General features: G+C 70.7%; 34 protein-coding genes and 3 pseudogenes. 20 read left to right on the forward strand and 17 right to left on the reverse strand.

The window, feature by feature from the left end:
• Nucleotides 1–105, forward strand: a pseudogene (locus tag CW362_RS28855) (IS5/IS1182 family transposase); the annotation flags it as partial.
• A gap of 140 nt (nucleotides 106–245) precedes the next feature.
• Here CW362_RS28855 and CW362_RS28860 read toward each other — a convergent pair.
• Nucleotides 246–521, reverse strand: a complete 276-nt coding sequence (locus CW362_RS28860; protein WP_103552544.1) for a hypothetical protein — start codon at nucleotides 519–521, stop codon at nucleotides 246–248.
• A 424-nt stretch (nucleotides 522–945) separates the two neighbouring features.
• Between CW362_RS28860 and CW362_RS45715 the strand changes: the two are divergent.
• The 4 genes and pseudogenes from CW362_RS45715 to CW362_RS28880 all read left to right on the forward strand — a co-directional run.
• Nucleotides 946–1,050: pseudogene (locus CW362_RS45715) on the forward strand (winged helix-turn-helix domain-containing protein); the annotation flags it as partial.
• 126 nt (nucleotides 1,051–1,176) lie between these two features.
• The gene (locus CW362_RS44835; protein ID WP_112477705.1) at nucleotides 1,177–1,401 is read left to right on the forward strand and encodes a hypothetical protein; all 225 of its coding nucleotides are present in this window, start codon (nucleotides 1,177–1,179) and stop codon (nucleotides 1,399–1,401) included.
• A gap of 439 nt (nucleotides 1,402–1,840) precedes the next feature.
• Nucleotides 1,841–2,656, forward strand: a complete 816-nt coding sequence (locus CW362_RS28875; protein WP_103552545.1) for a helix-turn-helix domain-containing protein — start codon at nucleotides 1,841–1,843, stop codon at nucleotides 2,654–2,656.
• On the forward strand, nucleotides 2,653–2,859 hold the full coding sequence (locus CW362_RS28880) for a DUF397 domain-containing protein (protein ID WP_376454955.1): 207 nt from the start codon (nucleotides 2,653–2,655) through the stop codon (nucleotides 2,857–2,859). Before CW362_RS28875 ends, CW362_RS28880 begins: the two co-directional genes overlap by 4 nt.
• A gap of 93 nt (nucleotides 2,860–2,952) precedes the next feature.
• Here CW362_RS28880 and CW362_RS28885 read toward each other — a convergent pair whose 3' ends face one another.
• The 4 genes from CW362_RS28885 to CW362_RS28900 form a co-directional block, all read right to left on the reverse strand.
• The gene (locus tag CW362_RS28885) at nucleotides 2,953–8,037 is read right to left on the reverse strand and encodes a restriction endonuclease (protein ID WP_103552547.1); all 5,085 of its coding nucleotides are present in this window, start codon (nucleotides 8,035–8,037) and stop codon (nucleotides 2,953–2,955) included.
• Between the two features lie 22 nt (nucleotides 8,038–8,059).
• Nucleotides 8,060–10,951 carry a DEAD/DEAH box helicase gene (locus CW362_RS28890; protein ID WP_103552548.1) on the reverse strand — a complete coding sequence of 964 codons (2,892 nt, stop codon included), beginning with the start codon at nucleotides 10,949–10,951 and terminating at the stop codon, nucleotides 8,060–8,062.
• Nucleotides 10,952–11,087: 136 nt separating this feature from the next.
• Nucleotides 11,088–12,347 carry a serine/threonine-protein kinase gene (locus tag CW362_RS28895; RefSeq protein ID WP_240658088.1) on the reverse strand — a complete coding sequence of 420 codons (1,260 nt, stop codon included), beginning with the start codon at nucleotides 12,345–12,347 and terminating at the stop codon, nucleotides 11,088–11,090.
• Nucleotides 12,348–12,563: 216 nt separating this feature from the next.
• Complete coding sequence (locus CW362_RS28900; protein ID WP_206301081.1) at nucleotides 12,564–14,762, reverse strand: N-6 DNA methylase; 2,199 nt, start codon at nucleotides 14,760–14,762, stop codon at nucleotides 12,564–12,566.
• Between the two features lie 240 nt (nucleotides 14,763–15,002).
• Between CW362_RS28900 and CW362_RS28905 the strand changes: the two genes are divergently transcribed.
• The 3 genes from CW362_RS28905 (at nucleotide 15,003) to CW362_RS28915 (ending at nucleotide 17,372) form a co-directional block, all read left to right on the forward strand.
• On the forward strand, nucleotides 15,003–16,229 hold the full coding sequence (locus CW362_RS28905; RefSeq protein WP_103552550.1) for a ParB N-terminal domain-containing protein: 1,227 nt from the start codon (nucleotides 15,003–15,005) through the stop codon (nucleotides 16,227–16,229).
• Between the two features lie 122 nt (nucleotides 16,230–16,351).
• Nucleotides 16,352–16,918 carry a hypothetical protein gene (locus CW362_RS28910; RefSeq protein WP_240658085.1) on the forward strand — a complete coding sequence of 189 codons (567 nt, stop codon included), beginning with the start codon at nucleotides 16,352–16,354 and terminating at the stop codon, nucleotides 16,916–16,918.
• Between the two features lie 103 nt (nucleotides 16,919–17,021).
• Entirely contained in the window at nucleotides 17,022–17,372 is a 351-nt protein-coding gene (locus tag CW362_RS28915) for a hypothetical protein (protein ID WP_103552573.1), read from the forward strand.
• Nucleotides 17,373–17,449: 77 nt separating this feature from the next.
• On the opposite strand, the gene CW362_RS28920 is transcribed toward CW362_RS28915, so the two are convergent.
• Nucleotides 17,450–19,069, reverse strand: coding sequence for an aromatic amino acid lyase (locus CW362_RS28920; RefSeq protein ID WP_103552551.1), 1,620 nt, complete (start codon nucleotides 19,067–19,069; stop codon nucleotides 17,450–17,452).
• Between the two features lie 67 nt (nucleotides 19,070–19,136).
• Nucleotides 19,137–20,096 (reverse strand): ABC transporter substrate-binding protein, encoded by a 960-nt coding sequence (locus CW362_RS28925; protein ID WP_103552552.1) that lies wholly within the window; start codon nucleotides 20,094–20,096, stop codon nucleotides 19,137–19,139.
• Between the two features lie 343 nt (nucleotides 20,097–20,439).
• Here CW362_RS28925 and CW362_RS28930 point away from each other — a divergent pair, with 343 nt between their 5' ends.
• The 4 genes from CW362_RS28930 to CW362_RS28945 are packed head-to-tail and all read left to right on the forward strand — an operon-like array spanning nucleotide 20,440 to nucleotide 24,523.
• Complete coding sequence (locus CW362_RS28930) at nucleotides 20,440–22,995, forward strand: sensor histidine kinase (RefSeq protein ID WP_240658086.1); 2,556 nt, start codon at nucleotides 20,440–20,442, stop codon at nucleotides 22,993–22,995.
• Between the two features lie 2 nt (nucleotides 22,996–22,997).
• A complete protein-coding gene (locus CW362_RS28935; RefSeq protein ID WP_103552553.1) occupies nucleotides 22,998–23,471 on the forward strand; it encodes a roadblock/LC7 domain-containing protein in 474 nt (157 codons plus the stop codon).
• A 58-nt stretch (nucleotides 23,472–23,529) separates the two neighbouring features.
• Nucleotides 23,530–23,961 (forward strand): DUF742 domain-containing protein, encoded by a 432-nt coding sequence (locus tag CW362_RS28940; RefSeq protein ID WP_103552554.1) that lies wholly within the window; start codon nucleotides 23,530–23,532, stop codon nucleotides 23,959–23,961.
• Nucleotides 23,912–24,523: a GTP-binding protein gene (locus tag CW362_RS28945; RefSeq protein WP_103552555.1), complete on the forward strand. Its 612-nt coding sequence runs from the start codon at nucleotides 23,912–23,914 to the stop codon at nucleotides 24,521–24,523. Before CW362_RS28940 ends, CW362_RS28945 begins: the two co-directional genes overlap by 50 nt.
• Nucleotides 24,524–24,619: 96 nt before the next feature.
• On the opposite strand, the gene CW362_RS28950 is transcribed toward CW362_RS28945, so the two are convergent.
• The 4 genes from CW362_RS28950 to CW362_RS28965 form a co-directional block, all read right to left on the reverse strand.
• Nucleotides 24,620–25,294, reverse strand: a complete 675-nt coding sequence (locus tag CW362_RS28950) for an ABC transporter permease (protein ID WP_103552556.1) — start codon at nucleotides 25,292–25,294, stop codon at nucleotides 24,620–24,622.
• Nucleotides 25,291–25,989 (reverse strand): ABC transporter permease, encoded by a 699-nt coding sequence (locus CW362_RS28955; RefSeq protein WP_103552557.1) that lies wholly within the window; start codon nucleotides 25,987–25,989, stop codon nucleotides 25,291–25,293. Before CW362_RS28955 ends, CW362_RS28950 begins: the two co-directional genes overlap by 4 nt.
• Entirely contained in the window at nucleotides 25,986–27,125 is a 1,140-nt protein-coding gene (locus CW362_RS28960) for an ABC transporter ATP-binding protein (protein WP_103552558.1), read from the reverse strand. The genes CW362_RS28955 and CW362_RS28960 overlap by 4 nt, the downstream gene beginning before the upstream one ends.
• Nucleotides 27,126–27,396: 271 nt before the next feature.
• On the reverse strand, nucleotides 27,397–28,212 hold the full coding sequence (locus tag CW362_RS28965; RefSeq protein ID WP_103552559.1) for a CDP-alcohol phosphatidyltransferase family protein: 816 nt from the start codon (nucleotides 28,210–28,212) through the stop codon (nucleotides 27,397–27,399).
• Nucleotides 28,213–28,320: 108 nt separating this feature from the next.
• Between CW362_RS28965 and CW362_RS28970 the strand changes: the two genes are divergently transcribed.
• From CW362_RS28970 to CW362_RS44840, 5 genes and pseudogenes are all read left to right on the forward strand, one after another.
• Nucleotides 28,321–29,301 (forward strand): zinc-dependent alcohol dehydrogenase, encoded by a 981-nt coding sequence (locus CW362_RS28970; RefSeq protein ID WP_103552560.1) that lies wholly within the window; start codon nucleotides 28,321–28,323, stop codon nucleotides 29,299–29,301.
• Nucleotides 29,302–29,438: 137 nt separating this feature from the next.
• Nucleotides 29,439–29,837, forward strand: coding sequence for a 6-pyruvoyl trahydropterin synthase family protein (locus CW362_RS28975; protein WP_037621270.1), 399 nt, complete (start codon nucleotides 29,439–29,441; stop codon nucleotides 29,835–29,837).
• Complete coding sequence (locus CW362_RS28980; RefSeq protein ID WP_103552561.1) at nucleotides 29,834–31,057, forward strand: glycosyltransferase family 4 protein; 1,224 nt, start codon at nucleotides 29,834–29,836, stop codon at nucleotides 31,055–31,057. Before CW362_RS28975 ends, CW362_RS28980 begins: the two co-directional genes overlap by 4 nt.
• Complete coding sequence (locus CW362_RS28985) at nucleotides 30,985–31,986, forward strand: class I SAM-dependent methyltransferase (protein WP_420856883.1); 1,002 nt, start codon at nucleotides 30,985–30,987, stop codon at nucleotides 31,984–31,986. Before CW362_RS28980 ends, CW362_RS28985 begins: the two co-directional genes overlap by 73 nt.
• Nucleotides 31,983–32,996 (forward strand): annotated as a pseudogene (locus CW362_RS44840) (lysylphosphatidylglycerol synthase transmembrane domain-containing protein); the annotation flags it as partial. The gene CW362_RS28985 and the pseudogene CW362_RS44840, both read left to right, overlap by 4 nt.
• Before the next feature lie 143 nt (nucleotides 32,997–33,139).
• Here the strand turns inward: CW362_RS44840 and CW362_RS28995 are convergent.
• Nucleotides 33,140–33,904 (reverse strand): creatininase family protein, encoded by a 765-nt coding sequence (locus CW362_RS28995; protein WP_162684257.1) that lies wholly within the window; start codon nucleotides 33,902–33,904, stop codon nucleotides 33,140–33,142.
• A gap of 38 nt (nucleotides 33,905–33,942) precedes the next feature.
• On the opposite strand from CW362_RS28995, the gene ribA reads away from it, so the two are divergent.
• A complete protein-coding gene (gene ribA / locus CW362_RS29000) occupies nucleotides 33,943–34,650 on the forward strand; it encodes a GTP cyclohydrolase II (RefSeq protein ID WP_103552564.1) in 708 nt (235 codons plus the stop codon).
• A gap of 193 nt (nucleotides 34,651–34,843) precedes the next feature.
• On the opposite strand, the gene CW362_RS29005 is transcribed toward ribA, so the two are convergent.
• From CW362_RS29005 to CW362_RS29015, 3 genes are read right to left on the reverse strand one after another with little or no spacing between them, the layout of a single operon-like run.
• On the reverse strand, nucleotides 34,844–36,070 hold the full coding sequence (locus CW362_RS29005; protein ID WP_103552565.1) for a serine hydrolase domain-containing protein: 1,227 nt from the start codon (nucleotides 36,068–36,070) through the stop codon (nucleotides 34,844–34,846).
• A 30-nt stretch (nucleotides 36,071–36,100) separates the two neighbouring features.
• A complete protein-coding gene (locus tag CW362_RS29010) occupies nucleotides 36,101–37,531 on the reverse strand; it encodes an MFS transporter (RefSeq protein WP_103552566.1) in 1,431 nt (476 codons plus the stop codon).
• On the reverse strand, nucleotides 37,528–38,109 hold the full coding sequence (locus CW362_RS29015; RefSeq protein WP_103552567.1) for a TetR/AcrR family transcriptional regulator: 582 nt from the start codon (nucleotides 38,107–38,109) through the stop codon (nucleotides 37,528–37,530). The genes CW362_RS29010 and CW362_RS29015 overlap by 4 nt, the downstream gene beginning before the upstream one ends.
• Before the next feature lie 73 nt (nucleotides 38,110–38,182).
• On the opposite strand from CW362_RS29015, the gene CW362_RS29020 reads away from it, so the two are divergent.
• Complete coding sequence (locus tag CW362_RS29020) at nucleotides 38,183–38,620, forward strand: PPOX class F420-dependent oxidoreductase (protein ID WP_103552568.1); 438 nt, start codon at nucleotides 38,183–38,185, stop codon at nucleotides 38,618–38,620.
• 123 nt (nucleotides 38,621–38,743) lie between these two features.
• Here CW362_RS29020 and CW362_RS29025 read toward each other — a convergent pair whose 3' ends face one another.
• Nucleotides 38,744–41,014 (reverse strand): Dyp-type peroxidase, encoded by a 2,271-nt coding sequence (locus CW362_RS29025; protein ID WP_240658087.1) that lies wholly within the window; start codon nucleotides 41,012–41,014, stop codon nucleotides 38,744–38,746.
• A gap of 329 nt (nucleotides 41,015–41,343) precedes the next feature.
• Here CW362_RS29025 and CW362_RS29030 point away from each other — a divergent pair, with 329 nt between their 5' ends.
• The gene (locus CW362_RS29030; RefSeq protein WP_103552569.1) at nucleotides 41,344–43,245 is read left to right on the forward strand and encodes a galactose oxidase early set domain-containing protein; all 1,902 of its coding nucleotides are present in this window, start codon (nucleotides 41,344–41,346) and stop codon (nucleotides 43,243–43,245) included.
• A 144-nt stretch (nucleotides 43,246–43,389) separates the two neighbouring features.
• Here the strand turns inward: CW362_RS29030 and CW362_RS29035 are convergent, their stop codons facing one another.
• Nucleotides 43,390–43,845 carry a tellurite resistance TerB family protein gene (locus CW362_RS29035; protein ID WP_103552570.1) on the reverse strand — a complete coding sequence of 152 codons (456 nt, stop codon included), beginning with the start codon at nucleotides 43,843–43,845 and terminating at the stop codon, nucleotides 43,390–43,392.
• Between the last annotated feature and the right edge of the window lie 167 nt (nucleotides 43,846–44,012).

Below are 44,012 nucleotides of genomic sequence, written 5' to 3' on the forward strand. Positions count from 1 at the left end.
ATGGCACGGCTGAAGTCCTGGCAGATCTTCCGCAGATCCCGCATCAGCCCCAACCGCATGAGCGTCATCACCAAAGCCGTCCTCACCCTGGAGAAGCAACGCTGAAAACGCTCACTGGTTCCGGTTCCTGTCGTGCGTAGAACCACCAGATCATCACCGACGGCCCAAGCGCGACAACCTGGTCCAGTCGGCCGGGGACCCGCTCGCAGAGTCCCCGGCAACACCTGACGCGCCGACGAGGAGGATCAACTCCCGTTGGCCTCGGTCCACTTCGCGAGACCGACGATGCCTCCTTGTTCAGCGGCATCGAGCGCTTCCTCGGCGCGCTTCACTGCACTGGCGAATTTTCTCAAATTGTCACGATTGAACATCAGAACGACAGTGGATTCCTCGAAGGCATCTTCGTCCTCGCTATGCGTGAACAGAACAGCGTGATTGCCGAACTGGGCATCATTCATGACACTCAGCTTCGCGTAATCTGAGCCGATGACGGGGATGTTGTCGATCTCTACGTTGAACATTTTCGGGGCACTGGCTTTCGTAATTTTACGCCGCGCGGAGCGGCTTTCTATGCTGGGCGTTCTGCACGCTTGCATATCTGAACACAAACTTGATCTCCGGACAAGGCGTCGGGTAGTAAGGGGCCTCGACTGCTTGCTCCGTCATCCATTGGATTTTCCTCGATTCGCTTCTGATGGTGTGTCAATTTAACGACTATGTCCTGCATTTGGTGATGACGGAGAGTCGCTGGCGGTCGTGTGGAGGATGTCAACGAGTTTGTACGGGCGATATTCTTTGGGTTTGTCCCTGTTGGTCCTAGGGGGTGTAGCTGACGAAGGTGAGCGGATCGCGGGGCGGCATGGACTCCGCTGATCAGACAAGTGCGTTCTGCAATAAAGGAGTTGCTGACCTTTTCGGGTTGTCTTCGAGTGGCGAAAGCGCGTCAGCGCGCTGATCGGCCGCCGGTTCCAGGTCAGTTGCTCGATTGCGAGAATCTGGTGGCTGCTGCACCGTCATGGCTGGTCCTGGCAGAGTCCGCCCCGGCGCGCTCGAACGCGACGAACACGCCGTCAAGCTGGGGAAGAAGGACGTGTGGCCGCAAGCGGAAGGATCGCGGCGGCGCACGGGACCTCGATCGCCGCACTGTGCTGCTGCCGGTCCTGTGGAAAGTTCCGGATGATCTTCTGGCCCCGCTTCCACTCGCCGCTGAAGGGTGTACGCAAGAGCTTCGCCCGTCAGGACTGCTCTGACCTCCTGGTCCGCGCGCACTTGCGGCTCGGCGCCCCGATCATCGTCGTCTGGGGCAATCTCAGTACCCACAGCACCGCAGAGCTGCGGGAATACGTCGAGGGCCACGACTGGCTCACGGCCGTTCGGCTTCCTCCAGCAGCCTGGACTTGAATCCCGTGGAAGGGGTCTGGTCCCTGCTATGGCGAGGACCGATGGCCAACACCACATTTACCGACCCCGACCACCTCGGCGGCACTCTCCGCCGAGGCTTCGCCCACATCCGGCACCACCCGGAACCCGTCGACGGCTGCCTCTCTGAAACCGGCGCGACTCTCGGCCCCGGCACCTGAAGCTAATCCGACGAGGTCAGTAGACGCTCCCCCGACGCGTGACGACATCCACGAGCTGCCCGATCTGGGCTGGGGCTGTGTACAGGCCGGTGCTCTGCGCCGGAGAGGGCGCTGGTACGCGGTGCGGGGGAAGCAGTGCCGAGTCGGGGGACAGGCGCGATGCGTGTCTCTATGGTGAGCGGAGAGTGAAGGTAGCGCGCTGTACAGCAGGCTTTTGTACTGGTGTTTCTGGGCAGGGTGGGGCGAGGGAGACGGCACCGTTGACGGGGAACGGCGAGAGCGAGACGGGCGTCATCCGGTGTTTCGGACAGCAGGTACGGCTGCTGCGGACGAGCCGGGGACTGACCCGGGCGGAGCTGGGAGCGAAGCTCGGGTACAGCGAGGACATGGTCACGTCGGTGGAGCTGGGGCGGCGGATCCCGAAACCGGATTTCATCGACCGGGCGGATGCTGTGCTGGAGGCCGGCGGCCTGCTGGCGGTGATGAAGGAGGAGGTGGGGCGGGCCCGCTACCCGGCGTTCTTCCGGGACGCGGCGAAGCTGGAGGCGGAGGCGGTTGAGCTGTATGTGTACGCCAACCAGGCCGTGCCGGGGTTGTTGCAGACGGAGGAGTACGCGCGGGCGGTGTTCGGGGTGTTGCGGCCTCCACTGGATGACGTGGTCGTCGATGAGCGGGTTGCCGCGAGGCTGGCACGGCAGGAGATCTTTCACCGCAAGCCGTCACCGCTGATGAGCTTCGTCATCGACGAGTCCGTGCTGCGCCGTCCCATTGGTGGGTGGAACGTACTGCGCGGACAGTTGGAACAGGTGTTACTCGTCAGCCGCATCCGGCACGTCGAGGTGCAGGTCATGCCGCTGGATCGTGAGGAGAACGCTGGGATGGCCGGTCCGTTCACCTTGATCGAGACGGATGATGGACGCAGGATCGCGTACGTGGAGGTACAGAACGTCAGCCGGGTGCACAGTGATCGGGAACCGGTGCGGGCCTTGGAGGCCAAGTACGGGACGCTGCGCGCCCAGGCGCTGACGCCTCGCGAATCGCTTGCGTACGTCGAGAAGTTGTTGGGAGAGATTTGAACACCAACAAGACAATGCCGGGAGCGGATGCGTCCCTGTGCTGGCTCAAGAGCAGCTACAGCAGTGAGGAAGGCGGGGAGTGCGTCGAAGTCGCCTTTGATGCGGTTGCCGTCCATGTGCGTGATTCGAAGCAGGCGCTGGAGCGTGGGCCTGTACTGAGGGTAGGGCCGGCTGCGTGGTCGGCGTTGCTTGAGGCGATGTGAGCCGCCCGCCTGATAGCCAGGCGGGCGGAGTTGCACGGGGGCCGTGGAGGTCGGCGCCTCTCGCAGGAAGACGCCGACAGTTGCGAACGGAACTTAGGCTTTACGGCTCCCAGGCGAAGTCCAGCGGCCAGAGGCGATCTCCTCGTCCAGGCGAGCTTGGAAGTGGGCGTGCGCAGCGCGCATTTCGGCCTCACGGTCCGCCTTGTAGAAGGGGGCGGTGTAGCCAGTCGGAGGCGGAGTCGACTCCGGGTTCTCCAAGTGGGTCAAGAGATCGATGTAGTCCTGCTTGGTCTGGCCGTAGCCGTAGGTGTTGTGGTTCGCGGCGATCTTGCGGCCTTTTGCATCGAAGTACATCTTCGACTCGTAGTCGGAGAGGACCGGGTAGCGGGAGTTGTAGATCGCGACGAGTTGGTCGGCGGTGATGCCTAGCCATACTGAAACGAGCGCGTCGAGCTCGACGAGGGCCGCCCGGCGCTCGTGCTCCGTGCGGAGCGGGGTGTCGTACTGCCAAGTGGACTTTAGGTGACTGGCGAGTGGCTTGAGGTTTGGCCAGCCGGGGTTGGCCCAGTTCTCATAGCCGGACCAGGTGGGGTGCAGCAGCTCTTCCCAGAGAGGTGCGTAGGCGTTGGTCAGAGCGTTGAGGCGAAGCGTGCGAAGGAGAAGTGGGTGCGCAAGTGGGTGATCGGGGGCAGGCGCGGGCATCTTGGGCGCGTCACCGATCTGTAGGTGGGCGCGACCTGTAACCCGGAGAAGATAGTCGAGTGGAAGCGATGCCCAAAACCCTGCATTCAACACTGTCAGGCGGTTGTCCTTGAGTGCCATGGAATGGACGCCGTTAACGTGGGTTGGGCCTGGTGGGATAACTGCGGCAAAGAGGCTGCGCTCGGTATCGAAGGGGATCATTTCACGCCACGCCAAGCGAAAGAACTCGGTGTAGCGGCGGTCACCCCAGACATCCTGGGCCGAGATGTATTGGTCGTTGGAACAGGCGCGCACATAGTTGGTGCGAGGCACGAGATCGTTTGGCAGCTTGGGCAGATCGAAGGATGACCAGTCTCGGTTGGTCCGGCATGGATTGTTGGGCTGCTTCCCAAAGGGAGTTGCGCCGGCGATGTGAGGACCTTGGAGGATCAGGTCATCGAGTGCAGTGATTTCGGTAGTGGACCACCGGATGAAGCCGTCCTTCTTGCCGTTGGCCTCATCGTAGCCGCGGGTGATTCGTGGCCCAAATTCTGCAGTCCGGTGTTCCGCTGCTGAGAGCGCGCTGATGGCATCCTGCTCGTTAGTCGTTACTGGATACAGCAGCGCCGCCTCCGTGTCCGGGGTTCCGGTTTCTCCGGAAAGTTGATTCCACTCGGCGAGGCGCTCAGGGGTGACTGTTACGAGTCGCGCCATGTGGGGGCGAAGTTCCCATCGGCCCTCGTGTTTGATGCCAGGCAGCGGACCACGTCCATCGTGTTGCAGGGAGGCAGTCAATGTGGCTGGATCGAAAAGCCAGCTGAGATGTCTGAACGAGACCTCAGAGGAGGCTCCGTAGACGTTGATGCTATATAGCCGTGTTCCCTCTACCTCGTCAAACAATTGGAGGCGGTTGGAGAAGTGCGCGTGAGTACGCAGGTGTTGGTACGTTGCGTTACGGAGTTTCCCTTCCTTAACTCCGCCGAAATGAGTATCAGGGTGGATGAGTCCGGCCATGCCCTGTGAACTGTTGTGGCTCCATACTTGACACATGAAGCCTCTGTACATGTCGGGTTGAGTGCCTGCCAGTAGCGCGTACGTCGTAGGGCTTCCAAGCGTCGCCACAGTTCCGGTGTTTGCTGAGAGTTCACTCAAAAGGTAATTGAGTGACTTGCTCGACTGATTGAGGGCCTGGCTCTTTCGTAGTTTCCATTCCGCCGCACCTGGCTTCTCAGTCAGCATGAACCATGGCTCCATTTCAGCCAAAATCACATCCTCATGCCAACGCGGCCGGACCCAAGGCGGATTCCCCACTTGCAAGTCATACCCGCCTCGGGCAAATACCTGCCCGAACTCCAACTCCCAGTGAAAGAACCCCTGCCGCTCAGCCACATCCCGCACAACCCCCGCCCACGGATACCGCGACTCCAGCGAGTAGAACCGCTCCATGCCCATCCACTCGGGCAACTCGTCCTCGTACCGCTCCAGAGCGTCCAGCGTGTCGAACTGGGCCACCAGCGAGTCCACGGCCACGTCCTGCGTACCCAACAGCGACTCCGCGAAGTCCAGCCAGTCGTCTAGCGACGCCAGCGCGATCACCGGGCGGCGCTCACCCCGGATCTGCTCCTTGCGGCTGCCGCCCCGCGCGCCCTTCGACTTGACCTCGACGACCTGCACGTCACCGAACAGGTCCTCCGACTCGTACGTCTCCCGCGCCGACGCACCCGACTGGACCGGGGCTGCCGACACGGTCCACCCCGCCGACTGCGAAGCAACCTCCGCCGCCCGCGCGTACGACTCATGCGAACCGTCCAGCAGCGCAGCGCTCTGCACCGGCCAGAACCACAACGCGCACCACGCGTCCATGAGCGTCTTCAGGCGCCAGTACGGAGTGTCGACCGCCTCCAGGTCGGCCTTGACCTTCTCCCTCGGCACCGCGACCTCGGGTGAGCGCAGCCAGCCCTCCTCCGCGCCCCAGACGTCGATGCGCCGTGAGATCTCCCGCTCGGAGATCTCCAGCCGGCGGACGACCAGCCCCCACAGGTACTCGGCCCGCCGCGCCAGACCCTGCAACCGCTTGGTCTGCGCGGGGCTCGGGGACTTGGTGATGGCCTTGCGCCAGGCGGCCAGCGCCTTCGCCTCCTCCGGGGCCAGCGCCTTGGCCTCCTTCTCGGCGGCGACCGCGCCCCACTCCTTAGCCGGGAGGAGGAAGTGGTGGACAGAGCCTTCAGGCAGCTCGGTGCCGGCCAGCGCCTCCGACAGCGGGAAGCGTTCCGGGGTCGTACCCAGCCAGCCGCCCTTCTTCAGCCGCTCGGCCCCGTACACCTCCCGCCGCCCGCCGATCAGCGAGTTGCCGCGCCGCAGGTGCAGGCCGAACCAGGGGGCCTCCATGCCGGGGTGCATGGTGTTCAGCCACAGTGACACCTCCGCCAGCTCCACCGCCGTGTTGTTGAGGTCCACGCCGTAGGAGTTGTGCAGGGCGATGTACGCCTTGGCCTTCTGGAGCTCGACCGCGTACTTCTCGGTGTCGACGGCGACGCCCAGTTCGTCCTGGCGTCGCCGCAGGTACTCCGCCGCGACCTGGTTGATCGCCTCGTTGAGGAACGCGCCCGAGCCGAGCGCCGGCTCGCAGATCTTCCAGTCCAGCAGCTCGCGCGCCTCGGTGACCGTGTTGTCCTGGTCCAGGCGGTGCTGCAAGGCCAGTTGGACCGTCACCCGGGTCAGCGACTCGGGGGTGTAGTAGGAGGCCGAGGTCTGGCGGTCGCGGCCGGACAGGCGGTACACGAACGCGCCCGGCGCGTACCGCACGCGCTCCTCCACGCCCGTGTCCTCGTCCTTGTGGCGGACGAACACCTCGTCGGGGTACTCGTCGGCCTTCGTCGCCGGGACCAGCCAGGAGCCGTCCTTCGGGTCGCCGTTCTTGGCGACCTCGTACAGCTCCTCGCCCGCGACGAAGCCCGTGTAGGACATCAGGCCCTCGTACACGGCGCCGAGCTGGTTGATGCCGAGCTGGGCGTAGGAGATGAAGCCGCCGCGCTCGCGCTTCTTGCCGCGGGTCAGCATCAGCAGGCGCAGCACCCGGTACAGCGTCTCGTTGCGCAGGCGGGTGTCGAGGAAGCGTTCCCCGCCCGGCTCACCCTCGCCGCCGGCCTCCGCCTCGGTGTCGACGCGCGGGTCCGGGACGGTGTCCCGGCCGATCAGCCGGATCGCCTCCGGCTCGAACAGCTTCGAGTGCAGGGGCTCGAAGCGTAGGCCGACGTCCTCCGACGTCTTCGCGGTCACGGCGTCGGCGGACTCCGCGTCCACGCCGTGGGTGCGGCGCGGGCGGTGGCCCTCCTGGACCTTGCGGAAGAGCAGGTCCAGCGACTCGTACAGGTAGAAGCCCTTGCGGGACTTCTCGTCGACGAGGTCGCGCTCGGCGATCAGCTCGCCGAGGCGGCCGAGGCCGTAGCCCATCTGGTACTCGGGGTAGTCCGAGGGCAGGATGCCCAGCTCGGGGCGGGCCTCCGCGTACAGCAGGAACAGGACGCGGTACAGGTAGCGCAGCGACTCGCGGGTCAACTGGCGGCCCAGCTCGGGGAGTTCCTTGACCTCGTCCGGGCGGACGCCGGCCTCGCGCAGCCGGTCCAGGACCTCGTTGGCGATCAGTTCGACGCTCAGCCGCAGACCGTCGCGCAGTTCGCTGGAGACGCCCACCGCGTGCTTGGTCGACTTGTCGAGGAGGGAGGCGAGGGGGTTCTCGCCGCCCTCCTCCGGGGTGCGCAGCGAGTCGGCGCCGAACAGGGCGGCCACCGTGTCGAGTTCGCCGCCCGCCTTGACGTCGTTGCGTTCCAGCGCCGCGTCCAGCGAGACCGCCAGGTAGCGGCCCTCGCCCCACGCGGCCCGGTCGGCGAGCACGACCACGCCGCCGACCAGCAGCAGGACGTAACGGGGGGCGTCCTCGCAGGCGAACAGGAAGGAGGCGAGCTTGGAACCGGTGGCGACGGTGTGCTGGCCGTCCAGGCGCAGTTCGTCCAGGAGGCGTCCGGCGCCGTCGGGGTCCAGGGCGTCGTCGGGCTCGGCGGACCAGCCGCAGTCCAGGGCGACGAGGTCCTTCTCCGCGTGCGCGACCTTCACCTCGTGGGACTGATCGGCGCGCACGACGGTGAGCGTGCCGGGCTTGGCGTCGAAGCCGAGGGCGTGCAGCACCTCCGCGTTGAGCGCGTGGACGCGGTCGCGCCAGTCGGGGGCGTCGTACGTCACGGCGTCGTCGCCGGTCGCCGCCCGCTCCTCGTCCATCGTGAAGTAGGAGCGGGCCGCGAAGTAGGGGCGGCGCAGCGCCCGCAGGCCCGCGCGCGGGGTGACGGGCAGGGCGCCCTCGGGCCGCTCGGTGCCGGCGGCGTCCTCCTCGCGCTGCTTCCACTCGGCGAGCAGACCGGACTTGAGATCCTTGGGAAGGACCTCGGCGAGGTAGTGCGCGGAGAAGTAGTCACCGCGGTTGACCAGGCTGTCGTACGTCATCTTCGTGAACCTCTGCGGTCGGTCAGGCGGCGTGGGCGGTGGCGGGGGCCAGGACGGCGAGCACCCGCAGCATCGGGCGGCCGGTGGTGAGGAGGGAGTCCGCGAGGGAGGCGAGGCGTTCGCGGGTGCCGGTGGGTGAGGCGGCGCCGTTCGTCAGCGTCGGCTGCTCCCAGGAGCCCAGGCGGGTCTTGTATTCCTCGATGGGGGCCCGGAGCGGTTCGTTCCATGCGGCGCGGTGCCGCTCCAGGAACGCCTCCGCGGTGTCCAGGACGCCGGGGATCGCCTCGGCGAGGTGGGCGGGGTCGTGGGCGAGACCCGGGTTCGCCATCGTCGGGCCGACCTTCGCACGGCGCAGCACCGCCACCATGTCGTCGTCGACCTCGCCGTCCGTGGTGACCGCCATCCACTTGACGACGGTCGGGCGGCCGAGCGCGTTGGAATAGATGCCCTGGACGAGGTACGTGGGTACCGGCACATCGGCCGTCAGCACCGGGGCCTCCTGGCGGTCCAGGCGGACCAGGACCTTGTCGGTGAGCCACTCCATGACCGGGTGCAGGTCGGTCAGCAGGGAGATGTCGGGCCAGCTGGAGGTCGCCGAGGCGCGGGCGCGCGTCAGGCTGTGGTCGGCGAGCCGTCGGTTGAAGGTGACCTTCAGACGGTCGCGCAGGCCCTGCTCGCGGACGTAGTCCGGGGGCAGGGCCTTGAGGCGGTGGACCAGGTCGGAGGGCGGGACGAAGGAGAGCAGGCCGGTCTCGGGGTCGGCGGCCAGGTCCAGCCGGTCGTGGGCGTCCGGGTAGACCTCGCGCAGCGCCTCGTCGAGGAACTCGCGGGCGGAGGCGAACAGCCGGGGCACGTGCGCCCTGGGCACCGCCCCGGTGCCGTCGCCGCCGCCCGTGCCGGTGGTGGCCGCGTCCTCCTCCGGTTCGTCGTTCACGGCGCCGAAGAAGTCGGCGAGGAAATCGTCCATGCCGTCGTCGGCACCGTCGCCGGAGGTGCGGTCGGTGTCCAAAGACTCGTCCACGGTGCGACCCCGCAGCAGGTCCTGGATGAGGGACTTCTCCTCGGCCTCGGCCCGGTAGAGGCCGGAGACCGCCTCGGCCGTGCCGAGCGACTGGTGGGCCTGGGCCTCGCGCTCCAGCAGGCGCTCCGCGACGAGCGTGTCGTCCTTGGCGCCGTCGAGGGAGCTGGTCAGGATCAGCGCCCTGAACTGCGGCTGGTGGGCCTGCCCGTAGCGGTCGATGCGACCGTTGCGCTGCTCAATGCGGATGAGCGACCAGGGCACGTCGTAGTGGACGAGCTGGTGGCACTGGCGGTGCAGGTTGACGCCCTCGGAGGCGACGTCGCCGGTGAACAGGATCCGTACGGGCGTGTCCGCGAGACCGAAGTCCTCCACGCACTGCATCTGCTGCTCGTCCGACAGGCCGCCGTGCATGACCCGGGCCGCCTCCTGGGCGGCCTTCCCCTTGAAGCCGAGGGCCGTCGGCACGGTCCGCGCCAGCCACTCCAGGGTCTGCACCCGCTCGGAGAAGACCACGACCCGTTTGTCGGACCTCGGCCCGACCCCGATCTCCCGCAACTGCTCCAGCAGGGCCCCGAACTTGCCCGAGTCCTCCTCCGCCATGCCCGACGCCAGTTCGAGAAGCCGGTGCAGGGCCGCGCGCTCGGCGGACGTCGCCTCCGGGTCGTCCTTCTTCTCCAGCGTCTTGATGCGCGTGGCGACCGTGGACTTCAGCGCCGCGTGGGAGGAGAGGAAGGACTTCAGCAGCGTGTACGGGAACAGGGGGACGTCACTGACCGACTTCGAACCGTCGGACGGCAGCCAGACGGCGGCCAGCTCGTCGAAGACCTTCTCCTCGGCGGGAGTGGCCGTCACCCGGATCGAGCGGGAGGGGCCGCGGTCCGCCCACTGGCCCTTCATCTGCTCGCGCACCTCGGGGCTGACCTTGGTGCGCCGGATGAACAGGTGCTTGATGTCCTCGGCGCGGTAGTGCTCGGGGTCGCGGATCGCGGCCGGGTCGAGCAGGGAGATCAGCTCGGCGAACGAGCGGGCGTCGCCGTTGTGCGGGGTCGCCGAGGCCAGCAGCAGGGCGTCGGTGTGCGGGGCCAGCGTGCGGGCCAGCTGGTTGCGCAGGGAGCCCTTGTTGATGAGGTTGTGCGACTCGTCGATGACGACCGCGTCCCAGGTGATCCGCTCCAGGTGGTGCTTGTACTGGGCGGTGTTCTTCAGGGTGTCGATGGAGACGATGACGCGCTTGAAGTACGTGAAGGGGTTGCGGCCGGCCGGGATCTCCCGCTGGATCCGCTCGATGCCCACCGAGTCCAGGCGCACCAGCGGGATCGCGAACCGCGTCCACAGCTCGTGCTGGAACTGCTCCAGGACGTGCTGCGGGGTGACGACGAGGATGCGCTCGCCCCGGCCGCGGCGGATCAGCTCGGCGAGGGTGAGGCCGATCTCCAGGGTCTTGCCGAGGCCGACGACGTCCGCGATGAGCACCCGGGGGCGCAGGTTGCGGCCCGAGAGCGCGAGCTGCGCGGGACGCTGCTGGTAGGGGAGCGAGTCCAGTAGGAAGGAGTCCGCGAGGGCGAGGCCGCGCTCGGCCTGCGGCAGCGGCGTCTTGCGCAGGACCGCCTCCAGGAACAGGCGCGAGCGGCGGAAGTTCGGCGAGTCGTCCCGCACCAGACGGGTCCGCCGCGGGTCGAGCAGCTCGATCCGGTCCAGGCCGGTGAAGAACACCGCCTCCTGGTCACGCACGAAGTCCGAGGCGCCGACGGCCTCGATCCGGGCGCCGTCGTGCTCCGTCCGCGTCGCGTTGCGGACCAGCCACACCTCGTCCCGTACGAGGATCTGGGCGCCCGGCGGGAACTGGGCGTCCTCGCCGCTCGTCGCGGGAGCGGTGCTGAGGTCGGCGGTCACGCGGGTGCCTCCTGGGCGGTCGTGTCGGTGGGGTGGGTGTGTTCTGTCACGGGTGGTCCGGTGGCGTCACCGTCGAAGCGGCGGGACGCGCGGACGAGTGGTCGTTCGGCCATGTGCGGCGGGCCGGGTGCGGGTCTCAGAAGGGAGCGCTCGCCGCGTACGCGGCTCGGAGGCGTTCCGCCGTCCTGCGGGCTTGCAGGGAGTGCCGCGGTGTGTGCGTCGATTCCCGGGGCCGCTTGGACGCCGTGGGCGGGCGGTCCGGCGCCGGCCGTTCGCGGCGGGAGCCGTCGGAGGGGTCCTCCCTGACGGTGGGCGTGGGGTCGGGGGACTCCTGGGGCTCCGGGTCGGAGAGGTCGGGGACGGTCTCGATCACGGTGGGGGAGGGAGCGGGCGAGTCGGGGAGGGGCGGGGTAGGAACGTCCGGGGCGGCGGAAGCGGTGTCCGTGCCCGGGGCGTCGCTCGCGGGGGTGGGCCACGGGAGGGTGGGGGAATGGTCCGCGGGCGTGGCCTTGTGCCGTTGTCCCGCGGTGTGCGCGGTGTGCGTGGTGAGCCTGCGACGCGCCTGGGCGATCTTCATGCCCTGGGCCTCGATCACCGAGCGGCACTGCTGCACCACGTCGGTCAGCGAGGGCCGGTCCCCGGCGTCCTGGGCGAGCATGCCGGTCAGGAGCGGCAGCAGTTCGCCGGGTACACCGGACAGGTTCGGGGCCGTGTCGGGGTCGGTGACGAGGTGGAACACCATGTACGGGGTCGCCGCCTCGTGCGGGTAGTGACCCGTCGCGGCGAAGAGGAGCAACGCGCCCAGCGCGTACACGTCCACGGCCGCGGTCAGGGGCTTCACGCCGGCGGCCTGCTCGGGGGCCATGCAGATCGGGGTGCCGACGACCTGGTGGGGAGCGGTGAGGGAGACGTGCGACTCGGTGAAGGCGGCCAGGCCGAAGTCGATGATCTTCGGGCCGTTCGGCCCGAGCAGGACGTTGGCGGGCTTGAGGTCGCGGTGGAGCAGGTCCTGCGTGTGCACGGCCGACAGCGCCTCGGCGAGGACCGCGCCGAGCGCGGCGGTGAGGACGGACGGGAGCGGTCCGTGCGTCTTGACGTGCCGGGCGAGGTCCGGGCCGTCCACGTACTCGGTGGCCAGCCAGGGCTGCTCCGCCTCCGCGTCGGCTCCCAGGAACGCCGCGATGCGCGGGCCCCAGATCGTCTTGAGCACCTCGATCTCCTGCGAGAACCGCTGACGGGACTCGGAGTCCACGACCGACGGCTTGATCACCTTCACCGCGGCGGGTTCACCGCCGAGGGACTCCCCCAGGAAGACCTGGCCCATGCCCCCCTGGCCGACGCGGCCGAGGAGTTCGAAGTCGCCCAGCGAGGACGGGTCTTCGGGGTTCAGGGGCATGATCTGCACGTGTGTCCTCGAAATTCGGTCGTGGCAGGCGTCTGATCAGCCGTGATGCGCGCCTGGAGACACGGTAGTGGATGCGGTCGGGGGTAGGTACACGGATTGCGGAACAGGAATGTCAACCTCTCCGGGTGGAGAACTCGTGAAGAGTCCCGATCGGGTGTGACGGGGGCGAGGGTGGCCGTGGCGACGATGCGTCGCCCGGAACAGGTCCTAGGGGGAGGGGTGGTCGCCCGGCGGACGTGGGGTCGTCTCCTGTGACGGCAGTAGTTGCCCCCCGGTCAGCCCGCCCGCCAGCAGTCGCGCCGTTTCCTCCGCCAGCCGCGTGGCCCGCCGGGCCTCCGCCCGCAGCGAGTGCACGTGCCGGAACGCCTCTCCGTACAGCCGCTGCTCCTCCAGCGGCAGGAGGGGAACGCGCAACCGCCCCGGGCTGACCGTCAGGACCGTGCTGCCCGTCGACGCGCCCGCGATGTTCTCCTCCCTGCCCAGGAACCCGGCTAGGAACCATGGGTCCAGGCGTGCCGGGTCCGGCCGGAAGAGGTGGACGTTGCCGAGCAGTGCCCCGGCCTCCTCCTCGCCCGCGACCCGGACCATGGGGCCGTCCCCGCCGACCATCACCCGCACGAGGACGTCCCCGGCGGCGATCACGGGAGCGGTGTCGTCGTACGGTCCTTTCGGGGTTCCCGTGGGGCCCGAACCGGAGGCGATGTCCGAGCTGGTGAGCACGGGCCGGGTCTCCGGCTCCCCGTCCTCGCCGCTCTCTCCCCGCGCGGCCTGCGAGCGGGTGCGCACGGTGTCGGGCAAGGGGCGCAGCAGGGTGAGCGCTCCGCCGCGTGTCAGGTCGGACATCGTCGCTGTCCGCCATTCGCGGGCCGCGGTGCCCGCGGTGCTCCAGCCCTCGTGGCCGGCTGTCCGTGTGAGGGACTTCGCGGCCTCGACGAGGTTCCTGCGGGCCGTGTCGACCTGCGCCGACAGTTCCGCGGGGTCGATCTCCGCCCGTGAGGCCCGTACGAGCCGCGCCGGGGTCAGGTCCACCACGTCGTCCAGCAGGTCCACGACACCCGCCGCATACGCGACACCGGGCTCGCCCTCGAAAGTCTCCGGGTTCTGCGTGAACGCCCGCCAGGCATCCAGGGCCCGTGCCGTGGTCTCCGGCCAGTCCACGGACGCGGACCGGCTCCCGCCCCGCGTCCGTGCGGTCGCCGCGGTACCGCCGCTTCCGCTCCCGGTCGGCCCCTGGGCGTCCGCCGCCGTGTCCACGAACAGGACCGACTTGCGCTCCGGGCCGCCCGGTTCGGGGCGTTGCAGCACCCAGATCTGGAGACCGACGTGGAGGGGCACCGCCGCGCCGGGCGGTAGCGCGATCACCGCGCGCAGGGCGCCGCTGCGCACCAGCTCCGCCCGGATGCGGCGGCCCGACGCGCGGCCGGCCACGGCGGGCGGCAGGATCAGCGCCGCGTGACCGCCGGGCGTCAGGTGGGCGAGCGCGTGCTGCACCCACGCCAGCTCCGATTCGGCGCGCGGCGGTACGCCGTACGCCCACCGGGGGTCGTAGGCGAGCTCGTCATGGCCCCAGTCCCGGACGCCGAACGGCGGGTTGCACACCACCCCGTCGACGGCCAGCTCTGGGAAGGCGTCCGTGCGGAGGCTGTCGGCGGCGCGCACGGTGACCGTGGCCTGCGGGGCTTCCAGCATGAGCCCGACGGCGCTGCGCCGGGCCTGCACGGGAAGCATGTCCTGGCCGTGCAACTCACGCGCGCCCCGGCGGGCGGCGGCCGCCAGGAGTGTGCCGCTGCCGCAGGCCGGGTCGAGGACGCTGACCGGGGGGCCGGTGACGAGGAGGGCGAGCAGGTCCGCGAGCGGCTCGGGGGTCAGATACGTGCCGGACGCGGCGCTGTCCTCCAGTTCCCGTTCCGCGAGCACGCTCAGTGCCGCCTGGCCGCCCTCGTCGCGTACACACGCGTACAGCGCGCGCAGCACCGAGGCGTCACCGGCCCCGAACCGGACGGCCTCCGCGGCCGGCACGGTGTCAGCTGCGGCGGACGCCTCACGCTGCGCGCGGGCGACGAGGTCCGCGTCCGGCAACCGGGCGGCGGTCGTCAGCTCCTCCGGCGAGCGGCCCGCCGCCGCGAGAACCAGGAGGAGCAGGTCGGACGACGTACCTCCACCGCCCTGCGCGTGCAGGCGCAGGGTCGTCCGCAGCTCCTCCGACGGGCTCGCCGCCGAGACCTGACCGCGCGAGGCGAGCCAGGCGCGCACCGCCTCCAGGTCGTACAGCGGACTGCTGTCCGTACCGCCGGACGGGGCCGGGAAATCGTCGTGCCGACGACGCCAGTTGCTGACCGTGGCACGCGTGACCCCGGCGATGCGGGAGATCTCGGCGGCGGTCACCTGGGCGGATGACTGGGGCATGGGTGGAGTCCTGGCTCTCTTGGTAGCGGACGTCAACAACTTACAGCACTCGTCAAATCTGTAAACGTGTTTGACGATGCTTTCAGTGCCGTGCTTATCTGTGACTGCTTCCACTGGGAAGCGGTCGTCCGGTAGGTCATCTGCCGGAGGCGTGCCCACAGGTCGTGCCGTTCCGGTGCGCCGGGCGATACCGCAGCAGGCGCCGTCCGTGCCCGCTCACAACACTCCGGGGGGAGTTCCATGCGCCTCACCATGCCGACCGGCGTCATCGAGGGGACCCAGTTGGCCGTCATGCCGTTCCGTGAGGACGCGGTCGTCGGGACGATGTCCGTGCCCACGCTCGTCCAGCTCGTGCCGTCGCCGCGCGCCGAGGAGGACCCGAGGAAGCTGAAGGCGGCCTCGGGCCTGGTGCGGCGTCACGCCGAGCTGCGGGCGACCGTGCAGCGGACGCTGAAGTCGTCGCAGAAGGGCAGGAACGTCGCGCCCTACGCCGAGTACATCGCCGCCGGACTGAAGGGCGAGCTGGGAGCCGCCTGGTCCACGCCTCCGGTCACCTTGTGGCATGCCGGACCGCTCGCCGCGATCAGCGACGAGCTCGTGCCGGGCAGCGGCGTGCGCACGCTCACCGTCACCCCGGGCACGATGGTCGTGGCCATCGACGGGGAGACGCAGACCGCCGCCTGGCACGAGCTGTACGACGACCCCGAGACGTACGGTCTGACGTACCCCGAACTCGCCCGCGTGCGCGTCCCGTTCGAGCTCTACGTCGACCTCGCGCCGGCGGACGCGCGGCAGATCTTCTACGACCGCAACGTCCAGGGTGTGACCGTCGCCAAGAACCTGGCCATGTCCATGGACCAGCGGGACTTCGGCACCCGTCTCGCGCACGTCGTCGCCGACTCCGTGAAGGTCGAGGTCGACGGACAGCAGGTGCCGTTCGGCCGACTCGTCAACTCCAGCAAGAGGCAGGTCGCCGCCGGTGACCGCGAGGTCGTCACGCTCTCCGCGCTGCGCGCACTCGTCGTCACCGCGATCTACGGCAAGGGCGGCCTCGCCCGCTCCGCCGAGTCGGTGCACGAGGACGAACTGCCCGTCGGTACCCGCGCCGAGGAGGTGGAGGCCGTCGTCGTACCGCTGCTGGCGCGACTGATCTCCGAGCGGTTCCCCGCCTTCGCCACGCGCAGCGCCCTCACGGCGCCCGCCGTCCTCGCGGGAGTGGGCATCGCGGCCCACCACGCCATGCCGTGGAGCGAGGCGGCCTCCCGCATCGGCGCCGACGAGCTGGACCGCCTGCTCGACGGCATCCGCTGGGAGCGCGAGGCCGCCTACTGGGACGGCGTCGCCGCGAAGGCCGGCACCTCCGGACGCCTCAACTTCAGCGGTGGCGTCAAGGATTCGGGCGGCCGAGTCGCCGACGCGATCCTCTACCCGGCCACCGAGACGGGGCGGAAGATCCGCGGGCTCTGAGCCGCACCACGCCTGCCGTACGGCGCCGCCAGGCATCACACACGCCGAACCCGACGACATCGCACGGCCGCCCGGCACTCGGCGGCCGAACCCACCACGTACAACGGAAACGGAGCACAGCCATGACCTTCCAGAACCCCAACCCCCAGCACGGCGGCCCCCAGAACGCCTTCGGCCTCGGAACGCCCGCCGCTCCCGGACAGTCCGCGCGACCCCGCAGACGGTGGCTGAAGTACGGGGCGGTCGCCCTCGTGTCCCTGTTCGTCGGAGTCGGCATCGGTACGAGTGACGGCTCGGCCGAGACGGGCAAGGGTGCGTCCGGGACGAAGGCGGCTCCCCGCCCGACGGTCACCGTCACCAAGACCGCCGCGGCGGCCGACCCCGAGCCGGCGCCGACCGTCACGAAGACGGTCGCCGCGAAGCCGAAGAAGACGAAGGAGGCCGGACCCGCGACCACCTTCTCCGGCGAAGGTGAGTACGTGGTCGGTGAGGACATCGAGGCCGGCACGTACAAGACGGCAGGTTCCGATGGCGCGTTCGGCTGCTACTGGGAGCGGGCGAAGGACGCCAGCGGCGAGTTCGGCTCGATCATCGCGAACAACAACCTGGAGGGTCCCGGCCGGGTGACCCTCAACAAGGGTGAGTACTTCAAGACGAACCGGTGCCAGGAGTGGAAGAAGGTCGGCTGATCCGGTCGAAGGACCGCTGGTGGCCGGGAGGTCGGTGTGGGATCGTTTCGCGGTGACCGACACCGCTGCCGGAACGACCGCGTCGGGGCGACCCGACGACCGCATGCCGTCCGTGCTCCGCTTCGTGACGGAGCTCGTGGCCTGGGTGGCCGCCCCCTGGGCCCTGGCCGACCGTTCGTGGCTGCTCGCCGTGGCCTCCGTGGTGCTGCTCATCGGTCTGCCGACCGTCTTTGCCACCCCGGGGGACAAGTCCGACGTCCTCGTACCGGTCCCGGGCTGGGTGACCGTGCTGCTGGTGCTGCTCCAACTCGTCGCGGCTGTCGTGTTCTCGTGGCTCGCCTGGCCCGGCTGGGCGGCGGTCCCGGTCACCGTGCTGGCCGTCGCGACCTGCGTGACGGAGCGTCGGCGCTGGAAGTGGCTGTGCCGGGACGTGAGTTCCGGCCCGGTGGCCTGAAGTCCGGTGCGGTCGGGCCCGTTCCGGCCCGCGCGATGTCAGGGGACCGTCCGGCTCCGGTCCGGCCGCACGGGTCCTCACGCGTCGCCGGTGAGTTCGGCGAGTTCGTCGAGCAGGGCCGCGGCCGCGGTCACGTCGTCCGTGAGGGGGCGGTCCCGCATGTCCGGGTCCAGGGCCGCCGCCGCGCGGAGGTAGGCGCGGCCCGCCGGGGTGCCGGGCGCGGGACCGGTGCCGCGCAGCCGCAACGCCCTTACCGCGGCTACGAGTTCGCAGGCCAGGACCAGCCGGTAGGGCCCCGCGGTCCGGAGCGACTTGCGGGCGGCCTGGGTCGCGAAGGTCGCCGCCTCCTCCATGCCCTGGGACAGCACCACGTGTCCGAGCGCGGCCGGGCCCGCGCACGCCTGGATCTCGGCGAGGGCGGAGGCGGCGCCGTACTCCAGGATCATCGTTCCGGACCCGGCCGAGGCTGCGTCGGCCAGGTAGGAGCGCAGACCGGTCAGTTCGGGACGGCCGAGGGCGGACAGGCGGGCCGCCGAGAGCCGTGCCGTACCGAGCACGGCGAGGCCCAGCTGGTCGAGCGCGAGGGTGAGCGGTGCGGTGAAGAAGCCGCCGTGGTGCCGCGCGAAGGGGGTGCCCGTGATCTCGTCCCAGCCGATGAGGGGGTTCTCGGTGGCGGAGTTGAGGTCGATCGACAGCACCCGCTCCAGGCCGGACCACGCTTCCATCGCGGGGCCGTGGGCCTGCGGGAAGCAGCGGAAACCGAAGGGGTCCTGCACCCGTGCCGGCGCCCGGCCCGGCGCATCGGGCGGAGCCGTTCCGTCCCCGGCCGTCACGCCGAGCAGCCGCCGGACGCGGGCCGCCGCCCGTGCGATCGCCGGGTGCGCGTGGGCCGCGTGGACCTCGGACGCGTACGGTTCGAGGGAGCCGTCCACCGCGTACAGGGAGAGCGCGGCCACGACATGGGCGGCGCGCAGGGGCACCCCGAGGTCGTGCCAGGCGAGCGCGGACTGCCCCAGTGTGAGGGCGTTGCTGCTCAACAGGGCCAGCGCGTCACCGCGTCGCAGGGGGAGGCGCTCGGGGAGCGGACGCCCGGGCGGCAGGTCGTCGGCGAAGTGGTTTCCGGAGGCCGCCGGGTCCCGTGTCCAGGTGTCGTGGCCGAACAGCGCGAGCCCGAGCTGGGCCAGCGCCGTCAGGTCGCCGGTGCCCACGGACCCGTACTCGGGGACCCGGGGATGCACTCCCGCCCGAAGTGCCTGTGCGACGGCCATGGGTATCTCCGGGCCCAACCCCGAACCCGCGGCCAGGAGTTGGTTCGTGCGCACCACCATCATCGCGCGGGCCTGGCGTGCCGGCAGGGCGTCCCCCGCGCCGCCCGCGTGGCTCAGCAGCAGCCGCAGGTCGTGGCCGGCGCCGTCGTGTTCTTCGACGGCCAGTCCCCGGTGCGCTCCCACGCCGGTGCTGCGGCCGTAGACGCGGGCCCCCTCCGCAGCCAGCCGGTCGGCCGCCCGCCGGGTGTGCTCCATGGCCGCGAGTGCCGCCGGGGACAGGGCGGGCGGCTCCGCTCCGTCGGCGACCCTGGCCACCGTGGCGGCGTCGAGCCCCCGGCCGTCGAGGAGCGCGCCGGGTGACGCGTCCGCCGGGGCCGGGTGTTCGGTGACCGGACCGCCGACGGCGGTGTCGGCCGTGCGCTCGAGCATGCCGGACGTTCTCTCTCCTCGGCCGTGTGCCGTCGCCCTCCCGGCGAGGAGGGCGACGGCACCGGCGTCAGCTCAGTCCCGCCGAGGACAGCCAGTTCTTGGCCACGTCCAGCGGGTCCTTGCCGCCGTTCTGCACGTCGCCGTTGAGCTTCACCAGGGTTTCGGTGTCGAGCTTCGACGAGACGTCGTTGAGGACGGAGACCCCGGCCGCCGGCAGACCGCTCCGGTAGGTCAGCGGAGTCACGTTCTCGAACCCGAACAGGTTCTTCGGGTCCTGCAACACGACGAACTTGTTCTTGCTGATCGTGGGGTCCGTCGTGAAGACGTCCGCGGCCTGGATGTTGTTCTTCTGCAGGGCCGTCACGGTGAGCCGGCCGCCCGCGTCCAGTGCCTTGAAGCTCTTGAAGTCGAGACCGTACACGGACTTCAGGCCCTTCAGGCCCTGCTGCCGGGTCTGGAACTCGGGAGACCCCCCGATGACCAGGTCCTTCGCCACCGCGGCGAGGTCGCCGATGGCCGACTTGGTCGTGAGGTCGTACTTCGCGGCCGTGGCCTCGTTCACGGCGACCGCGTCCTTGTCCTGGGCCTCGGACGGCTCCAGCAGGGACAGCTTCGAGTCGAGCTTGGCCGAGATGGCCTGGTTGGTCTCCTCGACGGACTGCGGGGCGGCCTTGGCGTCCAGGTAGGCGAGCAGCGCGCCGTTGTACTCCGGCAGGACCGTGATCGTGCCGTTCTTGATCAGGCCGTACGTGGTCTCGCGGCTGCCGATGTTCAGCTTGTAACTGACTTTGATGCCCTTGGACTTGAGGGCCTCGCCGTAGATGTCGGCGAGCAGGATGCTCTCGGGGAAGTTGTTGGAGCCGACGACGACCGTACCGGCCTTGGCGGCGTCTCCCTTCAACGGGTCCTTGCCGTCGGAGCTGTCGGAGGAGCCGCAGCCCGTCAGCGCGGCAGCGGCCACAACCAGCAGGGAAACAGCGGAAGTCGAGGAGGATCGAATGCTTCTGGCGATGGTCACGTTGGTCATCCAGACTTGGCAATCGGTGGGGCGGCGGTGACTGGCGGGGGGCGGGCGACGGACCTGACGATCCAATCGAGCCGCCTCAACCACCGTCAAGACACGAATAGATCACTGATGGGGACCGTACAGCTTCAGCCCGTAGGCGCAACGTGACCGAAACGGGAGCGAATCAGGCGTCTTCGCGGGTCACTTTTAGGTTGATCATGGCCGCACTCTGAAGGCAGCCGCTAGGGTTGACCGCGCCGAGGGCCCCCTTCCACTTGTCGGCCCGATCGCGTTCGCTCGTGACCACTGATCCACGCAGGCCTGCAATCGGGCTTCCAACGGGGAATGAAGTCAAGGAGGTTGGGTGCCCGCGCACAGAAAAGCCGCCTCGGGGCAGCCGTCCACGGCTCTCGGGACCGGCCGGACACCATCTCTGCTGGACCGCTGGCCCTTCCGCCGGAAACTCAACGTTCTGGTGATCGTCCCGCTCGCGGTCATCTCCGTGATGCTCGCCTACGTCGTCTCCGGTGAGATCGGCCGGGCCCGGTCCGCCGCCGACACCGCCCGGCTCGTGCGCGACAGCACGCAGGTGGCGAAACTCATCGACGCCGTGCAGACCGAGCACCGGCAGGCACTCCTGGTCTCCCTGCGCTACGAGGCCGCGGGCTCGGGGAAGAGCGCGCCGGACACCGCCGCCTACCTGGCCGCGCAGGACAGGGTCGGCGCCCGCGTCAAAGAGGTCCGGGCCGTCTACGGCGACCGGCTGCCCGACGGCGAGGCCCAGGCGCTGAAGGAGCTCGAAGGCCTGGACAGCCTCCGTGAGACCGTGGAGCAGGGGCCGATACCCGCCGACAACATCGACCCGGCGTACGGATCGGTGATCGAGGGTCTCATCGACGGCCTCGGCCTCGGCCGCTCGGGCGGCGAGTCCTCCACCTCCGCGGGCAGTCTGCTCGACGCGCTGCTGCGCGCCGACACCGCCCACGCCTCCTTCGAGACCAGCGTGTTCGCCGCCCGCACCCGTGACGCCAACGCGCTCATCGAGTTCACCGCCGCCGTCGGCGACTACGACCAGTACACCTACCAGGCCGACCGGTTCACCCGGTTCGCCGGCCCGGAACAGGGCACCGACCTCGCGGGGATCGAGCACAGCCCGTACCAGAGCGTCATCGCCCAGCACTGGGCCGCGCTCCAGGTCGACCCCGGAGCGCTGGTCGCCGAGAACGCGGCACAGTTGCGGGTCGCGCTCGACGAGGCACTGCGCGCAAGTCCCACCTACGAGCGGCAGGCCGAGAACCGGCTGAAGATCGTCCAGACGCTGATCGACGGGATCGCCGGGAACGCCCAGTCCGCCTCGAACGCCGCCTGGTGGCGGGTGGTCTGGCTGGTCACCGGCATCCTGGCCGCCTTCGCGGCCTGGCTGCTGTTCTCCGTGCTGATCCGGCGCTCCGTGGTGCGGACCGTACGCACCCTCACGGCGGCGGCCCAGCACGTGGCCGGCGCCGCGAAGGAGGAACTCGCCCGTGTCGCGGACGACGACGCCGACGACGCGAGCCCGCCGCGGCTGGAGGCCGTTCCCGTGCCGGTGCGCGACGAGATCGGTGAACTCGCCGAGGCCTTCAACCAGGTTCAGGTCACCGCGGGCGCGCTGCTGGAACGCCAGGTCGTCGGCCGCCGCAACATCGCCGAGATGTTCGGCAACGTCGGCCGCCGGGTCAGCAACCTGACGGCCCGTCAACTCGCCCTGATCGACTCCGTGGAGCGCGGCGAGACCGACCCCGAGGTGCTGGACCGGCTCTACCGCATCGACCACATCGCCGTCCGTCTCCAGCGCAACGCCGACAGCCTCATGCTGCTCGCGGGGATCAGCGAGACCGGTCTCAACACCGAACCGATGCGGCTCAGCAATCTCGTCCGCGCCGCGCTCGGCCAGATCGAGGGCTACCAGCGCGTCACCCCGCACGCCGAGGGCGATGTCACCGTCGTGCCCGACATCGTCGGCGACCTGACCCTGATGCTCGCCGAACTCCTGGAGAACGCCGTGATGTTCTCCTCGGCGACCAGTGGCGTCGAGGTCGTCCTGCGGCCCCGCCACCAGGGGGGCGGAGCCCTCGTGGAGATCATCGACCACGGACTCGGCATGAGCCCCGAGCGGCTGGCGCAGGAGAACGCCCGGCTGATCCGGCGCGAGCGCCTCGACCTGGCGCCGACGGAGGTCCTCGGCCTGTTCGTGGTCGGCGGTCTGTCCCGGCGCTGGGGCATCGAGGTGGTCCTGTCCCGCACTCCGGGCGGCGGTGTCACCGCCACCGTCGCGGTGCCAGCGGGCCACCTCGTGCCCGGCGCCCCGGTTCCCGCCGCGGCGCGGGCCCCGCGGATCGAGCCGCCCGTGCGCCGCTCCGGTCCGGACGAGCCGCGCAGGGCGCGGGTCGAGGCGCCGTCCGGACCCGCGGGTCTGCCCCGAAGGGTGCCGGCACGGCCCCGGACCGCCGAGTCCCCCGGCCACGCCCGCCGTTCGGAGGCGACGGACACCGGCGCCGAGCGTGCGACGACGCACGGCGGTACCCGGCCCGGCGCCGGACCCGAGCCGGCACCCACCGGCCCGGGGCGGACCGGTGAGGCCGGTCCGCTGCGCCGCAGGGTGCGCGGTGCGACCCTGTCGGCCGCCACCGCGTCGAGCCGGCTGCCCCGTCCCACGGAACCCCCCACTCACCGCAGGCCGCCCTCCTGGCAGCCCACGGACGCCGAGGCGGCGCGTTCCGAACTCGACGAGTTCGAGGCCGCCGTCCTGCGGGCCGAACGCGAGACCGCGGCCGAGAACCGCTCGACCGCGGTGTCCGGACCGGGCGGCAGACCCGGCGGCCCGGACCGGACCGACACCCCGAACAGAAGACCCTCTTCCCCGGAAGGCATGAGCACGTGACCATGTGGACAGGCGGGCCGGAGTCCCGGACAGCAGAAGCCGCGGCGGACGTGAAGACCGCCGCTGCCGACTTCAACTGGCTGCTCAATCGATTCGCCACCGAGACGGCCGGGGTCGTCGACGTGATCGGTGTCTCCTCCGACGGACTGCTCATCGCGGTCTCCCAGCAGCGGGGCCAGGCCGACTCCGAGCGGCTCGCGGCGATCGTCTCCGGAATCACCAGCCTGGCCATGGGGGCCTCCGGCAACTACGGCCTCGGGGGTCTCAACAAGGTCATCATCGATCTGGAGGAAGGGCATGTGCTGGTGTCCGCCCTCGGCGCCGGAGCGGTGCTCGGAGTGGTCGCCTCGAAGGAGGCGAAGCTCGGCAACATCGCCTACGAGATGACCCTCTTCGCCAACCGGGCCGGTGCGGTGCTCAGCCCGCAGCTGGTGATGGAACTGAAGAGAACCGTGGGCATCGCACCGGCCGGCTGATGTCCGACGGCGCGTCACATGACCGGTGACGCGCGCAGAGTCGAAGGGGGAGGACGTGATGACGTCCGGCGAGCCATTGGCCGGCGACGACGCCGAACGGGAAGTGGAGCGCCCCGCCTCGGTCGTCCGTCCGTTCCTGCTGACCGCGGGACGGATCGCCGGCGGGGACAGTCTCGTACCGCCGATCCCGATCGAGACACAGGTGGTCTCCACCGACAGGGGGTTGGCGGCGCTGGACCGCTTCGTCTTCGACCAGCACCGCGACATCATCACGGTCTGCCGTGAGCCGCAGTCGCTCGCGGAGATCGCGGCGAGACTGAGGATGCACCTGAACGTGGTCCGGGTCCTCGCCGACGATCTGCGCGCCGACGGCCAACTGGTCCTGTACGCGCCGCAGGCCCGCTCCAACCGTGATGCCACTGTTCTGCGAAGGGTGATCGATGGTCTCCGAGCTGTCCCCGACTCCCGGGGCGCGATCCGTGAGGGATGACGACGAGCGTCCCCGGCCGCCGCTGCCGGTGAAGATGGTGATCGCGGGCGGCTTCGGAGTGGGCAAGACCACGACGGTGGGGGCCATTTCCGAGATCGAGCCGCTGACCACCGAGGCGTCCATCACCTCGGTCGCCGCCGGTGTCGACGACCTCACCCACACCCCGGAGAAGGTGACGACGACCGTCGCCATGGACTTCGGCTGTGTCACCCTCGACCCGACCCTGAAGCTCTACCTGTTCGGCACCCCCGGCCAGGAGCGGTTCGGGTTCATGTGGGACGACCTCCTGGAGGGCGCGCTCGGCGGGCTCGTCATCGTCGACACCCGGCGGCTCGACGACTGCTACGCGGCCGTCGACTACTTCGAACACCGCCAGATCCCCTTCGCGGTGGCCGTCAACGCCTTCGACGGCAAGGTCGAGCACGACCTGGACGACGTACGGTGGGCCCTCGACGTCGCCGACCACGTGCCGCTGACCGTGTTCGACGCACGGGACCGGGGCTCCGTGCGGGACGCGCTGCTCGTCGTCCTCGAACACGCCCTGACCCGGGCCGAGGGCTGAGCGCCCCGTCCGGTGAGCGCCCCGGACGGGGCGGCCGGGAACGAGGACGGGGACGGCCCGCAGGCCGCCCCCGTCGGACCGTCCGTCCCCGTGGTCCTACGCGGCCCGGCGCCTGCGTACTCCCGGGGAGACCGCCACCCGGCCCACCGCCCAGAACAGCAGGAGGGCGAGCAGCGCGAGGACGGCCGTGAGGGCGGCTCCGCCGACCACCTTCCCGTAGTCGTGCTGGTACAGGCCGTCCAGGATGTACCGGCCCACCCCGCCGAGGGAGACGTAGGCCGCGATCGTGGCCGTCGAGACGATCTGGACCGTCGCCGAGCGCAGCCCGCTGAGGATCAGCGGCAGCGCCGCCGGGACCTCGACCTGGAACAGGATCCGCGCCTCCGGCATGCCCATGCCGCGGGCGGCGTCGACGGGGGAGGGGTCCACGGTGCGGACCGCCTCGTAGGTGGTGACGAGGACCGGCGGGACCGCCAGCACCACGAGCGGGATCATCACCGGCACGATGCCGATGCCCAGCCAGAAGAACATCAGGACCAGGAGCCCGAAGGTCGGCAGCGCCCGGGCCCCGGCGGACAGGAAGGCCAGCGCGTTGCCGCCGCGCCGGGTGTGCCCGGTGACCAGACCGACCGGAAGACCGATGGCCGAGGCGATCGCGAGGGCCTCGGCCGTGTACTGGACGTGCTCCCACACGCGTTGCGGGATGCCGTCGCGGCCGTGCCAGTGCGAGCCGTCGCTGAAGAAGGACTGCATGAAGTTCAGTACGTTCACGAGACGCCCTCCGGGGTGCGGGCGGCCACGTCCGCGGAGCGCCCGGCGGCGCGGCCGGACGGCGGCTGCCAGGGGGTGAGAACCCGCCGGAGCAGGACCAGCAGGGCGTCGATCACGATCGCGAGGACGGCGGTGGTGACCACCGAGGTCACCGCGAGCCGGGGGCGGCCGTACAACTGGGCGGTGGTCAGCAGGTTCCCGAGTCCGCCCTGGTTGCCGATCAGCGCGCCGACGCTGACCAGGCTGATGCTGGAGGCCGTGGCCACCCGCAGTCCGGCCATGATCGCCGGTACGGCGATGGGCAGTTGGACCTGGAAGTAGCGGCGCGCGAGGCCGATGCCCATCGCCGTGGCGGCGGCGTTCGTCTCCTCGGGGACGGATCGGATCCCGTCGACGACCGCCGGGACGAGCACGACCAGGCTGTACAGACACAGCGGGATCATCACCGTCAGCTGGGTCAGCCCGGTGTAGTCGATGAGCACCACGAAGAAGGCGATCGAGGGGATCGCGTAGAGCACGGTCGAGGTCCACAGGAGGGGCGCGTAGAGCCAGCCGTAATGGACGCACAACAGGCCGACCGGCAGCGCCAGCAGGAGCCCGGCCAGCACGGGGAAGAGCGCCTCCTGCATGTGGACGGCGATCAGACCGCCGTAGCTGTGCTGGAGGTCGCTCGGTATGTCGAAGAACCCGTTCATCGCCCGGCCTTCACCGCCGGCGCCTCCTGCGGGGCGTCCGCCGCCCGCCGCCGCCGGGCCGAGCGGATCGCCGCGGCCACCGTCTCCTGCCCGGCGACCCCGAGGACCTTCCCGGAACCGTCGACGCCGACGGCCTGTCCGGTCGGCGACAGCACGGCCCGGTCCAGGGCGACCCGCAGCGAGTCACGGCCCACCTCGAAGACCGGGCCGTGCGGTTCGAGGGCCTCGACGTCCCCGTCCCAGCTTCCGGGGTCGGCCCAGCCGAGCGGCCTGCCGTCGGCGTCGGTCACCAGGACGGGCACCCCCTCGGGCGCGCGTCCGGAGATCTCCCGCAGGTCGGAGCCGACGGAGAAGACCCGGGAGCGGTCGAGTTCGAGGTCGCGGGTGGACAGGAACGACAGACCGCGGATGCCCCGGTCGGAGCCGAGGAACTCCTCGACGAACGGATCGGCCGGCGACGACAGGATCTCGTCGGGGGCCGCGAACTGGGCGAGTCTGCCACCGGTGCGCAGCACGGCGATCCTGTCGCCGACGGTGATCGCCTCGTCCATGTCGTGGGTGACGAAGACGATGGCCTTGCCCAGTTCGCCCTGGATGCGCAGCAACTCCTCCTGTAGACCGCGGCGCACGACCGGGTCGACCGCGGAGAACGGCTCGTCCATGAGCAGGATCGGCGGGTCGGCCGCCAACGCACGCGCGACACCGACCCGTTGCTGCTGCCCGCCGGAGAGCTGGTACGGATAGCGGCGGGCCATGGCCGGGTCGAGGCCGACCCGCTCCATCAGTTCCGCCGCGCGCTCGCGGGCGCGCTGCCTGGACCAGCCGAGCAGCCGGGGCACGGTGGCGATGTTGTCGAGGATCGTCCGGTGCTGGAAGAGGCCGGCGTTCTGGATGACGTAACCCATTGAGCGGCGCAGGGTGTTGACCGGGCGGGCGCGGACGTCCTCGCCGTCGACGCGGATCGTGCCGCTGCTCGGCTCGATCATGCGGTTGATCATGCGGAGCGTGGTGGTCTTGCCGCAGCCCGAAGGTCCGACGAGAACGGTGATGGAGCGGTCCGGTATCTGGAGGGACAGGCGATCGACGGCCACCGTGCCGTCGGCGTATCGCTTGCTGACATCTTCGATGGCTATCAAGCGTCGAAACCCTTCGGGAACGGCCTTGCCAGCGCGTGGCGCGATCACGTGCACGAGGGTGCGTAGTCTAATCAGTCGCCGTTCGATCCCGGCCATGACGGATCGTGAATGTCGTGCGTAAGCCCGCTGTTCGCCGGGTCCGTGGCCGGACGCCGCCGGGTACTCCGCCGAGAGCGGCCCCTGCGGCGGAGCGCAGCCGTTCCACCGTGACCCGCCGCCGTTCGGTGCCGACGGGGGAGACGGTCCGCGGTGCCGCGTCCGCCCCGGGCGGTCAGCCCTCGGAGCCCGCGGGGGCCGCGCCCACGCTGACCAGTTCCCGCGACGGCACACGCTCGTGGCGCTCGCGGTTCTCGGGAGCCCGCTCCACGATCCCCTGCCCGTTCCGCCGCCACAGCCACAGGATGTCGCGGCCGAACGACCACACGAGCAGCGCGAGCGCCGTCAGCACGGCCGCCAGGTTCACGTCGTACGGCAGGAGACCGGAGCCCGCGACCAGCAGGATGACGCCCTGAAGGGCCGCCACCGTCTTGCGCGCCATGCTCGGCGGCAGCTCGCCGTTCAGCCACGGCAGCACCCGGGCGGCGGCGACGAACGCGTACCGCATCGTGCCGATCAGCAGCACCCACGGACCGAGCGACATCCCGACGTACACGCTCAGCACGAGGATCAGGAACGCGTCGACCTCCATGTCGAAGCGGGCGCCGAGCGCCGAGGACGTGCCGGTCCGCCGGGCGACCTTGCCGTCGACGCCGTCGAGGATCAGGGCGACCGCCGTCAGACCGACCAGCAGGCTCACCGGCGGCGAGCTCTCGAAGGAGTCCGCGACCAGGGCGGTGACACCGCCGACCAGGATGGCGCGGCCGAGCGTCACCCGGTTGGCGGGTCCGAAGGAGCGGGGCCGGGTGCGCCGCAGCGCGCGGGTGAGCACCGCCCAGGTGGCGAACGCGAACACCAGGCCGGTCAGCCAGCCCGCCGGCCCCATCCCGATCGCCGTGCCCAGCAGGGCCAGGACCAGGAGCTGCACGCCGGCTCCCACCATGGTCTCCTGCTGGGGGAGCCTTGCGCCGTACATGTTGTTCAGGGCCACCGCAGATCCTCCGGCCGAATGACAGATTCGATCATCGCCGCGTACCGTGTGCGCGACTTGTCACTGCTCCGTACGTGAAGATCTGCCGAATCGTTCAGGGGGACGCTCATGGAACTCACAGCTCGCGCCTTCTGGCTCGCCTCGCCGGGCCACGGCGAGATCCGTGACGTCACCTTGAACGAGCCCGCGGAGGACGAGGTACTGGTCCGTACGCTCTACTCGGGAGTCAGCCGGGGCACCGAGACGCTCGTGTTCCGCGGGGGAGTGCCGGAGAACCAGCACGCCTCGATGCGCGCGCCGTTCCAGGACGGGGACTTCCCCGCACCCGTGAAGTACGGCTATCTGAGTGTCGGCCAGGTGGAGGAAGGTCCCGCGCACCTGCTCGGGCGCACGGTCTTCTGCCTCTACCCGCACCAGACGCGCTACGTCGTCCCGGCGAGCGCCGTGACCGTCGTGCCCGAGTCGGTGCCCGCCTCCCGCGCCGTCCTCGCCGGCACCGTCGAGACCGCGGTGAACGCCCTGTGGGACGCCACCCCGCTGATCGGCGACCGGATCGCCGTGGTCGGCGGCGGCATGGTCGGCTGCTCGGTGGCGGCCCTGCTCGCCCGCTTCCCCGGAGTGCGTGTCCAGCTCGTCGACGCCGATCCGGCACGCGGCGACATCGCCCGCGCGCTCGGCGTCGATTTCGCGCTCCCCGAGGACGCCGAGGGCGAACGCGACCTCGTCGTGCACGCGAGCGCCACCGAGGCCGGACTGGACCTCTCCCTCGGACTGCTCGCCCACGAGGGGACCGTCATCGAGCTGAGCTGGTACGGGGACCGCCGGATCGCCCTGCCGCTCGGTGAGGCGTTCCATTCACGCCGACTGACCCTGCGCAGCAGTCAGGTGGGTTCCGTCTCCTCCTCCGCCCGGGCCGGAAGGACGTACGCGGACCGGCTGGCGCTGGCCCTCGACCTGCTCGCCGAACCGGCCTTCGACGCCCTGATCACCGGCGAGTGTTCCTTCGGGGAACTTCCGGACGTGATGGGGAAACTCGCCTCCGGATCGATACCCGCCCTGTGTCACCGAGTCGCCTACGAAGAGGTTTGAGCCGTCGAGAACCGGCCTGACCTCTACGGACTCCGAAGAAAGGGCGACACGCGGCTGAACAAGGTGAACCGGACAGCCGTACTACACGACGTGATCCCGGCAGGGGATCAGACGCACCGCACCTGGAGGGTCGTCCGTTGTTCAGCATCACCGTCCGCGATCACCTGATGATCGCCCACAGCTTCCGTGGCGAGGTCTTCGGACCCGCGCAGCGCCTCCACGGGGCGACGTTCCTGGTGGACGCCACCTTCCGTCGCCCCGAGCTCGACGACGACAACATCGTGGTCGACATCGGACTGGCCACGCAGGAGCTCGGCGCCGTCGTGAGCGAGTTGAACTACCGCAATCTCGACAGCGAGCCGGACTTCAAGGACACCAACACCTCGACCGAGTTCCTGGCGAAGGTGATCGCCGACCGGCTCGCCGACCGTGTGCACGCCGGAGCCCTCGGCGCGGGCGCCCACGGCCTCGCGGGCATCACCGTCACCCTGCACGAGTCGCACATCGCCTGGGCGAGTTACGAGCGTGACCTGTGACCGACGTGACCCTCGACCAGGCGTCCCCGCTGTCCGGCCGTGCCGCACAGGCCGCCGGATCCGGTGCCCTGAACTACGTGCCCGTGCAGAACGCGGCTCTCAAGAACGCCGAGATCATCCCCATGTCCCTGCGCACCGTGCACTTCGTCATGCCGGGCGGCGTCGACGACCCGGCCACGCCGAGCGGCGGCAACGCCTACGACCGCCGGCTCTGCCTCGACCTGCCCGGCTTCGGCTGGCAGGTCGAGCGCCACGTCCTCGACGGTGAGTGGCCCCGCCCCGGCGCGAACGCCCGCACCGAACTCGCCCGGACCCTGGCCGACCTGCCCGACGGCACCGTCGTCCTCCTCGACGGGATCGTCGCCTGCGGAGTCCCCGAGATCGTCGCCCCCGAGGCCGACCGGCTGCGCCTCGTCGTCCTCGTCCACCTGCCGCTCGGCGACGAGACGGGCCTGGAGCCCGCCGTGGCCGCCGAGCTGGACGCCCTGGAACGCACGACCCTGCGCGCCGTGTCGGCCGTCGTGGCCACCAGCGAGTGGGCCGTCCGCCGGCTCGTCGCCCACCACGGCCTCGCCCCCGACCGGGTCCACGCCGCCGCGCCCGGCGCCGACATCGCCCCGCTCGCCTCCGGCACCGACGGCGTCTCGCGGCTGCTGTGCGTCGCCTCGGTCACGCCGCGCAAGGGCCAGCACCGGCTCATCGAGGCGCTGGCCACCGTCACCGACCTGCCCTGGAGCTGCGTCTGCGTCGGCGGGCTCGGCCAGGACCCGGCCTACGTCGAGCATCTGCGTGGCCTGATCGCCAAGTACGGCCTCGGCGACCGGCTGCACCTCGCCGGCCCCCAGGCCGGCGCCGAACTCGACGCCACCTACGCCGCCGCCGACCTGATGGTCCTCACCTCCTACGCCGAGACCTACGGCATGGCGGTCACCGAGGCCCTGGCCCGCGGCATCCCCGTGCTCGCCACGGACGTCGGCGGAGTGCCCGAGGCCGTCGGACGCGCCCCCGACGGCGGAGTGCCCGGCATCCTCGTCCGCCCGGAGGACCCGGCGGCGCTCGCGAGCGAGCTGCGCGGCTGGTTCGGCGAGGCCGACGTGCGCCGTCGGCTGAAGGCCGCCGCCCGCGGCCGGCGCGCCGCGCTCGACGGCTGGGCGACCACCGCGCGCAGCCTCGCCGGTGTGCTCGGCCGACTGCCCCAGGAACCCCGGAGGGCCGCGTGAGCACCGCGACGACACCCACGAGCGGGCCGGACTCCGGCATCCCCGAGGAGAAGGTGAGGACGGGCGTGCCCGGTCAGCGAGTCGGGGACCCTGACACCGAAGAGGTGCGCTACGCACCCCAGTGGCTCCAGTTGCGCGAGCCCGCCGACGCCGCCGCCCGGGCGGCCGACCTCCTCGACCCGCTGCGCATCCGGCTGGCCAACCGGCCCGTGCGCGGCGGACTCGCCATCCACGACCTCGGGTGCGGCACCGGCTCCATGGGCCGCTGGCTGGCGCCCCGGCTCGACGGCGCCCAGCACTGGATCCTGCACGACCGCGACCCCTACCTGCTGCACTTCGCCGTCGTCGGCGCGCCCAAGGCGGCGGCCGACGGCAGCCACGTCGACGTCACCACCCAGCGCGGCGACATCGGACGGCTGACCGCGGACGCGCTGGCCGGTGCCTCGCTGGTGACCGCCTCGGCGCTGCTCGACGTGCTCACCGCCGAGGAGATCGACCGGCTCGCGGCGGCCTGCGCCGGAGCGGGTGTGCCCGCCCTCCTCACGCTGTCCGTCGCCGGCCGGGTCGACCTCACCCCGGCCGACCCGATGGACGCCGAGATCGCCGAGGCGTTCAACGCCCACCAGCGGCGCGGCGAACTGCTCGGTCCGGACGCGATCACCGCCGCCTGCGAGGCGTTCGCCCGTCACGACGCGACCGTCCGGGTGCATCCGAGCCCCTGGCGGCTCGGCCCCGACGAGGCCGAGCTCACCGCGGAGTGGCTGCGCGGCTGGGTCGGCGCGGCGGTGGAACAGCGCCCCGAGCTGGCGGAACGCGCGGAAGCGTATCTGGAGTCCCGGCTGGCGGCGTGCGCCGCGGGCGAGCTGCGGGTGGTCGTCCACCACAGCGACGTGCTGGCGCTGCCCCACCCCGTCGGGGGTGCGGCATGAGCGCGGGCCTGGAGACGCCGGTCACGGACGCCGCCCCGGTGGCCGTGACCCCGGATCTCGACGGCCCGCACCTGAACGACCCCGCGGGGTCCGGCGCGTCCGCCTCGCCGGCGCCGGACCCCGCGGGTGCCCGGCCGGGGCCGGCCCCGGCCGGGGACTCCGGGAGCCCCACGGCCGACGGAACCGTCCGGACCCGGCGCGTGTCCGGCCGGTTCCGCAAGCACGCCGGCACCGCCGCCGGCGTCCTCATCCTCGGAGTGCTGCTCTGGCGGCTGGGTACCGGGGTGTTCCTGGACGGGCTGCGGCGGATCGACGGGACCACGCTCGCGGTGGCGATCGGGATCGGGCTGCTCACCACGGTGTTCAGTGCCTGGCGGTGGTGCCTGGTCGCGCGCGAGCTGCGCATCGAACTCCCGCTGGGCGCGGCCGTCGCGGACTACTACCGCGCGCTGTTCCTGAACGCCGCGCTGCCCGGCGGGGTCCTCGGTGACGTGCACCGGGCCGTGCGGCACGGGCAGAGCGCCGGTGACCTCGGCCGGGGCGTGCGCTCCGTGGTGCTCGAACGCACCGCGGGACAGGCCGTGCTGGTGGCCGTCGGCGCGGTGGTGCTGCTCACCCAGCCGTCACCCGTGCTCACGCAGGCCCGCGAGGCCGCCCTGGTCCTCGCGGTCGTCGCGGTGTGCGGTGCGGGTGCGTTCGCCGTCGTCCGCGGGTGGCGGGGCCCCTCGGCCGCCGGACGGTACGGAGCCGTGCGCGGCGCGCTCGTCGAGGCGCGGGGCGCCCTGCTGGCCCGGCGCAGCTGGCCCGGTGTGACGCTCTCGTCGGTCCTGGTGCTCGCCGGGCATCTCGCGATGTTCGTGCTCGCCGCCCGGGACGCCGGATCCGACGCGTCGGTCGCCCGGCTGGTGCCCCTGGCCGTGCTGGCCCTGCTGGCCATGGGACTTCCGCTGAACGTCGGCGGGTGGGGCCCCCGCGAGGGCGCCACCGCCTGGGCGTTCGGCGCCGCCGGGCTCGGCGCCGGCACGGGCCTGACCGTCGCGGTGATCTACGGGGTGCTCAGCTTCGCGGCGGCCCTGCCCGGCGCCGTGGTCCTGGTCGTCCGGTGGGGCGCGGCGCTCCGGCGCCCCCGCGAGGAGAGCGCGGGAGGGCTCGATCAGTGCAGCGTCTCGGACGTCACCAAGGAGAAATACGCTCCGAAGGCCTCGGTCAGCCCGGCGAGGAGTTCCTTCCCCTTCTCGGCACCGGCCATCGACGGCCGCCCGATGACCCCGGACTCGGTATAGGCCGACATGCCGAGGGTGAGCAGATGCCGACGGTCGTCGGCGACGAAATCGGAGGTCTCATAACCGTCTTTGACGCATTCCGGATGGGCATGCAGGAGAATGGACGTCTCGATTTCTCCCGCGTGCATATCAGTGAGCAACGACGTCTGCACACCGGCCCGTTCGCACGCTTCCTCCCAGTCCTCCGCGGCGGGGAAAAGCGCCATGCGCGTACCGGTGCCCGCGGATTCCTGGACCACATTGCCCAGGACGTAATTTCCTCCGTGTCCGTTCACCACGACCAGGGTGTCGACGCCCGATCGCCGCAACGAGGCGGCGATGTCCCGGACGACGGCGTACAGCGTGACGGCGGAAATGCTGACGGTGCCCGGCCAGTCCGCGTGCTCGTGCGAGCAGGAGATCGTCACCGGAGGAAGAAGATGCACCGGATAGGCGGCCGCGATCTCCCGCGCGATGGCGCACGCCACCAGTGTGTCGGTCGTCAGGGGCAGGTAGGCGCCGTGCTGTTCGAGGCTGCCGACGGGAAGGACGGCGACCTGGCGGGCGACACCGGACCCCCGCTCGCGGACATCCTCCGTGCTGTCCAGTGACAGCAGACCACCCGACACCATCACGCGTGTTCCCGAACTACTCATCTTTCACGGCCCTTTCGACTCTGCTTAGGAACCAGATCATGACAGATAACTTTGGCGAACTCGGCGGGAATGCCCCCCTCACAGGTGTCGAACGCGTCGTGATTGCCCCGCTGCCCACCGTGTACGGCGATTTCCACGCGGTCGGCTACTTCGACCACGACCTCGGTGAGGAACAAGTCGTCCTCGTGTACGGCGACTTGGACACCCTCGGAAAGGGGGACGTCCTGACCCGGCTGCATTCCGAATGCCTCACCGGCGATTCCTTCGGATCGCAGCACTGCGAGTGCGGCCCCCAGCTCACCGCCTCGCTGCAGGCCGTCGTGGCCGAGGGCCGCGGCGTTCTCGTCTACCTGCGGGGCCACGAGGGCCGGGGCATCGGCCTGCTCGCCAAGCTCAAGGCGATGAAGCTCCAGGCGGAGGGGCTCGACACCGTCGAGGCGAACGTCGCCCTCGGACTGCCGGTGGACGCCCGCGACTACCGGGTGGCGGCCCAGATGCTGCACGACCTCGGCGTACGGTCGGTGCGGCTGCTGTCGAACAACCCGCGCAAGCGCGAGTCGCTGCTGCGCCACGGCATCGAGGTCGCCGAGCAGGTGCCGCTCCTGATACCCCCGTGCGAGGACAACCTCACCTACCTGCTGACCAAGCGGGAGCGCCTCGACCACTACCTGCCCCACCTGGACGGCGAGGAATGGGCGAAGGCGATCTTCGCCGGGTCCGCCAAGACGGTCGTCACCGAGGAATGACGGAAGAGGCCGGCGGAAGCGGGACGACCGAAGAAGGATTACGGGAGAGGGGCGTACGGTCCCGGGGCTGTCCGAACCAGGGCCCCGGACCGGCCCCGGCCCCCGTACGACCGCCGCGTGCCCGAGGACGCCCGGCGGTGCCGGGCGCACCCCCGTACCGACGGCGGAGCCGGATCGCTCGGCCCGGCACCGATCAGGACCGTACCGCCTCGTGCACCAGCCGCTTGAGGTCGGGGAAGACCGAGTGCGAACCCCTCGGGCGCAGTTGGCTGAGGAACTGCACGGTCAGGTCGCGCCGCGGGTCGACCCAGAAGGTCGTGGTGGCCACCCCGCTCCAGCCGAACGCGCCCTCGCCGGACGGTGCCCGGGTGACGGCCGGGTCCACCACGACCGAGACGCCCAGGCCGAAACCGAGACCCGCGTTGCCGGGCTCCTGGTGGACCGGGCTGCCGAAGGAACGCCGGTCGGCGTTGCCGGGCAGTTGGTTGGACGCCATCAGGTCCACGGTCGAGGGGCGCAGCAGCCGGGTTCCGTCGAGTTCGCCGCGGCGCCGGAGCATCTCCATGAAGCGGTGGTAGTCGTGGGCCGTGGCGACCATTCCCCCGCTGCCGGACAGGAAGCGGGGCCGGCCGCGCAGCGGGAGACCGGCGATCGGGACGAGTCCGCCCTCGTCGTCCTCCCCGTACAACTCGGCCAGTCTGCCCGCCTGTTCGTCCGTCACCTGGAAGCCCGCGTCCGTCATCCCGAGCGGCCCGAGGACGCGCCGGTGGAGGAAGTCGTCGAGGTCCTGGCCGGACACCACCTCGATGACCCGGCCGAGGACATTGGTGGCCACCGAGTAGTTCCACCGCGTGCCCGGCTCGAACTGGAGCGGCAGCCGGGCGTACACCTCGCACGTCTCGGCCAGGTCGGCGCCCGGTGCCACCGAGGACTCCACACCGGCGTCGCGGTAGAGCGCGTCGACGGGGTGCGCGTGGTAGAAGCCGAAGGTCAGGCCCGCGGTGTGGGTCAGCAGGTGCCTCACCAGGACGGGCTGTTCGGCGGGCCGGGTCCTCGTGTCCGGCCCCGACCCGCCGACGTACACCCGTGGTTCGGCGAAGGCGGGAAGGAAGTCGGCCACCGGGTCGTCGAGTCCGAGGCGGCCCTCCTCGAGCAGCATGAGCGCCGCGACCGAGGTGACCGGTTTGGTCATGGAGTAGATCCGCCACAGCGTGTCGATCTCCACCGGGAGTTCCGCCGCCCGGTCGCGCCGGCCGTACGCGGTGAGGTGGGCGACCCGCCCGTGCCGGGCGACGGAGACCAGGAAGCCGGGCAGCCTGCCGTCGTCGACCAGAGCGGCGAAGTGCCGGTCGAGTCGGTCCAGTGCCCCGGGGTCGAGACCGACGGATCCCGGCTCGACCTCCTGTCGCAGATGTCCCATGGCTCTCCTTCGCACTGCGGCTCGTACCCCTCATCGTCCCAAACGCGCTGGTGACGCGTCGGCCGGACTCGGCCCGGCGGCGCTCACGGGGTCCTTGTGCCCCGGAAGCCTCAGGGCGAGCAGGGCGGCCGTCGCGGAGAACACCGCGAGGGCGGTCAGCGGGGGACCGACGGCGGCACCGGGTGTCAGCGACATCAGCGTGGCCGCCACCGCGATCCCCAGCGTGGGCCCGATGTTCATCGCCGTCTGTTGCAGTCCGCCCGCCACACCGGCCGACGCCGTGGGGGCGTGCCGCACGGCGACCGTCGTCGTGGTCACCATCACGGTGACGAAACCGGCGCCCAGCAGCAGGAAGCCGCAGCCGATCGGCAAGGCCGTGGATCCCGGTCCGAGCCGGGCCAGGAGCAGGATGCCGAGCGTGAGGACGAGCGTTCCGGCCACGACGGTCCGGCGCGGACCGAACCTGCGCATGAGCACGGCGGCGAGGGGGGCGCCGAGCACCATCATCACGCCGGCCGGCAGCGCCCGCAGACCGGCCTCCTGCGGGTCGAGGCCCAGGATCCGCTGGAGGAACCAACTGGCGACGAACAGGGTGCCGAGCAGGGCGGCGGACACGGCGACCAGGATGCCGAGCGCCGCGCCGATGGTCGCCGAGCCGAGGATCTCGGACGGCACCAGGGGACTCGCGGCCCGGCGCTGCCGGCGGAGGAACGCGATGCCGGCGGCGGCCACCACGGCCGGTCCGGCCGCGGTCGTCGCCGCCCAGCCGGTCTCGGGCACGGCGACCAGGGTGTGCACCAGGGCGACCAGGGCGACGGTGAGCAGACAGGCGCCCGGTACGTCGAGGCCGTCGGCCGCCGCGGGGCGGCCGGTCCGGGGCTCCGGGACGGCCGGGGGCCGGACGGCGAGCGCCGCCGCGCCCATCGCGAGGGCGGGCGGAACGTTGAGGAAGAAGACGGACCGCCAGCCGAAGTGGTCGACCAGGGCGCCGCCGAGCAGCGGACCCGCGGCCGCGGCGATGCCGATGGCGCTCGCCCGCAGCGCGACGGGAGTCCCGAGCCGGTCGGGCGGGTACGCGGCGCGCAGCATGCCGAGCGTGGCCGGCTGTAGCAGCGCGCCGAAGACGCCCTGGACGACCCGCAGCGCGATCACCCAGCCGATCCCGGGCGCGAGGCCGATTCCGGCCGAGGCCGCCCCGAATCCCAGGATGCCGAGCGTGAAGACCCGCCGGTGCCCGTGCCGGTCCCCGAGGCGTCCCGCGAACACCAGCAGGCCGGCCACCGCGATGAGGTATCCGGTGCTGGTCCACTGGACCTGCGCGAACGAGGCGTCCAGGTCGTCGCGCAGCGTGGGCTGCGCGACGGTGAGGACCGTGCCGTCGAGGGCGACGATCACGGCACCGACGATGCTGCTCGCGAGGGTGACCGCGCGGTGCGCCCTTCCCGGAGCCGTGGCCGTCATCGTTCCTCCGGTCCGAGGTGCGCGTCGAGCGCCGCGATCAGCAGAGGAGTGTGGTCGTCGGCGCCCGTGGCGAGCTTCAGGCTTCCCCAGCCCCACAGTTGGGCGATGCCGTGCAGGTTCGCCCACAGGGCACCGGCGAGGATCCGGGCGTCGGCCTCCGGGCGCACCCGGCCGACGAGGTCCACCAGCGTCGCGAACATCGGCAGACTGGTCTCGCGGAGACCCAGCCGGTTGCTCTCCAACAGGTCGTGACGGAACATCAGCTCGTACATGCCGGGCTGGGACAGCGCGAAGCCCAGGTAGACCTCCGCCAGGGCGGTGAGCCGGACGCGGGGACCGGTCCCCGCGTCGGCGACCGTCTTCGCCGCGCGGTCCTGGAGGTCGGCGAAGCCGCGCCGCGCGATGGCGGACAGCAACTCCACATGGGTCGGGAAGTAGCGGCGCGGGGCGCCGTGCGAGACCCCGGCCCGCCGGGCGATCTCCCGCAGCGTCAGCGCCTGCGCCCCCTCCGCCGTCACGAGTTCGACTCCGACGTCGATCAGCCGAGCCCGTAGGCCGGTGGTGTCCGTATCACTCATAGACACTGTCTACCAGTCGGGAGTAGACAGTGTCTACGGGATGACGTGAAGCGATCGGAGCGTTGACGCGGATATGACCGACGAAGAGAACCAGGACGCACTGCTGAAGCTGCTCTCTGCGCACAGGGGCGGAGTGCTCGTCACCCTCAAGAAGGACGGACGGCCCCAGCTGTCGAACGTCAGCCACATGTACTACCCCGACGAGGGGATCATCCGCGTGTCGATCACCGACGACCGCGCCAAGACCCGCAATCTGCGCCGGGACCCGCGGGCCTCGTACCACGTGACCAGCGCGGACCGGTGGGCGTACACGGTCGTCGAGGGGACGGCCGAGCTGACGCCCGTCGCGGAGGACCCGCACGACGGGACCGTGGAGGAACTCGTCCGGGTCTACCGGGACGTCCTCGGTGAACACCCCGACTGGGACGACTACCGCGCGGCCATGGTCCGCGACGGCCGCCTGGTGCTGAGACTGCACGTCGAGCGGGCGTACGGGATCCCCGGGCGCTGACACGGAATCCCCCGGCGCCCGGGCCGTGACGCGCCGCGCGGAATCACGGCCCCGGGGGTGTCGCGGACGTGAGCGTTTCGGGTGGTGCGGGCGGCCCCGGTCGCCCGCACCACCGGGCATGCCTCAGCCGGTCAGAGACCTCCACAGCGTGATCGGGCGGTCCTCGACCGTGATCTGGTCGTTGTGCCCGTGACCGTCGGCGATGCAGATGATCCGGTATTTCTGCTGGTGGAACACCCAGAACAGGCTCAGCCCGTTGATGTGCTGCATGTCCGGTACGGCGAGGAACTCGTCCACGCGGGAGACGCCGGCCAGCGACTGCCACAGACCGAGCGAACGGTCGCCGCGCTCGATGACGTCGCTGTGCCTGGAGCCGTCGGCGATCGAGATCAGCCGGTAGACCTGCTGCCCCAGGGAGGAGTGGAAGAGCCAGTAGTAGCTCTTCCCGTTGACGCGCTGCATGTCGGGCACCGGCAGGAAGGCGTCGACCTGTTCGATCCCGTTGAACGAGGCCCAGGCCGAGATCGACCGGTCGGGCCGGTCGACGGCGCCCGCCGCCTCGGGGTCGAGCCCGGACTCGGCCCCGTCCGCGATCGAGATCAGCCGGTAGACCTGGCGGCCCTCGACGGTGTGGAACAGCCAGTACCGGCTCCGGCCGCCCACCCGCTGCTCGTCCGGCACCGGCAGGATCGCGTCCACCTTCGATACGCCGAGGTAGCACGGCCAGGTGGCCAGGGGCCGGTCGGGGCGCTCGACGACGTCCTTGTGCTCGTCGCCGTCGGCGATGGAGATGGTGCGGCAGACCGGTCCGCCGCCGCCGGTCCCGTAGGCCCAGTACCAGCTCTTGCCCCGGTCCCGCTGGCGATCGGGGACGGGGAGGAAGGCGTCGGTGGGCCGGACCGTGTCCGGGAGTCTGTCGGTGAGGCGGCCCTCGCCCAGCAGCCGCAGGGTGGTGAGCGAGGGGACGAAGGCGTAGACCGAGCCCTCGGTGGTGACGAACTGATGGAAGCTCAGTTCGGTCGTCGTGCCGGGGCTCTCGAAGTTGACCTTGCCGGTGGGGCCGACCCCCGGGTCGGGGCCGGGCTTCATGGGGCGGTTCGGCGGGAAGTCGACGTTGTTGATCCAGCTCTTCTGGATGAACTCGAACTGCTCGACGAGGTCGGACTGGTAGCAGACGAAGAGCAGTCCGCGCGGGTGGTCGGGGCCGCCCGGACCGTCCGAGGCCGGGTCGAAGGGCGCACCGTAGGGGGCGCCGCGGCGGATGATCCGGCGCCGGTCCATGACCGGGTTCTCGGGGAGCGGCTCCGTGCCGGGCTCCCCCTGCAGGCCGTCCCGGGGATTGGTCTTGCGCAGGTGGGAGAAGAGCGGGGTGGTGAACCCCTCCGGGTCGTTGCGGTAGCCGAAGTCGTTGTCCTGGCCCGCGAGGGCGTTGTCCGGCATGTCGGCGTGCGGGCACTTGGCGACGGGAGTGCCCGAGCGCCAGCGGCCCACCAGGCGGGCGGCCAGCCATTCGGCGGTCGCCTCGTCCGGCACCACCTTGGCCTTCCGCAGGACCTTCAGCTGCGCGGTGACCTGGGCCCACCAGCCCGGCACGTCCTGGGCGAGCCGGCGCACCACCTGGAAGCTGCCGTTGGCGGCCCACTCGGGCATCTCGTCGTACGGAATGCCGCCGACCCGGTCGTGCCCGATGACGAACTCGCCGGGCGGGATCAGCCGGGTGCCCGGGTGGTCCTTGACGTACTCCGGCCGCTTCGGGTCGGGCTCGTCGAAGCCGATCACCCCCGGCTCGCTGATCCCGTCCTTGAAACCGAAGTGTTCCTTTCCGCGGCGGGTGCCCGGCAGAGTGGCGCCGTTCTGCTGGAAGACGATCACGATCTTGGCCTGCGCGGCCGCCTCGCGCTGGGCGGTCAGCGCGTCCTGGAGCCCCTCGGCGGTGTCGGAGGCGAGGGTGACCACGGCGTGCACGGTCTGGCCCTTGCCGTCCCCGAACAGCCAGTTCTCGGGTGAGCTGTCGCCGGTGTCTCCCAGCGAGCGCCTGTGGGACCCCTCCTTGAACGCCTCCAGGGTGCCGCCCTTTCGCACCGAGGGCAGGGGATCCTTGCCGCCGATGAGGACCTTCAGGCCCTCGTAGGTGAAGCTGACGTTCGTCCAGGTGGCCTTCAGCGTCTGCGGGTCGTCGCCGCCGGTGGCCTGCCTGGCCCTGCTGAACGCCGCGTTGAAGGTGGCCACCTGTCTGGTGGTGGAGATCTGGGACGCGAGCCGCTTCACCCAGGTACAAGCCCTCGCGGGGTCCTCGAACTTGAGGAAGAGCAGCGCCATGCGGTCCTTCTTGAAGCCCGCGATCACGTCGCCCTGGATGTCGTCGCTGTCACGCAGCCTGGTCTCTTCTGTCACGTTTCCTCCTTGACAGCCGCATATGCCATGTGATGATCACAGTAATCGCGTCGCTACGCCACGTGATCGACGGAGGGGCGGGTGTCGCCGGAAGGGCCTGTCGGCAGGTGTGTGCCGCGACGCAAAACCCCTGTTCGGTGCAGGTTCCGACTCGTTCGGCTGCCGGAAGATCACCCGCCCGCCCGGCATCGCGCGACAGCGGGCGACCGAGCCGTGAACACTGTGCGTAGTCATGTGCTCGCGTCATGTGCCCGCCATCGAGCCGATGGCACGGCGCGGCCGCGATGCCACCGCCGCGCACCCTGCGCCCCTCTCTCGCAAGGAGTCCCATGTCCCGTAGGAACCTGACCGGGCCGTCGTCCAGAAGGATGCTGTCCGCGGCGATCTCCGCGTGTGCCGTCTCCGCGCTGACACTCGCCGTGCTGTCCTCCGGCCCGGCCGTCGCCCACGGGCACGGCGGTGACGCCTCCTCGGCCGACCGGGCGAAGGCGGACCCGGACGAGGCGAAGGTCATCGGCCAGGAGCACGCCGAGGAACACGCCATGACCAGGAAAGCCGTCAGGGCCGTCGGCGAGTACCCGCAGACCACCCGCACCGAACGGCTCAAGGCGCTCGCAGCCTCCCAGGCCAAGGCCAACGCGGACTTCGACGCGCTGGACTCCGGCCGGTTCCGGGAGTACTTCCAGTCCCCGGACTTCGCCGCGCACATCGCGATGCTGCCCACCGGCAAGGTGCTGCTGTTCTCCTTCGAACGCATCGAGAGCAACCCCCAGAAGGAGCCGGCCCCGACCGACACCATCGGCAAGGAGAACGCGGGCCGCGCCTACCTGTGGGATCCGGCCAAGGGCACGGGAGCGGGCTCGTTCACCAAGGTCACACCGCCCGTGATCGACATGCCGGACGGGCTCAACCAGCCCCGTCCCGCGCCGTTCTTCTGCGCCGGCCATTCCTTCCTGCCCAACGGGATGCTCGGCGTCTTCGGCGGCAACCTCGGCGGCAACGGCGGCAGCGGCGCCAAGCTCTCCCTGGTGTTCGACCCGTGGGAGGAGAAGTGGTACCAGAACCAGGACATGGTGGTCGGCCGGTGGTACCCGTCGGTGGTGACCGGCGCGGACGGGCGGCAGCTGATCATGTCCGGTCAGTCGGAGCTCGGCTGGGGCACCCCCACCTCGATCGTCGAGCGCTTCCCCGCCCTGAACAAGCCGGTGCCCACAGCCAAGACGGACAAGCCGGAAGGGTGGGCGCCGGAACTGTTCAAGGCCGACGCCCCGTTCAAGCGGGACTACCCGCACCTCTTCTCACTGCGTGACGGCAAGATCTACGGCCTGGGCCGGGACCACGACCAGCAGTGGAAGTTCGATCCCACCACCGAGACCCGGACGGAGCTGGCACCCCGGCCGGACGGCATGCCGCGCAACTACGGGTCCGCCGTGCCACTCCCCGCCGGCTTCAAGGGCCCGGACTCGGTGCTGGTGCTCGGCGGGGACCGGAACGACCCGAACACCTATCAGCTGGTGGGCGGCCAGTGGAGCAAGGAGAAGGCGAGAGCCTTCGGCCGCACCCAGGACGACACCCTGCTCATGCCGGACGGAACCCTGATGACCGTCAACGGCGCCTTCGACATCCGCGACTACGGCAACGGCCCGTACAACCCCAACGCGGACCTGAAGTACCGCCAGATCGAACTGCGCGACGAGAAGGGCAACTGGAAGCTCGGCCCGGCCCAGCGGCTGCCGCGCGGCTACCACTCCAACGCCGTGGTGCTCCCGGACGGCCGGGTGATGGTCACCGGTGACGAGCTCCAGCAGCTCGCCAACGACCCCGACATCAAGGACGACATGAACGGCAGCATCGAGATCTACGAGCCGGCCTACCTCCAGCAGGGCAGCCGTCCCCACCTCGGCACCGTGTTCAACCCGTCCGTCGGATACAACGAGAAGATCACGGTGAGCAGCAACACCGCCGCCGACGTCACCCGCGCCGTCCTGCTGGCACCGACCACCGCGACCCACTCGGTCAACACCAGCCAGCGCCACCTCGACCTGCGGATCAAGAGCCGCAGCGGCAGCTTCATCGAACTGCAGGCACCTCCGTCGGCCAACGCCGCCCCGCCCGGCTACTACATGCTCTTCCTCCTCAACGAGGAGGGCGTGCCCAGCACCGCCGGCTGGGTTCAGCTCAAGCCGGCCTCCGGCGGCCAGACCCGGGGGGCGGGCCACCACCGACGGTGACCGCCCGGCTCTGAGGAGCTCCGTCCTCCGGAGGTCCTCAGGGGGATTCGGCTCCGTCACCGCTCAGGGCCCGGCGAGGCGTGCGCCGCTCCGGCCGCCCCGGCGTCTTCGGACGTGCCGGGGCCGGCCGGAGCGCAGGGCGTCCTAGAGGTCGAACTCGTGCGGGGGCAGGTCGAGCGTGAAGCACGCCTCGCGCACGACGGCCTGCTCGGTCTTGTCGAAGTCGCCGTCGGCGCCACCGATGACGATGCCGATCTGGATGACGGCGCGCGCCTCGGCGGGCTTCTTCTTCGCCTTGGCGATCTCCTGGAGGACGCTGACCTTGCCGAAGGCGAAGTCGGCGGTCAGCTTGTTCAGGTTGTCGTCGAAACGGCGTTGCAGGTCCATGGCGTCGAAGTTCTGCAGGACCTCGTTGGTGGCGATGAGCTGGGCCACGCGCTGCCGCTCGGACGGGTCGATCGTGCCGTCCGCGGCCGCCACGAGCGCGCACATCGCCATGGAGGCGTCACGGAAGGCGCCGCTCTTGAGATCGTTCTTCTTCGCCACGAGCTGGGTCTGCATCGTCGACGCGGACTCCTTGATGCGGTCCCACAGGGCCATGAGAACTCCATGTGTCGAAAGGAGTCCGGTCCGCCCGCTCGGGCGGACCGGTGCTCCTCGGTTTCTACGGCAGCAGTGTGGAAACTAGCGGACCGTGACGGAAGTTCCCGGTTGATTCCACGCGGCGATCACGGGGTCGCCGTGTTCGGTGGAGAGCCGGCTGACCG

This window comes from Streptomyces populi (genome assembly GCF_002911015.1).
Taxonomy (GTDB): Bacteria; Actinomycetota; Actinomycetes; order Streptomycetales; family Streptomycetaceae; genus Streptomyces; species Streptomyces populi.

Coding starts and splice junctions, on each gene's coding strand:
- CW362_RS28900 (WP_206301081.1), bottom strand. CDS start 14,762: ATGCCCCAGTCATCCGCCCAGGTGACCGCCGCCGAGATCTCCCGCATC.
- CW362_RS28955 (WP_103552557.1), bottom strand. CDS start 25,989: ATGAACGGGTTCTTCGACATACCGAGCGACCTCCAGCACAGCTACGGC.
- CW362_RS28945 (WP_103552555.1), top strand. CDS start 23,912: ATGGTCTCCGAGCTGTCCCCGACTCCCGGGGCGCGATCCGTGAGGGAT.
- ribA (WP_103552564.1), top strand. CDS start 33,943: ATGACAGATAACTTTGGCGAACTCGGCGGGAATGCCCCCCTCACAGGT.
- CW362_RS28940 (WP_103552554.1), top strand. CDS start 23,530: ATGACGTCCGGCGAGCCATTGGCCGGCGACGACGCCGAACGGGAAGTG.
- CW362_RS29020 (WP_103552568.1), top strand. CDS start 38,183: ATGACCGACGAAGAGAACCAGGACGCACTGCTGAAGCTGCTCTCTGCG.
- CW362_RS28970 (WP_103552560.1), top strand. CDS start 28,321: ATGGAACTCACAGCTCGCGCCTTCTGGCTCGCCTCGCCGGGCCACGGC.
- CW362_RS28895 (WP_240658088.1), bottom strand. CDS start 12,347: ATGCCCCTGAACCCCGAAGACCCGTCCTCGCTGGGCGACTTCGAACTC.
- CW362_RS29010 (WP_103552566.1), bottom strand. CDS start 37,531: ATGACGGCCACGGCTCCGGGAAGGGCGCACCGCGCGGTCACCCTCGCG.
- CW362_RS28920 (WP_103552551.1), bottom strand. CDS start 19,069: ATGCTCGAGCGCACGGCCGACACCGCCGTCGGCGGTCCGGTCACCGAA.
- CW362_RS29015 (WP_103552567.1), bottom strand. CDS start 38,109: ATGAGTGATACGGACACCACCGGCCTACGGGCTCGGCTGATCGACGTC.
- CW362_RS29035 (WP_103552570.1), bottom strand. CDS start 43,845: ATGGCCCTGTGGGACCGCATCAAGGAGTCCGCGTCGACGATGCAGACC.
- CW362_RS28925 (WP_103552552.1), bottom strand. CDS start 20,096: ATGACCAACGTGACCATCGCCAGAAGCATTCGATCCTCCTCGACTTCC.
- CW362_RS28995 (WP_162684257.1), bottom strand. CDS start 33,904: ATGAGTAGTTCGGGAACACGCGTGATGGTGTCGGGTGGTCTGCTGTCA.
- CW362_RS28885 (WP_103552547.1), bottom strand. CDS start 8,037: ATGACGTACGACAGCCTGGTCAACCGCGGTGACTACTTCTCCGCGCAC.
- CW362_RS28860 (WP_103552544.1), bottom strand. CDS start 521: ATGTTCAACGTAGAGATCGACAACATCCCCGTCATCGGCTCAGATTAC.
- CW362_RS29030 (WP_103552569.1), top strand. CDS start 41,344: ATGTCCCGTAGGAACCTGACCGGGCCGTCGTCCAGAAGGATGCTGTCC.
- CW362_RS28935 (WP_103552553.1), top strand. CDS start 22,998: ATGTGGACAGGCGGGCCGGAGTCCCGGACAGCAGAAGCCGCGGCGGAC.
- CW362_RS28910 (WP_240658085.1), top strand. CDS start 16,352: ATGACCTTCCAGAACCCCAACCCCCAGCACGGCGGCCCCCAGAACGCC.
- CW362_RS44835 (WP_112477705.1), top strand. CDS start 1,177: ATGATCTTCTGGCCCCGCTTCCACTCGCCGCTGAAGGGTGTACGCAAG.
- CW362_RS28915 (WP_103552573.1), top strand. CDS start 17,022: ATGCCGTCCGTGCTCCGCTTCGTGACGGAGCTCGTGGCCTGGGTGGCC.
- CW362_RS28905 (WP_103552550.1), top strand. CDS start 15,003: ATGCGCCTCACCATGCCGACCGGCGTCATCGAGGGGACCCAGTTGGCC.
- CW362_RS29005 (WP_103552565.1), bottom strand. CDS start 36,070: ATGGGACATCTGCGACAGGAGGTCGAGCCGGGATCCGTCGGTCTCGAC.